This window comes from Plesiomonas sp., assembly GCF_051652165.1.
Classification (GTDB): domain Bacteria; phylum Pseudomonadota; class Gammaproteobacteria; order Enterobacterales; family CAMTGL01; genus Plesiomonas.
In genome coordinates this window covers 288,357-346,027 of the sequence record NZ_JBOFTR010000016.1, presented here as the reverse complement: position 1 = coordinate 346,027, position 57,671 = coordinate 288,357, and the positions used below count along the sequence as shown (strand labels likewise).

54 protein-coding genes (2 of these 54 cut by a window edge) are annotated in these 57,671 nt (G+C 42.4%); 23 read left to right on the top strand and 31 right to left on the bottom strand.

What is annotated here, in order from left to right; translation table 11 throughout:
• The 17 genes from ACRC53_RS11200 to ACRC53_RS11120 all read right to left on the bottom strand — a co-directional run.
• Positions 1-710, bottom strand: partial view of a capsule biosynthesis protein gene (locus tag ACRC53_RS11200; RefSeq protein ID WP_438643481.1) — the 5' portion only. Its footprint begins 544 nt before the window's first position; 710 of the gene's 1,254 nt are visible here — the first part of the coding sequence; its start codon is at positions 708-710; the stop codon falls past the left edge of the window.
• 138 nt (positions 711-848) lie between these two features.
• Positions 849-2,924 (bottom strand): capsular polysaccharide biosynthesis protein, encoded by a 2,076-nt coding sequence (locus ACRC53_RS11195; protein ID WP_438643480.1) that lies wholly within the window; start codon positions 2,922-2,924, stop codon positions 849-851.
• On the bottom strand, positions 2,918-3,214 hold the full coding sequence (locus tag ACRC53_RS11190) for a hypothetical protein (protein ID WP_438643479.1): 297 nt from the start codon (positions 3,212-3,214) through the stop codon (positions 2,918-2,920). The genes ACRC53_RS11195 and ACRC53_RS11190 overlap by 7 nt, the downstream gene beginning before the upstream one ends.
• A gap of 58 nt (positions 3,215-3,272) precedes the next feature.
• Positions 3,273-4,445, bottom strand: a complete 1,173-nt coding sequence (locus tag ACRC53_RS11185; protein WP_438643478.1) for a glycosyltransferase — start codon at positions 4,443-4,445, stop codon at positions 3,273-3,275.
• Positions 4,438-4,821 carry a CDP-glycerol glycerophosphotransferase family protein gene (locus tag ACRC53_RS11180; protein ID WP_438643477.1) on the bottom strand — a complete coding sequence of 128 codons (384 nt, stop codon included), beginning with the start codon at positions 4,819-4,821 and terminating at the stop codon, positions 4,438-4,440. Before ACRC53_RS11180 ends, ACRC53_RS11185 begins: the two co-directional genes overlap by 8 nt.
• Positions 4,785-5,447 (bottom strand): CDP-glycerol glycerophosphotransferase family protein, encoded by a 663-nt coding sequence (locus ACRC53_RS11175; RefSeq protein WP_438643476.1) that lies wholly within the window; start codon positions 5,445-5,447, stop codon positions 4,785-4,787. The genes ACRC53_RS11180 and ACRC53_RS11175 overlap by 37 nt, the downstream gene beginning before the upstream one ends.
• Positions 5,447-6,454, bottom strand: coding sequence for a glycosyltransferase family 2 protein (locus ACRC53_RS11170; RefSeq protein ID WP_438643475.1), 1,008 nt, complete (start codon positions 6,452-6,454; stop codon positions 5,447-5,449). Before ACRC53_RS11170 ends, ACRC53_RS11175 begins: the two co-directional genes overlap by 1 nt.
• Positions 6,455-6,993: 539 nt before the next feature.
• Complete coding sequence (locus tag ACRC53_RS11165) at positions 6,994-7,461, bottom strand: glycosyltransferase family 2 protein (protein ID WP_438643474.1); 468 nt, start codon at positions 7,459-7,461, stop codon at positions 6,994-6,996.
• Between the two features lie 42 nt (positions 7,462-7,503).
• On the bottom strand, positions 7,504-8,073 hold the full coding sequence (locus tag ACRC53_RS11160) for a LicD family protein (RefSeq protein ID WP_438643473.1): 570 nt from the start codon (positions 8,071-8,073) through the stop codon (positions 7,504-7,506).
• Complete coding sequence (locus ACRC53_RS11155) at positions 8,010-8,675, bottom strand: tetratricopeptide repeat protein (RefSeq protein ID WP_438643472.1); 666 nt, start codon at positions 8,673-8,675, stop codon at positions 8,010-8,012. The genes ACRC53_RS11160 and ACRC53_RS11155 overlap by 64 nt, the downstream gene beginning before the upstream one ends.
• A gap of 1 nt (position 8,676) precedes the next feature.
• On the bottom strand, positions 8,677-8,898 hold the full coding sequence (locus ACRC53_RS11150) for a cytidyltransferase (protein WP_438643649.1): 222 nt from the start codon (positions 8,896-8,898) through the stop codon (positions 8,677-8,679).
• A 17-nt stretch (positions 8,899-8,915) separates the two neighbouring features.
• Positions 8,916-9,104, bottom strand: coding sequence for an adenylyltransferase/cytidyltransferase family protein (locus tag ACRC53_RS11145; RefSeq protein ID WP_438643471.1), 189 nt, complete (start codon positions 9,102-9,104; stop codon positions 8,916-8,918).
• Positions 9,105-9,127: 23 nt separating this feature from the next.
• A complete protein-coding gene (gene galU / locus ACRC53_RS11140) occupies positions 9,128-10,024 on the bottom strand; it encodes a UTP--glucose-1-phosphate uridylyltransferase GalU (protein ID WP_438643648.1) in 897 nt (298 codons plus the stop codon).
• 6 nt (positions 10,025-10,030) lie between these two features.
• The gene (locus ACRC53_RS11135) at positions 10,031-11,647 is read right to left on the bottom strand and encodes a polysaccharide biosynthesis/export family protein (RefSeq protein WP_438643470.1); all 1,617 of its coding nucleotides are present in this window, start codon (positions 11,645-11,647) and stop codon (positions 10,031-10,033) included.
• A gap of 64 nt (positions 11,648-11,711) precedes the next feature.
• The gene (locus ACRC53_RS11130; protein ID WP_438643469.1) at positions 11,712-12,842 is read right to left on the bottom strand and encodes a capsule biosynthesis protein; all 1,131 of its coding nucleotides are present in this window, start codon (positions 12,840-12,842) and stop codon (positions 11,712-11,714) included.
• Entirely contained in the window at positions 12,820-13,491 is a 672-nt protein-coding gene (locus tag ACRC53_RS11125) for an ABC transporter ATP-binding protein (RefSeq protein ID WP_438643468.1), read from the bottom strand. Before ACRC53_RS11125 ends, ACRC53_RS11130 begins: the two co-directional genes overlap by 23 nt.
• A complete protein-coding gene (locus tag ACRC53_RS11120; protein WP_438643467.1) occupies positions 13,488-14,267 on the bottom strand; it encodes an ABC transporter permease in 780 nt (259 codons plus the stop codon). Before ACRC53_RS11120 ends, ACRC53_RS11125 begins: the two co-directional genes overlap by 4 nt.
• A gap of 924 nt (positions 14,268-15,191) precedes the next feature.
• On the opposite strand from ACRC53_RS11120, the gene ACRC53_RS11115 reads away from it, so the two are divergent.
• A complete protein-coding gene (locus tag ACRC53_RS11115) occupies positions 15,192-15,992 on the top strand; it encodes a TSUP family transporter (protein ID WP_438643466.1) in 801 nt (266 codons plus the stop codon).
• Positions 15,993-16,170: 178 nt separating this feature from the next.
• Here ACRC53_RS11115 and ACRC53_RS11110 read toward each other — a convergent pair whose 3' ends face one another.
• Positions 16,171-16,791: a trimeric intracellular cation channel family protein gene (locus tag ACRC53_RS11110; RefSeq protein ID WP_438643465.1), complete on the bottom strand. Its 621-nt coding sequence runs from the start codon at positions 16,789-16,791 to the stop codon at positions 16,171-16,173.
• 362 nt (positions 16,792-17,153) lie between these two features.
• Here ACRC53_RS11110 and ACRC53_RS11105 point away from each other — a divergent pair, with 362 nt between their 5' ends.
• From ACRC53_RS11105 to ACRC53_RS11095, 3 genes are all read left to right on the top strand, one after another.
• A complete protein-coding gene (locus tag ACRC53_RS11105) occupies positions 17,154-17,444 on the top strand; it encodes a YfcL family protein (RefSeq protein WP_438643464.1) in 291 nt (96 codons plus the stop codon).
• A gap of 510 nt (positions 17,445-17,954) precedes the next feature.
• On the top strand, positions 17,955-19,382 hold the full coding sequence (locus ACRC53_RS11100; RefSeq protein ID WP_438643463.1) for an amidohydrolase: 1,428 nt from the start codon (positions 17,955-17,957) through the stop codon (positions 19,380-19,382).
• A 284-nt stretch (positions 19,383-19,666) separates the two neighbouring features.
• Positions 19,667-20,167, top strand: coding sequence for a membrane-associated Zn-dependent protease 1 (locus tag ACRC53_RS11095; protein ID WP_438643462.1), 501 nt, complete (start codon positions 19,667-19,669; stop codon positions 20,165-20,167).
• 294 nt (positions 20,168-20,461) lie between these two features.
• Here the strand turns inward: ACRC53_RS11095 and mnmC are convergent, their stop codons facing one another.
• On the bottom strand, positions 20,462-22,780 hold the full coding sequence (gene mnmC / locus ACRC53_RS11090) for an FAD-dependent 5-carboxymethylaminomethyl-2-thiouridine(34) oxidoreductase MnmC (protein WP_438643461.1): 2,319 nt from the start codon (positions 22,778-22,780) through the stop codon (positions 20,462-20,464).
• A gap of 138 nt (positions 22,781-22,918) precedes the next feature.
• Between mnmC and fabB the strand changes: the two genes are divergently transcribed.
• From fabB to rhlE, 3 genes are all read left to right on the top strand, one after another.
• Positions 22,919-24,136 carry a beta-ketoacyl-ACP synthase I gene (fabB, locus tag ACRC53_RS11085; protein ID WP_438643460.1) on the top strand — a complete coding sequence of 406 codons (1,218 nt, stop codon included), beginning with the start codon at positions 22,919-22,921 and terminating at the stop codon, positions 24,134-24,136.
• A gap of 287 nt (positions 24,137-24,423) precedes the next feature.
• Positions 24,424-25,338 (top strand): 23S rRNA (guanine(745)-N(1))-methyltransferase, encoded by a 915-nt coding sequence (rlmA, locus tag ACRC53_RS11080; protein WP_438643459.1) that lies wholly within the window; start codon positions 24,424-24,426, stop codon positions 25,336-25,338.
• A gap of 161 nt (positions 25,339-25,499) precedes the next feature.
• Complete coding sequence (gene rhlE / locus ACRC53_RS11075; RefSeq protein WP_438643458.1) at positions 25,500-26,903, top strand: ATP-dependent RNA helicase RhlE; 1,404 nt, start codon at positions 25,500-25,502, stop codon at positions 26,901-26,903.
• A 93-nt stretch (positions 26,904-26,996) separates the two neighbouring features.
• On the opposite strand, the gene ACRC53_RS11070 is transcribed toward rhlE, so the two are convergent.
• The 6 genes from ACRC53_RS11070 to ACRC53_RS11045 all read right to left on the bottom strand — a co-directional run bounded on the left by ACRC53_RS11070 (position 26,997) and on the right by ACRC53_RS11045 (position 31,147).
• Entirely contained in the window at positions 26,997-28,160 is a 1,164-nt protein-coding gene (locus tag ACRC53_RS11070) for a glutathionylspermidine synthase family protein (RefSeq protein ID WP_438621625.1), read from the bottom strand.
• Complete coding sequence (locus tag ACRC53_RS11065) at positions 28,160-28,819, bottom strand: DUF1190 family protein (RefSeq protein ID WP_438643457.1); 660 nt, start codon at positions 28,817-28,819, stop codon at positions 28,160-28,162. The genes ACRC53_RS11070 and ACRC53_RS11065 overlap by 1 nt, the downstream gene beginning before the upstream one ends.
• Before the next feature lie 11 nt (positions 28,820-28,830).
• Complete coding sequence (locus ACRC53_RS11060; RefSeq protein WP_438621627.1) at positions 28,831-29,235, bottom strand: DUF350 domain-containing protein; 405 nt, start codon at positions 29,233-29,235, stop codon at positions 28,831-28,833.
• An 87-nt stretch (positions 29,236-29,322) separates the two neighbouring features.
• Entirely contained in the window at positions 29,323-29,961 is a 639-nt protein-coding gene (locus ACRC53_RS11055) for a YjfK family protein (protein WP_438621628.1), read from the bottom strand.
• Between the two features lie 87 nt (positions 29,962-30,048).
• Positions 30,049-30,747 carry a PspA/IM30 family protein gene (locus ACRC53_RS11050; RefSeq protein WP_438621629.1) on the bottom strand — a complete coding sequence of 233 codons (699 nt, stop codon included), beginning with the start codon at positions 30,745-30,747 and terminating at the stop codon, positions 30,049-30,051.
• Between the two features lie 10 nt (positions 30,748-30,757).
• Positions 30,758-31,147 (bottom strand): DUF2170 family protein, encoded by a 390-nt coding sequence (locus tag ACRC53_RS11045; protein ID WP_438643456.1) that lies wholly within the window; start codon positions 31,145-31,147, stop codon positions 30,758-30,760.
• Positions 31,148-31,574: 427 nt separating this feature from the next.
• Between ACRC53_RS11045 and pdxB the strand changes: the two genes are divergently transcribed.
• The 13 genes from pdxB (at position 31,575) to ACRC53_RS10980 (ending at position 47,440) form a co-directional block, all read left to right on the top strand.
• Positions 31,575-32,708: a 4-phosphoerythronate dehydrogenase PdxB gene (gene pdxB / locus ACRC53_RS11040; RefSeq protein WP_438643647.1), complete on the top strand. Its 1,134-nt coding sequence runs from the start codon at positions 31,575-31,577 to the stop codon at positions 32,706-32,708.
• A gap of 112 nt (positions 32,709-32,820) precedes the next feature.
• Positions 32,821-33,834, top strand: a complete 1,014-nt coding sequence (locus ACRC53_RS11035) for an aspartate-semialdehyde dehydrogenase (RefSeq protein WP_438643455.1) — start codon at positions 32,821-32,823, stop codon at positions 33,832-33,834.
• Positions 33,835-34,133: 299 nt separating this feature from the next.
• Positions 34,134-37,133: a FimV/HubP family polar landmark protein gene (locus ACRC53_RS11030; protein ID WP_438643454.1), complete on the top strand. Its 3,000-nt coding sequence runs from the start codon at positions 34,134-34,136 to the stop codon at positions 37,131-37,133.
• 193 nt (positions 37,134-37,326) lie between these two features.
• Positions 37,327-38,112 (top strand): tRNA pseudouridine(38-40) synthase TruA, encoded by a 786-nt coding sequence (truA, locus tag ACRC53_RS11025; RefSeq protein WP_438643453.1) that lies wholly within the window; start codon positions 37,327-37,329, stop codon positions 38,110-38,112.
• Between the two features lie 139 nt (positions 38,113-38,251).
• On the top strand, positions 38,252-38,911 hold the full coding sequence (locus ACRC53_RS11020; protein WP_438643452.1) for a DedA family protein: 660 nt from the start codon (positions 38,252-38,254) through the stop codon (positions 38,909-38,911).
• A 154-nt stretch (positions 38,912-39,065) separates the two neighbouring features.
• On the top strand, positions 39,066-40,022 hold the full coding sequence (gene accD / locus ACRC53_RS11015; RefSeq protein ID WP_438643451.1) for an acetyl-CoA carboxylase, carboxyltransferase subunit beta: 957 nt from the start codon (positions 39,066-39,068) through the stop codon (positions 40,020-40,022).
• Between the two features lie 225 nt (positions 40,023-40,247).
• Positions 40,248-41,636, top strand: coding sequence for a bifunctional tetrahydrofolate synthase/dihydrofolate synthase (gene folC / locus ACRC53_RS11010; protein WP_438643646.1), 1,389 nt, complete (start codon positions 40,248-40,250; stop codon positions 41,634-41,636).
• Position 41,637: 1 nt separating this feature from the next.
• Complete coding sequence (gene dedD, locus ACRC53_RS11005; protein WP_438643450.1) at positions 41,638-42,372, top strand: cell division protein DedD; 735 nt, start codon at positions 41,638-41,640, stop codon at positions 42,370-42,372.
• A gap of 79 nt (positions 42,373-42,451) precedes the next feature.
• Positions 42,452-42,946 carry a colicin V production protein gene (gene cvpA, locus ACRC53_RS11000; protein WP_438643449.1) on the top strand — a complete coding sequence of 165 codons (495 nt, stop codon included), beginning with the start codon at positions 42,452-42,454 and terminating at the stop codon, positions 42,944-42,946.
• A gap of 35 nt (positions 42,947-42,981) precedes the next feature.
• Positions 42,982-44,496 carry an amidophosphoribosyltransferase gene (purF, locus tag ACRC53_RS10995; protein ID WP_438643448.1) on the top strand — a complete coding sequence of 505 codons (1,515 nt, stop codon included), beginning with the start codon at positions 42,982-42,984 and terminating at the stop codon, positions 44,494-44,496.
• A 256-nt stretch (positions 44,497-44,752) separates the two neighbouring features.
• The gene (locus tag ACRC53_RS10990; RefSeq protein WP_438643447.1) at positions 44,753-45,313 is read left to right on the top strand and encodes a pyridoxamine 5'-phosphate oxidase family protein; all 561 of its coding nucleotides are present in this window, start codon (positions 44,753-44,755) and stop codon (positions 45,311-45,313) included.
• Positions 45,295-45,873 (top strand): UbiX family flavin prenyltransferase, encoded by a 579-nt coding sequence (locus tag ACRC53_RS10985; RefSeq protein WP_438643446.1) that lies wholly within the window; start codon positions 45,295-45,297, stop codon positions 45,871-45,873. The genes ACRC53_RS10990 and ACRC53_RS10985 overlap by 19 nt, the downstream gene beginning before the upstream one ends.
• Before the next feature lie 193 nt (positions 45,874-46,066).
• On the top strand, positions 46,067-47,440 hold the full coding sequence (locus tag ACRC53_RS10980) for an NCS2 family permease (protein WP_438643445.1): 1,374 nt from the start codon (positions 46,067-46,069) through the stop codon (positions 47,438-47,440).
• 222 nt (positions 47,441-47,662) lie between these two features.
• Here ACRC53_RS10980 and ACRC53_RS10975 read toward each other — a convergent pair whose 3' ends face one another.
• Together ACRC53_RS10975 and ACRC53_RS10970 are read right to left on the bottom strand one after the other, a co-directional pair.
• Positions 47,663-47,965 (bottom strand): hypothetical protein, encoded by a 303-nt coding sequence (locus ACRC53_RS10975; RefSeq protein ID WP_438643444.1) that lies wholly within the window; start codon positions 47,963-47,965, stop codon positions 47,663-47,665.
• A 280-nt stretch (positions 47,966-48,245) separates the two neighbouring features.
• Positions 48,246-50,930 carry an autotransporter family protein gene (locus ACRC53_RS10970; RefSeq protein WP_438643443.1) on the bottom strand — a complete coding sequence of 895 codons (2,685 nt, stop codon included), beginning with the start codon at positions 50,928-50,930 and terminating at the stop codon, positions 48,246-48,248.
• Between the two features lie 341 nt (positions 50,931-51,271).
• On the opposite strand from ACRC53_RS10970, the gene arfA reads away from it, so the two are divergent.
• Positions 51,272-51,457: an alternative ribosome rescue factor ArfA gene (gene arfA / locus ACRC53_RS10965; RefSeq protein ID WP_438643442.1), complete on the top strand. Its 186-nt coding sequence runs from the start codon at positions 51,272-51,274 to the stop codon at positions 51,455-51,457.
• A 146-nt stretch (positions 51,458-51,603) separates the two neighbouring features.
• Here arfA and purK read toward each other — a convergent pair whose 3' ends face one another.
• Both purK and purE read right to left on the bottom strand, forming a co-directional pair.
• Positions 51,604-52,671 (bottom strand): 5-(carboxyamino)imidazole ribonucleotide synthase, encoded by a 1,068-nt coding sequence (gene purK / locus ACRC53_RS10960; RefSeq protein ID WP_438643441.1) that lies wholly within the window; start codon positions 52,669-52,671, stop codon positions 51,604-51,606.
• Complete coding sequence (purE, locus tag ACRC53_RS10955; RefSeq protein WP_438643440.1) at positions 52,668-53,162, bottom strand: 5-(carboxyamino)imidazole ribonucleotide mutase; 495 nt, start codon at positions 53,160-53,162, stop codon at positions 52,668-52,670. The genes purK and purE overlap by 4 nt, the downstream gene beginning before the upstream one ends.
• A 239-nt stretch (positions 53,163-53,401) precedes the next feature.
• Between purE and ACRC53_RS10950 the strand changes: the two genes are divergently transcribed.
• Complete coding sequence (locus tag ACRC53_RS10950; RefSeq protein WP_438643439.1) at positions 53,402-54,535, top strand: 1-acyl-sn-glycerol-3-phosphate acyltransferase; 1,134 nt, start codon at positions 53,402-53,404, stop codon at positions 54,533-54,535.
• Positions 54,536-54,649: 114 nt separating this feature from the next.
• Here the strand turns inward: ACRC53_RS10950 and lpxH are convergent, their stop codons facing one another.
• The gene (lpxH, locus tag ACRC53_RS10945; protein ID WP_438643645.1) at positions 54,650-55,417 is read right to left on the bottom strand and encodes a UDP-2,3-diacylglucosamine diphosphatase; all 768 of its coding nucleotides are present in this window, start codon (positions 55,415-55,417) and stop codon (positions 54,650-54,652) included.
• Positions 55,418-55,621: 204 nt separating this feature from the next.
• Positions 55,622-56,116, bottom strand: coding sequence for a peptidylprolyl isomerase B (gene ppiB / locus ACRC53_RS10940; protein WP_438643438.1), 495 nt, complete (start codon positions 56,114-56,116; stop codon positions 55,622-55,624).
• Positions 56,117-56,415: 299 nt separating this feature from the next.
• On the opposite strand from ppiB, the gene cysS reads away from it, so the two are divergent.
• On the top strand, positions 56,416-57,671 hold the 5' portion of the coding sequence (cysS, locus tag ACRC53_RS10935) for a cysteine--tRNA ligase (RefSeq protein WP_438643437.1). 133 nt of this gene lie beyond the right edge of the window; only the first 1,256 of its 1,389 coding nucleotides appear in the window; the start codon lies at positions 56,416-56,418; the stop codon falls past the right edge of the window.

Here is a 57,671-nt window from a genome sequence, read left to right as displayed (position 1 = left end):
TAAACTTGCAATACAGCCAGATAATAGTTGTTATCGTGCTGTTCAAGTAAGTGGCCCAACATTTTTCGTTGTTTATATTGATACCAATATTTTCTAAACCCGGCACGTACCCAACAACGTAATTCATATGGAATAGAGAATGATTTATGGTGTTTATAATGGGGGTACTGTGCCCGTGCTTTTTTTCCATGCCAGTAATATTGCATGGCTGACCATGCCATTACCGAAAAGGGTGGGTGAATGGGCTTAGGAATAACCGCCGGTTGCAATGGGTTATTAATATAAGTGTCTGCACATTTTGGCATGGCAGTAAAAGCATTTACACCACCTTGCTCTAGCGTAATATAATAAGGTCTAAAATATCCCTCTTCAAACACCAGAAAACGCACTGCATGTTTTTCAGCCCACTGGCATGCTAAACGGTGCAGTGGCCGACAATCACCAAAACAGACCAGGGTATCAAATGGCCATAGGGTATGTTGCTCTGCTAACCACTGTGGAAAATGTTCAAACTGTGCGTTAAAAGATAAAACATTTTGTTGTTCAGCCTGACAAAAAAAAGCATCACCGCCATTAAACAGTACACGCTTAACACTGCGTTTATGTTCATGTAGCCATTCGGTGAGTTGCTGAAAAAAACACCCCATCGGCCCTTGTAAAAGCAGATAACGCCGACCTGATAACAACATCTCCGTTGCTGTTCTGTGCATAAACAGATGCCTAATCGGTTATAAAAAAATAATAACGAGGAAGGGATAAAAAGCAGTAAAATGGCCTAAAAGCGGTTTGAAAAATAAAAACCGCTAAAAAATAGGGCAGAGACAACGCCCGTAAGCCGATAAAAGCGGTTAAGAAAAAAGCAGCGTTGAGGTCAGTGCTTTTGTTTTACGCCACTGTCTGGCGATAAACCCCTGTTGTAGCCCCGCTCTTGCAACATGCTCTTTTTGAGCGGTGAGGTAGTGCATAGCTTGTTCTGCGGTAAGCAGTTTTCCGCTTGTTGGGTGAATATAGTCGGGGTAGGCGATTAACGTAGCCCATACCAGCGTGGTGAGATTATGCGTTTTGGTTCTGCGTTGGCAGGCTATTTTATCTTCGGTAAGCCCCCATCCGGCATAAAACGGCATACCGTAGCAGACCACTTTTTTCCCGTGCAGTAAGGCTTCAAAACCACATTGAGATGTCATGGTGTGCACTTCATCAACCGCGATAATACAGTCAATAATATTGATATTATCAGCAATATAATCAGCACAGCTTTGCAATGTTTTGTTATCTACATCGCCTTTACGGTTTCCGGTAAGCACATCAGGGTGGGGTTTATAGATAATAAATGCCGTTGGGTGGCTCTTTTTTACCTGCTCAAGCAGTGCTTGGTTAGTACGAATATTGGGCGAGCCTCTCATTACTGAAGCATCATCTTCCACCTGCCCTGGCACTAAGATAATTTTATCTTGCGTAATAATGGGCAGTGTAAGCGCCGTTTTCCCCACATTGTATTTGCTCAGTTTGCGCTTAATCAGCTCGGCCATTAAATGATCGGCTTGCTGGCGCTGATATTCAGAAGGGCTGGCGTGTTGCAATAAATGCTCTAAATCGCTGCTGCGGGTAGCATCGTAATAAATACCGCGGGTATCTAACACTAAAGAGAGTGGCCGGTGCAGCTCGCAACCTAACCCTACTGAACGTAGAAAACCGTCTTCCATACGCCATTGCGGAATATTCAGTGCCGTGGCTGTGGCGTGCCAGCGTTGCTCACCTTTTACCCCCCATACCACTAAGGCTGCGGGCGTATTTTCCAGCGTGTTTTTTTTTGGAAGGGAAAAACAGAGGCGATTATTTCGCCCTTTTAAAAACGGTTTAACAATCGTTTTTTTCCACAATGTCAGCTTAGGGCTATAGAGCGTACGATTACGTTTAGCGTTAAAGGCACGGGCAGTGGCCAAATAGTCAATTACAGTAAAAATGCTGGTGAGCTCTCCACTGTGCGGATCAATATAACGGCAATAACGTAAATAGGCAGCAGCGAACAGATCAAGCACAGTAGCAGAGCCGGTAAGCTGCTGTTGCCTGCGTTGGCTAATTTTATTGAGCATAGTGTGCCGATCATCTGTCAGCCCCCAACCGGCATACCAAGGTAAACCAAATGTAGTAACCGGTTTACCCGCCATAAGCGCCTCGAACCCCATATGCGATGTGACAGCATACACTTTACAGGCAACAGCAATCAGTGAAAGGGGGTTAACCTCTTGCGCCACTAACTGAACACGCGCATCGCGCTTGGCATGGTATTTGGTTAACTCAGCCAGATAGCCCTGTTTTTTGCCACACAGCACATCGGGGTGCACCTTAACCCAGATATCAGCATCGGGGTTTTCACTGATAGCTGCATTGAGCATTTCAGTAAAATGGTGCTGATTCGCCTCTGCATACTGCAATGCCATATCACCAAAGGTTTGGTCTATCACTAAAACCACAGGGCGTTGTGGTGAAGTTGGCATAATAAAATCAGGGGCATGATTATATTTTGATAAGCGCAGCGTGGTGATCAGAGCTAACGCCTTGGCTGCCTCTGGCCTGTTTTTAGGGTGCTGTACTTCATCAATAATCAGCGTTTCTAACAGGCTAGGTTGATGAGCATGGTAATACATACTGTTGCGGTCAATCACCACCGATAAGGGGGGGCAACCTTGCACACCTAATCCTACTGAGCGAAGAAAGCCATCTTCTAACCGCCACAACGGTAATTGATGCTGCATTGCGTAGCGTTCACCGCGTACCGCACTGGGGCGATAGCCCCAGACTAGAATCGCACTCATGCTTTTAGGCGGCGCAAAATGCGGGTGTAGCACATAGCGCACATCGTGCTCTACAAACTGTGCAATATGTGGAATACGCCGAATGCCCCTAGACAGAGTTCCTAGCATGGTTGAACCCACTGTTTAGTTAATAAACGCCCCCATAATGCATGGGTAAATGTTGCGTTTTTGGGGGCAGGTAATGGCGGTATTGAGTGCGAATGAACCGCCTTAATATAAATGGCCGGAATACGGCTATCTCTGAGTTTGCTAATAAATTGAGTTGATTGTGAAAGTGTTCGAATATGCGAAACTGCCAGTGAATAAGAGATAGCAAATTGCTTTGCAATTTCTTTAAACGTTACAAAACGGTTTTGCTGTAAGCACCAAAGGGCAATTTTTGTTAGGCGTGAATGCATTCTATATTGTTTTTCACAAACCATTTTTAATTAGGGTTTTATTTGAAGTGTTAATTTTTTATATATTACGTTCTCTTAGTTGTTTATTTTCATCAAGTTTAAATGAATAGCATTTTGCGAAATAATTTAGTGAGAGTGACATGCTATTTGCCAAGTCCAAACGTTCATTGTCTTTAATACAAGATTTCATTTCATTTAAATAATTTGTCATGACAGTTTCTTTGTTATATTTTAACGAAGTGGATTTCGATTTATCAGAAAAAGATGCTCTTAGTTTTTTATTAGTACATAGTTTATTTATTGCGTCAACAAATTCGTCCTCTTGATTTGTATCAAATAAATAGCCATTTTCACCATGTGTGATAAGTTCATAAACAGCTGGGCAGTGTTTAGTACTTATTGCGGGAACTCCATATGCGGCCCCTTCTAAAAGAGTTAGCCCAAACCCTTCTTTATTAGATGTTGATATAACAATGCAAGCATCTGAGTAAATGAAGTTTTTATCATCAATTCGGCCATGTAATACAGCTATGTCTGATATTTTTTCAACGATTTCTCGATCTGGGCCATCGCCATATATATGGATTTTAATGTTTTTATTTTTGCTTTTAAGTTTATAGGCGATGTTAACTAACATAGTTAAGTTTTTTTCTGATTCATTTAATCTTGCAACAAAAACAACTTTGTTAGGATTATAATCTTCTTGTTTTTTGTGGCTTAAACTTGGATTAGGTATAGAGAGTATTTTTTTATTGAAAAATTTATTAACTTCAAATGCCTCTGCTTTTGTAAACACTTTAATGGCATTGATTGCAGTCATTTTTGAATGTTCGGGTAAAAAGTGCCCTGTTAACCATTTTGATGTTTTTAGATAGTCTAACATATTTGAGTGATGCTCTACTATTACAGGGTACTTTATAGATATTGTTGGATACTTTCTGAAAAATTCATTAAAAATACCTACTCTTGTAGATATTATTATAGAGTCTGAAGGGGTCAGTGTTTTATCAAATAAATCTTTTATTCGTATGTGATCTTTGATGTTGAGTGTGTTACGTAATCCTTTAGAGTAGTCTGCTTCAGTATAGATGAAATAAAAGTTAATTTTTCCCCTGAACTCTTCATAGTACATATTACAATATGATGTTATTCCTCCGTATGTGATTCCTGAGCTAAGAACTAAAAAAATAATATTTTTAACTTCAGATTGGAGGGGGGAGTGGTTATTCACAGCTGCTTTCCTTGTCGTGTTTAATTGCTCGCATTAAGCTAAACTCATTTGTGTAAATTTGTTCTTTGAACATCAATTCAAATTCTTGGTATAGTCCTCGATTTTTTTTATATTCATCCATGTCTTTGCAAAGTAGATAGACTTGCTTACCTAAATATGCAGCATCAAAAATTATAGATGAATAGTCTGAAATTATCACATCTGATATTAAAAGTAACTCCTCTGTATCAAAGTTATTGCCATTTATTACTTTTCCATTATATTTTCTATTTATACTAACGTATGGATGTGTTTTTTCAATGATAATGCTATTTTCAGGAAGGAGTATATTTTTATGCTCTAATAATGATGATGTGTTATTTGGGTTTTTTTCCATGAGTCTCTCCAAGTTGGGAAATATGAAATTATAAATTTATCTCTAGGTATTTTATATTTATCCTTGAAGTATCTAATGTCACTCTGATTACATTTAGACATGAAGCTTAATCTAGGTGGTGTTTTTTCTATAAATTGTCTTTCATTTAGTTCAAAAGCACTTTTAAACTTATTTTTACTATAATCACCTGTGTAGTAAAAAACATCCCATCGTTTCATGTTGTTTAGTTTTTTCTGTGCAACACCAGGTTTTGATTTTTCAAAACTATCTAACATCATTAATTTTAGAGGAATCCCATGCCACATTTGGATTAGCTCTGTTTTAGGATTTACACTGAAATTCAATTCTTCATAAGATTCTAAATATACAGTTTTTGCATTTGCCAAATAGTACATATGCTCAGATGAGTAGGGTTTTACTCTAAAGTGTCTAGGCACTAACTCAGACTCTGTAATAAATTTTAAATGCTGAACTCCTTTAGATAAAAGGCTCAAAAATAGGTATTTTGAATTACCTCTAAAAGCATAATCAAACCCTTGAAAAACGGTGTATTTATACTTGTGGTGTAAAAATTTAACAAGAGAAAATTTAGTGTTGTTTTTATATTTTTTTTGTATATAACGCATTATTGTTTTTGAGTTATATATATATTTGCACGATTTTGAAAGTAATAAAGGTTTTTTTTGTTTGATATCTTTTCTACATTGTAGTTATGAAGAGCCATTTCTGTTTCAGGTATTTTTTTTACTGTTTCTAAGTTAATCCATGTGTCTAGAAGAAATTTCTCTGCATCATATTGATCTGTGCTTGTTTTGGTAGAGTACCGTTTGCAACGGTTAAATAGTTCAAAGAAAACTATTTTTTTTGCATATGTATTATAAAATTCAATGCTATCTACATCTTTCATAGCTTGTGAAAAGCACTTAATGTGCAAGTCACCAGTTATTTTTCTTGTTTCTGAGTTGCTTTCAGGATGTGATATAAATAGATATTTATCTATTGAATAGTATTTTTCAGCTTTAGTTATTGCGTCAAAAACAAATTTTGTATCTTCATATAGTCGATACTCAGAAAAACAAATGTTGTTTTTTTTAATAAAACTTGATCTATAAGCCTTACCCCAAGAATAAAAGTTATTTTTTAAAAAGAACTCCTTTTCAAAGGAAGAAATCTCTCCATGTTTTTCTATGAAGTTTCTTGGTATTGTTATATAGTTGTTTGTCAGGTTGTGGTAATAGTGTTTGAACTCTATAATGTCGTAAATGTTTTTATCTATTATTGGATTTAATTCTTCAAGTAAATCACTTTTAAATGAGTCGTCAGCATCACAAATAATGAAGTATTTTTCATCTCTTATCGCATTAATTAGTCGATTTCTTGCTATGCCAGGGCCAACATTTTCTTTCCCTGATAAAATGTAAATATTGTAGTTATACTGTTCTTTACGTGATTCAATTATGGAGATTGTATGATCTGTAGAACAATCATCATAAATATATACATTGACATCCTTTTTTAATATCATATTGTTTATACTGTCTAAAGATCTTGTAATGAACTCAGCACTATTAAAACAAGTAATAAGTATGGCTATTTTATCTATACTACAATCTTTTTTTTCTTTATTTCTCATTTTAAATTCCAAATGGATAAGGTTTTTTTTATTACATTACTGATTTTTATGGCTAGACTATTACTGTTTTTTTTCATGATTAAGTTAAACTGTTGGAAATTTTTTGACCTATATATAGAAAGTCCTTTCTTTGAAAGGTTTTTTGGGATTCCTAATTGTTTGAAAAATAATGATTTATTGTATAGTTTTTTTTATAGGTTAGTTTTTGAGTGTGGTAATTTTTTGAATATAAAGCTATATCATGATTAAATATATTTGATAAAATAACGTCATAGAATGGTGTTTCTTTTGCTAGTATTAGTTGGATTAAACACGCATGAAATCGTTGGGTTATATCATCAATATCTTTTGTGTTTGTTTGTGAATATGAATCTGGATAGACCATCCATCTATAAAATGAAATATCACAAATGCTGATTTTTGGATTTTTCAAAAAAAGATAAGTAAGAAACACTTTGTCTTCATACTTTCCTTTTGGGAATTTCACTCCTGAATGAGAAATATAGTTTCTATTAAAAATTTTATTCATTACGATAGAGTCAATGATTGATAGAGTCAATGATTATAGTTGGAGATAGAAAGCTTGGTCCGGAGAAATCCACTTTAAATATATCTGGCTTCCATTTTGTTTCTATAACCCCTTGAGCTGAATGAGTTACACGTTTAGCAGGGAAGCAAAATATGTCTGTATTATAATCTAGAGTGTTTAGTGCTTTATTAAGCTCTGACATGTTGATTACGTCATCAACATCCATAAACATCAACCAGTCACCAGTTGAATGTTTAATGCCTAAATTTCGTGCGATTCCAGATCCTTGATTTTTTTGATAAAAAAACTTGACTTTTGGAAATTCCATTCTCAATATCTTATTAAAATGGTCTACACTTCCATCATCAATTACTATTATCTCAAATCTATCATCAAGATCTATTTTTTCTAGTGTATTTTTTAGTGATTGGTAATATTTAAACCCATTGAAAACGGGAATTATAATCGATATTTTCATTATAAGTATATTGAGTTATTAGTTTGTTTGTAATCACCATAATCAATCATTCAGTAATGAGTAGCATTTTTCTTTCAGTGAATGAGCTTTTACCTCACTGAGGTTTAATATACTAGAGTTGTTAGTATCTATTGATGAGTCAAACTCTTTTTTGCTTTCTTTCCAATTCCCATAATTTTCTTTAAGGTAAAGATCATAGTCTTCAGGAATATTGAAATAAGTTTTCAGAAAAGGATAGCGAACTAGTTTGAATGGTGTATTGCTCCACTTAAGTTTTACTCCACCATGCCAATAATTATCAGAGTCACGGTAGTGGAAGAATACATCAATTGCTGTGCCATTTACATGTTTTATTCGCATTACATGTTCAGAGCGTGAGGCTTGCAGATAAAACAATCCAGATGTTCTGAATAATGTTAATAATACATTTTTATCATGATGATCCCATATTCCAATGTCTACATCTTTATCATGTGAAAGTATACGAGCCTCCCTTATGCAACCCAGTAAAGTTCCACTAACCAAAAAAAACTCAATATTATTTTTTTCTAGTAAACGTTTAAGGTCAAGCAGTGATCTTTCAGCATCATTACGAGAGAAGTTGCTCGGCATGGGTGTATTTCTATATATTGAATTGTTTTTTTTATATGCTCTAGTAATTCCTCCCATATTTTTATGGCGTGACTATAAAGTTTTGCCCTTAATGCTCCGGTAGCAATATAACCATTAACATCCAAATGGAATTCATCAAGTTTTTTTAATGATATTGCATGTTCCCACTCACGTTTTAAAATAGCAAATTCGTTCTCATTATTTACCATGTTAGCCATAATTAGCCATGTTTTTAACCGTTGGTTATTATGAGCTAGTGAGATTATTTTTTTCCATGCGGCTTCTTTTTTTTCTTCAATTTCATCTATGCTGCACAATAAATATGTGGAGTCAGCATGGTATGGGTGCTTTTTCAAAACTTTATTGAGATTTTTCCTTGCAGTGTCATAGTTACCATAAAGATAATGCGCGTGAGCAAAGTAATAATAAGCTATTGTTGGGTATGTTATTTTTGAGGTTATTGAATCTAAACGTACTAATGAAGAGCTTTTTCCTGTGTCAAGTAAGTAGGAGAAAATAACTGCTAGAGGAATGTTGGTTATTTTATTTAGCCCTTTGGATTCTCGCCAAGACTTTTTTATTAAAAGTTTTATTTTATTCATTTTACATATTCATAGTTGTTGCAACGAGTTGTTCAGAGCTTCCAGAGGATATATGATTTTTAATCATACTAGAAGATATGTTTTCTGTGCGTGGTAGGTAATGTACATCACAGTGTTCAACTAAAAAATCAAACTTTCCTTCCCAATCATGTCCCATAACAAAAATATCTACCTTGTGTTTTTTTATGTCAGTGACTTTTTGTTCCCAATTATTTTCAGCGATGACTAAATCTACACAATTCAGATGTTCGAGTATTTTTTTCTATCACTGTAGGGAATTGCTGTAACTTTATTTTTCATCTCAAGATTAAATTCATCAGAAGAAAGTGCTACAATAAGTCTGTCACCAAGTGCTCTAGCTCTCTTTAATATATTTAAATGGCCTACATGAAAAAGATCGAAAGTTCCATATGTAATAACCGTTTTCATTTTTTTCCTTGTATACTTATCAGTTAAATTAAAATAATGTTTTTTAGATAATTATTAAAATCACTTTTCAAACTGTCGTGTCTTAACCCATATTCAACAAAGGCTTTCATATATCCAAGCTTATCACCACAGTCGTGGGATTTACCTTGCATACAAAACGCATCAACCTTACCTGTTTTCAGTAACTCAGATATAGCGTCAGTAAGTTGAATTTCATCACCTGCCCCAGGTTGTGTAGTGCGAAGGTGTTGCCATATAGCAGGCGTTAATACATATCGCCCTACTATAGCAAGGTTAGAGGGGGTATTTTCTTTTTTAGGTTTTTCAATAACATTAAATATGGTGGCTGACTCGCCCGCTGTAATATTAATAGCGTTGCAATCTACTATGCCGTATTTAGATACATCATGAATATCTACAGGCTCAACCATAATTTGAGAGTGGCTAGATTGGTTATAATTACTGATCATCTTTGCCAAGTTATCTTTTTTAAGATCACTTGCGGCATCATCAATAATGACATCTGGCAATACAACCACAAAAGGGTTATCGCCAATCAGTGGGTATGCAGAGAGTACCGCATGGCCTAACCCTTTAGCTTCACCCTGCCTAACATGCATAATAGTTACCCCTTTGGGGCAGATAGATTGTATCTCATCTAACAGTTGGCGTTTTACACGGGCTTCTAATGTTGCTTCTAACTCAAATGATTTATCAAAATGGTTTTCAATGGCATTTTTTGATGAATGAGTTACCAAAACAATCTCTTTAATTCCTGCTGCAACACATTCATCAACAACATATTGAATCAGCGGTTTATCTACAATTGGTAGCATCTCTTTTGGAATTGCTTTCGTTGCAGGTAACATTCGGGTGCCTAAACCAGCAACGGGTATAACAGCTTTCATTTTATTTCCTATGGAAAATCAAATATCCAACACCACTTTTGCCGCAATAGCAATTTGGTACAAAATAGTAGAAATACCGCGGGTAACTTCAATATTCTTTGAGTCTACTTTTGGCAGAACCATAATTTCATCACCGGCATTCACTTTGGTGAAATAACCTGCCGACTCAGACTCACCATTTTGGCGAATAATAATCACTTTTGAGTTATCTGAGTTTTGAGAGAATCCACCCACTTGCTTAATATAATCTTTGGCATCATTCCCTTTTTGCCAGCTTACGGCATTAGGGAATAACACTTCACCGTGCACCATCACCAAAGAGGTGCGCTCTGGAATACGAATAATATCGCCATCTTCCAATAACGTGGTTTTTATGCTCTCTTTGTTGAGCACCACTTGCCCTTTAGGCTCAATTTGCCGCGCTTTTTGCACAAAGCGGGTAATTAAATCGGCCTCTTTAATCCGCAGATTAGCCTCTTCCGAGGTGGATGAGCGGGCGGATAATACGCTCTGCTCTAATTTATCCAGCGATAAATTAAGCATCTCTTTCTGCCGCGTTTGTACCGATTTTCTAAATAACTGCAGGGCATCAACGCGCGACATACTATTGGCGTTAATCTGCTTGAGCACCTGTTCCATGGTCGCGCCATACGGCAGCACAATGGCGTGCTGGCCGGAGTGCGCCCCTTCAATCCGCACCTGAATAGTGCCGGCATAACGGTCTGCGGTAACGGCTAATTGATCACCATCTTGCAGGGTGATATGAGTGGCTTGGTTAATGGGGTAATATTCACTGCGCTTTTCGCTGCCTTGTCGGCGGATAATACTCACATGGGTTGCGCCCGGTTTTGGCCGTGCCCATTTCAGGGCTTGTTGAACGGTAATGTTCGCTTGCTCAAACTCAAAGTCATAGGCATTAAATACCTCACCGGCCACACTGAACGTATGCTGGCGCGGGCCAATCACAATCACATCACCATCAGTAAACTGAATCAGATCGAGCGAGCCATTGAGTAAAAAATCATACAGATTAATTTTTTTACGTATCTGGCTGCCACGCTTAACCGTAATATCAACGTAACTGCCGCGCGCAGGGTCTACGCCGCCAGCTTTATCAATGTATGAAAGTAATGAGTCAGAAGCCACGCCGCCATATAACCCCGGCTGGGTAACAAACCCGGTAACAAAAACCTTTACAGGTTGTGCCGCTTCGAGCGAGGCATACACGTTAACGTTAGATTTATACACCTGCCTGACTTTATTGGTCACCAGTGTATTGAGCTGGTTGTTTTTCATGCCGGCAACTTTTAACGGGCCAATATTAGGCAGAAAAATATTACCTTGTGGGTCAACCACCGTGTTACCCGCATACTCAAATGCGCCCCACATTTTTAGGGCAATGCGATCACCACTGCTGATTTGGTAATTGGGGTTAAACCCTTCACCAAGGGTAGACATAGTGCCGTTAAACAGTTGTGCGCCAAACATGCTGCTGGCCACTTTTACTGGGGGCAGCAACGCGGCATTGTCTGCGGTTAACTCGGTTAGTTCTGTAGGGGTTGCAGCCAGTGCATGGGGTAAAGCAATACTGTGCAACGTTAACCCAAGGGTGAGTGCAAGCACGGAAATTTTCATGATATTGCCACTACAAATAGTCATTACAAAAGGGGATAAAGGCGGGGCGTTACTGAACACCGGTTTAATCACGGTGATCTTCAATAATCGCAATAATTAAGCGCGCCACACCGTACATCAGGCTAGAGCAGAGCAATACGGTAAATAACCAATATAACCGTGTTGGGTATTGAGACTCTTGCGGTAACTGTGGCGAGGCAATAATCGCCAGTGATTTTAATTTACGTGCTGCATCAATCCGCGATTTCTCAACCGAGGCGATAGACAATTTATATAAATCTGTACTGAACTGATGCTTGGCTTTTAGCTCTTCATAGTCAGCCACCATTTGGTTGAGTTTTTTCCCGTTGGGCGAAGCAACTTTCTCTTTTTCTATCGTAATTTGTGATTTAAGTGCCCGAATATTATTACGCAGTGCCACCACTTGCGGGGTGTTATCTTTAAGATAAGTTAGCTGGTTTTTTAATTCCGTCTCTTGTGCGGCTAATTGTACTTGCAGCTCATTTACCAATCGGCTGGTTGCTTCAGCTTGCAACAGAGGGTCGAGCACACCATGTTCGTTTTGGTAATCAAGCATCTCAACTTTAATGGCGCTGAGTGCATTGGTTGCTCTGGCCAGCTCATCTTGCGCAAAACGCATTTGGTCAGCGGCAATGCGCTGCGATAAGGTGTTAATAAACAGTTCAGACTGTTTTAAAATATGTTGATTTAACTGCTGTGCAAATGCAGGGGTAAAGCCTTGGGTTTTAATATTGAGAATGCCGGTTTTATCATCAAAATTAACGGCAACTTTATTGCGGAAATAGTCAAGAAAGGCTTCCCTTGTGGCATCACTGGGTAGCCAGTGTAAAAAATCTAACCCACTTTCTTGATATGCTGTTTTTAAATCCAGCTCTTTATCTATGCTGTTAAGCATATCAGCCGAGCGAATATACTCTTTAAGAAACAGCGCATCTTCTGATACAGAAGGGTTGACCCCACCAAGCAATAACCCCACATTTAAACCTGAACCATCAAGGTCACTGGCGCGTTTTACCACAACTTGCGATTGGCTCTCATAACGGTCTTTGGCAATGAGCGTTAAATAGGTGGCAGAACAGAGTAGGGGAAGCCCAATAATCAGAGCAGGCAGTGCGCGGTTAAGATCAGAGAGTGAAAATTTTTTAATGCGGTTATGCAGGTCGTTTAGCTTCATCGTCTTGATATACTTGTATGGCTTCATCAATAGAGTGGTAAACCTCAACGCTGTGGCGTGTAATCAGCAGCGCAATATCACAGAATTTTTTTAGCTCACCCATTGAGTGCGATACCATTAAAAATTGTGATTGTTTCCGTTTTTGCTGAATTAAATCAGCGCATTTTTTCTTAAATGTGGCATCGCCCACCGCGGTCACTTCATCAATCAGGTAATAATCAAAGTCAAATGCCATGCTCAAACCAAACCCTAAGCGTGAGCGCATACCTGAAGAGTAGGCTTTAATCGGCATATCAAAATATTTACCCAGCTCTGCAAAGGCTTCAACAAAGGCCACTTTTTCCGCCAACTCCTCTTTTTTGGCATATAATCGGGCAACAAACTTCACATTTTCCCGCCCGGTTAAACTGCCCTGAAACCCCCCGGCTAAACCCAGTGGCCAAGAGATTGTTTTTGGCGTAATAACCGCGCCGCTATCTGGCCGATCAATGCCGCCAATCACGCGCAATAAGGTTGACTTGCCTGCCCCGTTACGCCCAATCAGGCCAACGCTTTTCCCAGCAGGCAACGTGATATTCACATCTTTAAACACATAGTGTCGGCCTGCTGGCGTGCGGTACGATTTGGTTAAATTATCTAAATAAATCATGATGATGTCAGCATCGCCTCTTCACGGTAGCGGTATAACACCAGCCCGATAAACAACATGCCAAGCGCACAAAAGCAGAGGTAGCTGAAGCTGATGTTTTGCGTTTGGTAGGCAGGGAAAACCGCTTGGCGTGAAAGCTCTACGGCGTGCAAAATGGGGTTCCACAATAAGTAGGTTTGGTACTCTTTCGGCACAGAGTGTATTGAAAACATAATACCGGAAAGAAAATAGAGGGGCTTGAGGATGAGCGGTAAAAACTTACCCGCCTCTTCTGAAATATCACCCAGCACCATAAAAATGAGCCCAAGCCCTAATGAAAAAGCGATCAGAGCTAAATTTGCCCCTATCAGTAAAGGAATATTATCCCACGTAAACTCTTCACCCATCAGGCGAATGGCCAGCATCAGCAGAATATAAACGGCACTGTAAATAAGCACCTCTAATATGCTGCGCGAAATAATCGTATCAATCGGCTTTACAGGCCGATAGTGAAATAGTGCCTGATTTGCTGCCACGGCATTTAATGAGCGTGTCGCAATGCTGTTAAAAATAAACCAAGGAATAATGCCATTAATTAAAAAAACCGGGAAAGAGATATCAGGCATTGCCCGTTTCATAATAAACCCAAAAATAAGCAACATAACGAGCATATGTGCAGCAGGTTCTAACGGGGCCCAAAGATAACCAAGGCGGTATTTACCAAAGCGGGTTTTTAGCTCGCGTAAGAAAAGCGCAAAAATAGCCGCTTTCTGAACTTCAAGACCAGAGCGTTTCATATTCAATACAGGTATTTTAGCAAAACAAAAAGGCGTATCGCATTTGAGATATTCGTTTAAATGGGCATTTAAGTACGCTACCGCCCTTAGGTTGCAGCCCCTAAATTGCTGAAGATCAGATACGAAGTGGTGTTTTAGGTTAGTAAAACCTGACAAAAGTACACAATTAATCGCAATGAAAAAATACGCTACAGCCCCTAAGTTATATCCCTTACATTGTGCTAGGCGTGTTATGTGTGATTAATCAACGGTATTTTTGTAAGCAAAAGCGACAGCTTTTTAGGGGTAAGCCATGCGCATAATTTAGCATTTTGTGCGCATTAAGAATTAAATTGCGCATTAAGTTAATAAATAATCACTAAATGAGTGTTTTAATGCATATGGTTTCATAGTGTGGCGTAGTGTTGATGTGTTAATTTGTATGCTTAATCTAATAAATGGCTAAATATTGTTACGCTATACAAAGTGGAATATTGAACCTACAACGTGGCTATTTCAAAAAAAATAACCAAACCACGGCACAATAATAAACAGATGTAATGTTGTGTTTGTCATGTGTGATAAATCGACTTTTTACCTGATTTAAAAAAACAGTGTCAGTTTTTTGGCGTATGCAGATAAGATCGTAAAAAAAGAGAAGAGAAGAAAAAGACAATAAGAGAAAAAGTAAGAGAAAAAAGGTATAGGATAAAAAAAGAGTAATAAATGTAAATAAAATGTGATTTTATCTATTGCCAATAAATACAGCAATGATCAGCAAATAATGAGCCTAATACGGCAAGCAGTAATAGCAATAATAATGAAAAGAGCCATTATCGGTAAATAGTCATAAATGATATATCACATGCAATCCAGTTCCTTTGTTGCAGATTCATTCCGCGCTAAAATGCGGCCTTGCCCCAGAAATTGAAGTAAGGATGCCAATTGGAACTTGGGTTTTCGCTTGAGATTATTGCGTTATTATTTGCTGCGGCGATGTTATCAGGGTTTATTGATGCTATCGCCGGCGGGGGGGGGCTGATCACTGTGCCAGCCTTGCTTGCAGCCGGATTACCCCCAGCAATGGCGCTGGGTACAAATAAATTACAAGGAACAGGGGGCTCATTTTCTGCCAGTTGGTATTTTATCCGGCAAGGGGCAGTAAAATTAACCGATATTAAATTTATGATTGGGTGTACTTTTATTGGTTCTATCTTGGGCACGTTATTAGTACAAACCATTGATACATCAATGCTACAGCAAGTTTTACCATTCCTAATTGTGGCTGTAGGGCTCTATTTTTTACTTACCCCAACACTTGGTGCAACTGATCGCCACAGCCGGCTCTCTTATGTTGCATTTGGTTTAACGGCAGGCATAGGGGTAGGTTTTTACGATGGTTTTTTTGGCCCTGGAACAGGCTCATTTTTTGCCGTTGCCTTTGTTACGCTGCTTGGTTTTAACTTAGCTAAGGCCACGGCACACACAAAAGTGCTCAATTGCACATCAAATATCGCCTCTTTGCTATTTTTTGCGCTGGGGGGCAAAGTGGTGTGGAGTATAGGCCTATTGATGATGGTTGGGCAGTTTATCGGTGCACGTTTAGGGGCCGGTATGGTGATGACCCGTGGGCAAAAGCTCATTCGCCCAATGATTGTGACCGTCTCTGTATTAATGACTGGAAAAATGCTGTTTGATAGCCACAGTGCGCAGTTTTCCCTGTGGTTTAACGCACTAATGAGTTAATAGCAAGTCAGTAATAAAGAGGGTGATCAATGTTTATCATCACAAAATTTACCATTACACCCCCCCACACAAAAAAAAGGCCAAGTTAATCAATCTTTGGCCTTTTGGGTATTAGCTGCACTCTCTTTTTAAGAATACTTTATATTGAACGTGTTTTATTTTTAACTGCCTGTTATTTTTAATGCTCTTCTGTCTGTTGGTAATTAAATATTGGTAAGCCCAGTGAAAAGTGCATGGCCAATAGCCGAGCAGTAAAGCCGGCGATTAAGGTGATTAGCGTGACACTATTTTGATCCAACCCTAAATACGGCAAACCAATATACACAATGCCTGCAGCGAAAGAGATCCCCGCGTATAACTCTTTTTGAAACACCAGGGGGATCTGATTACAGAGCAAATCACGTAAAACGCCACCAAATGCACCAGTAATAACTGCGGCAATGGCCGCAATAATTGGCCCATGGTTCATATCTAACGCAACTTGAGCACCAATTATTGAGAACACAATCAAACCTAAAGCATCAAGCACCAAAAAAACCTTACGCAAATGCTTCATCACGGGGGATATCCACACCGTTAAAATAGCAGCACACGCCACAATAACAATATAGTATGGGTGTTTAACCCAGCCAAGTGGGTAGTGCCCTAGCAATATATCGCGAATAGAGCCTCCGCCAATGGCCGTGACACTGGCAATAATAATCACCCCAAACAGATCCATTTTACGGCGGCCAGCCGCCAGTGCACCGGTCATGGCTTCTGCCGTGATCCCGATTAAATATAAAACAGTAAGCAGCATAAAAAAGCATCGCCATGCATGAGAGTAAACCAATACCGTATTTTATGGATATGTTTTCATTTATGGATAAATAACACATCGAACGGCTACTGCCCTATATTACGCTGAAATTTCACACTTTTCGCATTAGTAATTCTTATCATTTTGCTGAAAGATAAGGGTGAAAAGTAAGGGTGGCAGTTGTGTGTTGACACGTCAGCTTCCTTTTAAAAGCATTTTTGCTAAAGAAAAATCAGCGAAACTCTGTTTGTTTTATTAATAACAAAAAAGACAGATAACATACGGTTTGCGTAAACAGTGATAGTATGCCGTTACTGCGTAGAATTTATTGTTTAACCCCATACTGTATGAAAACAACAAGCATGAGTGTTGAAATTGTTGAGTTTGAAAGCCAAATACTGGCATTAATTGATAATCACGTTGAGCAGGCTACGGATGATGAACTGTTTGCTGGCGGTTATTTGCGCGGACACATTACGCTGGCTGCCGCACAGGCTGATTTAGCCAATGAAAATACGCTGGCAGCACTGGCCCACTATGTTGATGTTAGCCTGAATATCGCCATTGCTAATGGCGAATTATCACCGCCAGATCAACAACTCGTACGCAGCTTATGGGCCACGTTATTACAGCAAATTACAGTATCATCGTAATAACAATAATGATAGGCGCTGTATAGCAGTTTTATTTATTAGGGCTGGAAATATTGCAAGGGTATTTCTAGCTATTTATTTAAGTTAATAGTTAATCACCGTATCATGTAATAATTTTTTGTGAACACAGTATAAGTGGTTTTACTTCATCATTTCATCATTTCATCATTTCATCATTTCATCATTTCATCATTTCATCATTTCATCATTTCATCGACTTATCGATTTGATTTACTTTATTGGTTGTTTATATTCGCTTATCACAGTGCCTGTTATCTTCTGTTTATGTTTTGTCATGTATATTTATATCACCGTTATGATACTGATGTTTTAAATGGTACTTGGTTGGCACACAAAAATAACCGCTGGAATATACAATGCACATATTGTTGAATGCAGTGTGTGTTATCGCTATCCAATCAACGCATTTGGCGTGTTAATAAAAATAGTTTTTTGTTAAACATGGCTTTAGTGTGTAGTATTAAAGCAGTGTATATAAAAGGAGTTAATATGCAATTAACACATTCACGAACACTGATACCGTTAGCCGCGCTGATGGGTTCATTTTTAGCATTTGCAGCAGATTCACAGCCTGGGGAGGCTCAAAAAGTGGCAACAACACCGCATGTCGCAGCCGTGTCCTCTTCCACAGAAGCTCGCCCGTCAGTGCTCTCTTCTGAATTAATTAAAAAAGTCAGTAGCACGGTTGATGCCGATACTCCCCGTCTTACCGGTATTTTTAAAGATATTCATCAGCATCCCGAAATTGCTTTTACAGAGCAGCGCACTGCCGCGATTGTCAGTAAAGAGCTCAAAGCGTTGGGGTTTGATGTAACCGAAGGCATTGGTAAAACCGGTGTTGTTGGCGTGCTCAAAAATGGTTCAGGCCCAACGGTATGGTATCGCGCAGATATGGATGCAAACGCCGTGCGTGAAGAGACCGGCCTGCCGTATGCGGCAACCCAGAAACAGCGGTTAGCCGATGGCACAGAAGTTGATGCGATGCATGCTTGTGGGCACGATGCACATATCACCTGGTTATTGGGCACAGCAAAAGCATTGGTCGATCTGAAAAATGCATGGTCAGGCACACTGGTCGTCTATGCACAACCCGCAGAGGAGTTAGGCACAGGCGCACAAGCTATGGTGCAAGATAAACTGTGGGAGCGTGGTTTTCCTAAACCCGATTATGCATTTGGCGCACACACCGCACCGGGCCCGGTGGGGGTAGTGGCCAGTGCTCCAGGGGTGCGTATGGCTGGTGTTGACCAACTTGATATACTGTTTCAAGGTGTCGGTGGCCACGGTTCAACCCCACAGATGACCATTGACCCAGTGGTTATGGCCGCGCAGGCGGTCTTAGCATATCAAACCATTATCAGCCGCAATATTGATCCACAAGCCGCTGCAGTGCTATCAGTCGGCTCAATTGTTACGGGGCGTGATAACAACGTCATACCCAATACTGCAGAACTAAAACTCAACTTACGCTGGTTTACACCTGAAGTGCGTGATCAATTGATCAAACGTATTGATGAAGTGAACAGAGGTATTGCCATCTCAGCCGGTGTACCAGAAGACAAAATGCCGACTCGCACCATGAAAGGCAATGCAGGCCCTGTGGTCAATAATGCAGCGTTAGTGGAAAAAATCAATCCAGAGCTTGAACAACTGTTAGGGAAAGGGAAATTGATCGAACAATTCCCTGCTGTGATGGGCTCAGAAGATTTTCAAGAGGCATTTAAGGGGCTTGATGTACCATACTCTTATATGTTAATCGGTGTTGCGCCACCCACGTTATTTGCTGCAGCACGCGCAAAAGGCATGCCATTTCCTTACTCAAATCATAACCCTGACTTTTTTGTTGATTTAGCCGCTATTCCTGTCGGTGCGAAAGTGAATACTGTTACCGCATTGGCTATTTTTAATAAAAAATAGCCCGGAATGCACGCTGTATTCAATAAACATCCCTCAGTAAAGGGATAAAATAACAACACACCCCGTTAAAGATCATTGCACTTTAGCGGGGTGTGTTGTTTTAACCAATATATACTCTCACTGAGTAAGCCGTCTCAATAAACGAGAGGGTATATTCATTTTATCGCCTTGCCATCTTCTGCTGGGTTGATTATCTTTAAACAGATATGTATGAAAGAGAAATTAAGCCCTTTTTCTTACAATCGTATTGTATTTTTAATCTTGTGTTATAGGGAATATCAACCATGTTACTGCGTTCTTTTTTTAAAATAGGGCGATTTCTTGTATTGCTCCTATTATTCGCCCACACCTCAGCGTATGCCACAGGGCAAGCACACCTCTTGTTTCACATGGGGTTAGGTGCAAATGGGCAATTTTTTGTTGGGGGAACAATACAAAATAAAGGTGATGCACCAATAACATCAGGTTATGTTACGGTTTTAGCGTTATCAGAAAACTGCACACCAGGAAAAACCTATACCATTGATTATGCAGTTATAGAACCACATCAAAAAATTGAGTTTAGAGTACCTGTTACAGGGCATTTAGCCGGTTATCGTTTAGTTGGGTTTAATGCATTTGATGATATGGGGTTTGAATTACCCGCCGTTGATGAAACACACGATATTATTAAACAGCGCGAACCTGAAGAGCGAAGCAAGTGCTTACTGAATAGGGATAAAACCACAAAAGATAAATCGACAAAAGATAAAGCCACAATAGTTACATCAGCAGTAAATGCGTAGAGTGGGAATTTAAAAAAAAAGTGCGCTAAGAATAACGCCATTTAAACTACTTATCGATATAATATTAACGATATTGTTAATAGGCCTAGCTACGAAAATAAGCATATGCAGAGGTTTGAAAATAAGAGTAAAACGTATGCAGTAAAGGCCTGTTTAATATACCCATATTAAATTTTATTAATATATTCGGTGATGCGTTCTATCCCTTTGGTTTGCTCCCATTGTATTATTGTTATGATTAAACAATAGCCATACCATTATTCATGAGTATGGCCGGTTAACTTATCGACTAATTCATTTGTTTTGGTCTGTATAACTCTTTCTCATCACAATTGCTTTTCCTTTTAACAACTTGCGTATCCAATAACGGTTCGGATTAAGTGCTTGTAAAATATCCTCTTCTAGTGGCAGTGGTTCACCGTTCATTTGTGCGGCTAATAACTCAGCCAGCAGTGGTGCGCTGGTTAATCCGCGTGAGCCTAGCGCAGCAAGCACAAACAGATCGGGATAATACGGTGCTGGCGCAATCTCTTCAGGGTTGTGGTGCAGTTGGTGTTGTAAATGCGCATATTGGCTCAGAGTTGCCGCGTAATGAGGCACCGCGCCCATCATGGGAAAATGATCGCGGGTCGCACAGCGGATTGCCGCGCGCGCTTTGTCGCCAGTTTGTAGCTCTTTAGCCCACGTTGCATTGGGTAAACTGCGCTGCAACTTAGCCAGATTCTCTTGCTGATCGCCTGCCCGCAATGTGGTATCGGTATCACTGCGCCCGTAAGTTGCCCCTAAACAGTGGTGGTGCGTGTTATCACCACCCGCTATCGGAGTCAGATCCATGGGCGTTAAATAACCCTCGTAGCACAATACTGTATGCAGTTTTGAAAGCGCCGGATGTGTTGGCACGTGTGAAACCTGCCCACGTACGGAAGATAAAGGTAAGTGCTCACTTTGAGTATACTGCGTTACGCGATGGCCATTTGCTAATACAACAACAGCATGCTCAGAAGGTTGAGGTGTGGTTTCTAAAGCCTCTGGTATCTTGGGGGCACCTGATAATATCCAGTGAGTTTCTGTGCGTGTCAGGGCCGTAATGGGGTGTTGATAATGAATGGTTAGCCCTTGTTGCTCAAGGTGATTTAGCACATTTTGGGTCAATTGTGCCGGGTACAGCCAACCCCCTTGTGGATATTCTGCTGCAGGGCCGTTGATCTCAACCCCTGCACGTAAGTTGGCACTCTCTGCTGTGTGAGCACAGACTAACTCAGAAGGCCATGGCGCACTGTCTGATGGATCAAGCAGAGCACGGAGTTTGGCATTGCTAGAAGAGTCATAGCCTAACTGCAATACTCCGCACCATTGATGATCAAACTGAATCCCTGTTGCTGCCAGTGCATCATATTGCTGGCGCGCAAAAGTGAATGCATGCGCAAAAAAACGGGCCAGTACATTTTTCTCACCATTAAGGAGTGGATACAGCGCCCCTTGACGATTGCCTGATGCGCCTTGCGCCGCTTTTGCATCAGCACAATACAGGGTAACTTGTGCGCCGCGCTGCATCAGCGCATGTGCCAATAGCGCACTGGCAATACCACCGCCGATAATAGCAACATCTTGCAAATGGCTGGCGTGAGGGCGGGCATAGCAGGCGGCAATGCGCTGCTGAAAAGCAAGATCAATATCACCACTCTTTGCTGTTTTTTCAGTGGTATGTTGTACAGTGACACACTGTTTTGACACCACGGAGGTATCCGTAACCGCTGTTGCAGGGGTATTAACGGATGATGAACAAGTTGAGGATGTAATAACAGAGTCAGAGTGAGCCGCGAACGGTGTTTCTACACTGACGTTTGGTACATTCACCGTATACGAAGTATTGCGGTCGGCAATATAACCGTGCAGCATTTCGCGCTTGTGCGCAAATCCTTTGCGCCGCAACACACAAAAACCCGCCTCTTGTAACCCACGGCGCACAAACCCTGCTGCAGTAAATGTAGAGAACGTACCCGAATCACGGGTTAGCCGAACCATCTCTTCAAACAGAGATTGTTGCCACATATCAGGGTTTTTTGACGGAGCAAACCCATCTAAAAACCATGCGTCAATACTGCGTTCATAACTGTGATTGAGTCTTGGTAATGTTTGGTTAATATCACCAAACCATAAATCGAGCACCACAGCCCCATGATCAAGCTGTATTCGTTGGCAGCCAGAAAGAGGTAAGGGCCAATGCTGATGTAAGGTATGACACAATTCTGCTAACTGTGGCCATGATTGGTGTGCTAATTGCAAGTCAGAGATTGATAACGGAAACTTCTCGAAACTGATAAAATGCAGGCGCTTTAATGCAGTATGTGGGTTTTCTGTCTTAAATTGACGAAAAGCCTGCCATACTGTCAAGAAATTGAGGCCTGTACCAAAACCTGTTTCAGCAATAATAAAGGTATGCGCGGTGTGTGAGCACCAACGTGTAGGCAGTTGATTGCCATCAAGGAAGACATATTGTGTCTCTTCTAACCCGTTATCGTTAGAAAAATAGACATCACCAAATTCAGAAGAGACAGGTGTACCTTGTTCATTAAAATGCAAGGTTGCCTGTTGAATCAAAGTGTTATTCACGGTAAGTAGACTCAAAAATGGAACTTGACGGTATTGTAACAGCACCGACCACTCGACAAAATGTGGAAAGCTGACCACTTATTGACAACAAAACCGTTAAACTTTGGCCAATTGCAAAGCGTTAAGGATATTTTAGGCATGAAAAGAGCCGTAATTACAGGATTCGGAATCGTTTCCAGCATCGGGAATAATAAAGCAGAAGTTCTGGATTCGTTGAAAGCCGGTCGCTCTGGTATCACTTTCTCCGAAACGCTGCGTGATATGAACATGCGCAGTCAGGTTTGGGGCGATATCAAACTGGACCTCACCGGCCTGATTGATCGTAAAGTGTACCGTTTTATGAGCGATGCTTCAGCATTTGCTTATATCGCAATGCAAGAGGCGATTACCGATGCCGGTTTGAGTGATGAGCAAGTCTCTCACGATCGCACGGGTATTGTTGTCGGTACGGGTGGTGGTTCGCCACGCAATCAAATTGCTGCTGCTGATGCCATGCGTTCACGCGGTCTGCGTGGTGTTGGCCCGTATATGGTGCCAAAAACCATGACCTCTGGCGTTTCAGCTTGCTTGGCAACGCCATTTAAAATTCGTGGTATCAACTACTCTATCAGTTCAGCCTGTGCGACATCAGCACACTGTATTGGTCATGCGGTTGAGCAGATCCAACTGGGTAAACAAGACATTGTGTTTGCCGGTGGCGGTGAAGAGCTAGATTGGTCAATGGCAATGGAATTTGATGCCATGGGTGCACTGTCAACCAAATATAACGAAACGCCAGAGCTGGCTTCCCGTACTTATGATGCAGGCCGCGATGGTTTTGTTATCTCTGGTGGCGGCGGTATGGTTGTGGTAGAAGAGCTTGAGCATGCGCTGGCTCGTGGTGCAAAAATTTATGCTGAAATCGTCGGTTACGGCGCAACATCAGATGGTTACGATATGGTTGCACCATCAGGTGAAGGCGCAGTGCGCTGTATGAAGATGGCAATGCACGGTGTTGATACCCCTATTGATTATATCAATACCCACGGCACATCTACTCCAGTAGGCGATGTCAAAGAACTTGGTGCAATTCAAGAGATGTTTGCAGGCGAAACCTGCCCAGCCATTTCAGCTACTAAAGCGATGACTGGCCATGCACTGGGCGCAGCCGGTGTGCATGAAGCCATTTATAGCTTATTGATGATGGAACACAGCTTTATTGCGCCAAGCATCAACATTGAGCAACTTGATGAGCAAGCCACAGGGTTGAATATTATCACTGAAACTACCGAGCGTGAGCTGACGACTGTTATGTCAAACAGCTTCGGTTTTGGCGGTACTAACGCCACATTGGTAATGCGTAAATTTAAACAGTAACCTTTTTACGGCTTACCTTATAACTGTGCTGTATATGCGTATTATCGTGCAAACGGGTGTGGCACGATAACAAAAAGTAGACATTTTATATAACAGATACAATATCTTATACCGTATCAATCTGATAAATAGCCTGAGTTTCTCAGGCTATTTTTTTGCCTTATTTTGCTCTGCATCCTACTCATGTGACGCTATTATCAATAGCCTCAGTATCTTGTTGCTCGGTATACTGCAGTTTTCACGTGTTACTTTGCTTTACTGACTCAGTCTTGCTGTTAGGATTATCTATGTTGCGTGCTTTAGCTTACCAGTGCCCCCTTTGTCATCAACCTCTGACACAAAAAACGGGACAAAATAGTCAGCAGTGGGGTTGTGCTAATCATCATCAGTTTGATTGTGCCAAAGAGGGCTATGTCAATTTAATGCCGGTACAGCATAAACGCTCGAAAAATCCAGGTGATAATAAAGAGATGATGCAAGCTCGCCGTGCATTTTTAGAGGCCGGCTATTATCAGCCCTTGCGCGATAAAATCGCATCACTACTAGTTGAAACACTACTGGCAGATAAGCCACAACAAAACCGAGCATTAACACTATTAGATATTGGTTGTGGTGAGGGGTATTACACCTCTGCATTTGCTGATGCACTCTCGTTACCGCCGGCTGGAGTAGACCAAGCGGCGTTGGCCACTGATGCCTCTTTATCCACCCGTGTTATTGGGCTAGATATTTCGAAAGTGGCGATCCGCTATGCCGCCAAGCGTTACTCGCAATGTGATTTTTGCGTTGCCTCTAGTCAGCGTTTACCGTTTAACGATCAGAGCCTTGATGCTGTGGTGCGTATTTATGCCCCCTGTAATGCCGCAGAGCTGGCACGTACGATCAAAGAGGGCGGAGTTGTGATTACCGTTTCACCTGCGCCGCGCCACTTGTATCAGCTCAAAGAGCAGGTTTATGGTGATGTGGTGTTACACCCGTGTGCTGATGAACACCTTGACGGTTTTACACTGGTTGACGATCTGCGTTTATCGTATCCGATGCAGCTCAATGGCTCGGCTGCTCAGGCTTTGCTACAGATGACACCGTTTGCTTGGCGTGCGGCTGAATCTGTGTGGGAATTTTTACGGGCTCAAGAAAAGTTTGCCTGTGAAACGGATTTTGCAATACGTGTACACCGTCGTGACAGTACGCTTTGTGATTAAACTCACATCAAAGCTGATCCTCTGCTACAATCCCCCTCCTGTGGTACGCCTCGGTCTGTACCTCTTGTTGGCGTAGGTAATTTGCCGCGCCCTGATAATGAACTCAGCAGGAGACCGACCCGCAATGATTGTGGGAAGCTGAGTTCGGGAGCATAATTTTTATGTCTGTTGAAAATATGGAATCATTTGATTCTCTTGGCCTGTGCGATGAATTACTACGCGCAGTTGCTGAACAGGGTTATAGCCAGCCCACTCCGATTCAGCGTCAGGCCATTCCGGTGGTGCTGCAAGGTCGCGATATTATGGCCAGCGCCCAAACGGGAACAGGCAAAACAGCCGGTTTTACCCTGCCTTTATTGCAGCAATTGAGCACGCAGCCGCAGCCTAAAGGTCGTCGTCCGGTGCGAGCACTCATTTTAACGCCAACGCGTGAGCTGGCTGCTCAAGTGTGGGAAAACGTACGCGAGTACAGTAAATATCTGCCAATCCGTTCACTGGTTGTGTTCGGCGGCGTGAGCATCAACCCGCAGATGATGAAACTGCGCAGTGGTGTTGATGTGTTGGTTGCAACACCGGGTCGTTTGCTCGATCTGGTACAGCAAAATGCGGTCTCACTGGCCAAAGTTGAAACGCTAGTGCTCGATGAAGCTGATCGTATGCTCGATATGGGCTTTATCCACGATATTCGTAAGGTTTTGTCTTATCTACCAAGCAAACGTCAGAACTTGCTGTTTTCAGCAACGTTTTCTGATGACATTAAAGCGTTAGCCGATAAATTATTGAAAAACCCACAACTGATTGAAGTGGCTCGCCGTAATACCGCTTCTGAGCAGGTTGAACAGCGTGTGCACTTGGTTGACCGTAAACGTAAGCGTGAACTGCTGTCATACCTGATTGGTAAAGATCAGTGGCGACAAGTTTTGGTGTTTACCCGAACTAAACATGGTGCAAATCACCTGTCTGAACAGCTTGAGCGTGATGGCATTACCTCAGCAGCAATTCACGGTAATAAGAGTCAGGGTGCGCGTACCCGTGCACTGGATAACTTTAAATCGGGTAAAGTGCGGGTGTTAGTTGCAACCGATATTGCCGCGCGTGGTTTGGATATTGATCAACTGCCGTATGTGGTGAACTTTGAGTTACCAAATGTGGCAGAAGATTATGTGCACCGTATTGGTCGTACTGGCCGTGCCGGTTGTGAAGGGTTGGCATTGTCGCTGGTTTGTGTTGATGAGCACAAATTGCTGCGTGATATTGAGCGCCTATTAAAGCGTGAAATTCCAAAGCAGGCAATTGATGGTTTTGAGCCAGATCCCTCTATTCGTGCCGAACCAATTGCTAATGGCCGCCAGGGTAATGGTCGCGGTCGTAATGGTGGTCAGGCAAATGGCCGTGGCCGCAGTGGTGCAGCACCGCGCCGTGAGGGTAATTCAGAATCACGCAGCAGTGGCCCGTACTCTCAAGGCCCGTATGGTAATGAGGGCCGTCCGCGCCGTGATCGTGATGCGTCCACTTCTGAACGCCACCCAAATAGCGGTCAGCCACGTCGCCGTCCGTCAAACTAAGCGTATCCAGAGTCAGCGGTGTTTTACTGACTCTGTAATATAAAAAAACCGCCGCAGTGTAAGCTGTCGGCGGTTTTTTTTATCGATTAAGAGCTACCCGATAATCGCATGCGGTAAATAGCGGGAGAGATCTTGCGTGATCAGTGAGGCATCTTCGCGGATCGCAATCCCCGCGGGTTGATCATCAATTAGCCAACTGCCAATCAAGGTATAGTTATCGGCAAATTTAGGCAACGGATGATAGGCCTGATAGATCATGCCCTCATCACCATACGGGCCATCCACCTCATACACGGTTTGGTTATTCTGCACGATACTGATATTTGCCCCTTCACGGGAAAATAGCGGTTTGACCACGTAATCTGTCAGTGCTGATTTGGCCGGATCATCGGAGAAATAGGAGGCTAACAGGTTTGGATGATGCGGAAACAGCTTCCACAGCATTGGCAGCAGAGCTTTATTCGAGATAATCGATTTCCACATGGGCTCTAACCAGTTCACCTGCGCGCTGTGCAGATGTTCGGCGTAGCCTTCACGCATCATAAACTCCCACGGATAGAGTTTAAACATCCATTCGATAATCTGATCATCGCTATCAGTAAAGCGGCCGTTTTCGCCTAGCCCAATCTCTTCGATAAACACAAATTTGGTGTTTAGCCCGGCTTCTTTAGCGCAGTCTTCCAGATATTGCACTGTCCCGCGATCTTCTTCGGTATCTTGGCAGCAGGTAAAGTGTAAAGTATGCGGGCTATTCGGTGCGAGCTGATGAAACCGCTGGATTAGTGCATCTTGTACCCGATTGAATTGATCACTATCACGCCGTAACTGGCCGCGATCGACATTATCTTCTAGCCACAACCACTGCCAGAAAGCTGTTTCAAACAGTGAAGTCGGGGTATCGGCATTATTTTCGTACAACTTGGCCGGTGATTGGCCGTCGTAGGCCAGATCAAGCCGTGAATAGAGGCTAGGATCCCGCCGGTGCCACGAATCTGCAACCTGTTGCCAGAGAGGTTGGGGGATTTGAAAGCGACGCAGCAATGCTTCATCACGCACCACCTGATCAACAACCTCAAGGCACATTTGATGAAGCTCTTGAGTGGGTTGCTCTAAATCCTCTTCAATTTGTTGCAGACTGAATTGGTAGTAGGCGGTTTCATCCCAGTAGGGCTCGCCGTACATGGTATGAAAACCAAAACCAAATTCGGCGGCCTGTTGTCGCCAATGTGGTCGCTCTTTACAGGGTATTCGAAACATTATCCCCCCCAGCTGCGGCTGGAGCTGCTGCTTTTTCCTGATGAGTAAGAGCGTGAGCTCTCTTTACTGCCCCAGTTTGATTTCGCTTCAACTGTTGATCCAAATCCACCGCGTGAAATAGTGCGGGTGGTGGCAGGTTTGGATTTCAGCGCATTATTATCGAGTACAACGCGGCTGTTACTGTCGGCTTTACCATAACTGTAGCCATCTGCCGTTGTCCAAGAACCGTAGTTACGGTTATTGGGGTTTTTCGGGGTAAATACCGGCACATTGCTGTAACTTGGCCGACCACTGTTCATCATTTTGCCGAACATATAGCCTGCCATCATCGGCATAAACCAGTTTGTACCGGGTGATTGAACACACTGCCCTGCACCAAACTCGGCATTACAATCAGCCGCTGAGTTATACTTAGGGGCTGTTTTTGCTGCTTCTGCCAGTGCATTTTGGTATGCCGTTTGGCACTCAGAGGCAAGCTCTGGGTTTTGGTTGATGCAATCAGAGAGATTTTTAAACACTTCCGCTGAAATCGGAGGCTGTGACTCGTCACCACATCCTACAAGTACTAAACCTGCAACGGCTACTGAGAGTGGTGCAAGGTTAAACGGTCGCCAACTTTTGCGTAGTTTTTCCCGCAGAATTGTCTGGCTGCGTTTCATTCTGCTCTCCTTTAATAAGTCATGCAGGCTGCGTTGAGCAAACCAACAGAGATAGACATGCTCGCCATTAATATTGCCGCACCGGTTTCATTATTGGTGATGCGTTCGGCAAAGCTGGGCATAAAACCAAAGCGCACAATCAAGAAGGCGATGACCTGTGCCAGCATTGCCACTATTCCCCAGACGATAAAATCAAACACACTGACAGAGTTGCTGGCGGCACTGGCAATCGCCAGACTGTAGCCGATAAATGCACCTGATAGGGTAATTGCGGCAGCAACATTTTTCTCTTCTTTGACCAGCGTCCACTCATCGTAAGGGGTGATTTTTACGTAAACCCATTTGAATAGCATCAGCATAAAAAGAGATGCAAAAAAGTAGAGAGCAAATGATCCTAATCCTGACAATAGTGACACAGAGTCCTCCTTGGCACAGGGTTAATTCTAACAACACACTCATCGTGTTAATGGTGCATAGTGTATGGCATACAGGGTATACCAGTCTTAAATTACACTAAAATCACTGGCGGTAAGGTTTATTCCGGTGCTGATCACTAAGGCGCGCTCTTGATCGTTAAAGATCTGTTTCTCTTCGCCTGAGATCATCACAAATTCATCAACACTGTCATTGGCTTGGCGCTGATACAGCATAACAAATTGGTCGGTTTCAGCAGGAAATTGTGTACCGGTACTCCAAGTTTTCTCTGTCATCGCAACAGGGCGTTCATTATGCCAAACTTTACTGAACTGCTCACCTTCCAGCTCCCATGTGGGTTTGACTATCTCTTGTGCGAGGGTTTGATCCCACTTGGTTTGCGTATCAATGGCACAGGTTTCGTAGAAATACCATAATTTGACATCAACGACGTCTATATCTTGTGTTCCGCCTTGTTGCAGCACTTGCACAAAGCCATCGTCATCCGTGTAGAAACGCAGTAGGCGGCTGTTATTATCAAGCTGTACCTCGCCGACGGCCTGAATAATTTGGCTGCGTGCTGCGCCTTCAAAAATCACATGCGGTTCAATCAGGCGCAGAGCCAAATCATCAAATTCAATCGCGCCACCTAAGCGTAAGCCCAGCACTTCGGGGGCACTTGGCGCAGCAGAAACTGGGGGTGTTTTTTTCTTAAACCAGTCAAACATACGGTGGTTTCCTGACAGGTAAATATAGTCAAAAGCCCAGACGGTGCACGGCACTGACTGGGCTTGGGTTAGCAAGATGATCGCGTATTAATTGCCGTTTTTACGCGCCATAATACGGGCTAGTTCATCTTTTGCCGAGCTAGTAGGTGCACCACCAATACCGGCTTGCTTGAGTTTAGCCTGTAGTGCATCACCACTTTCTTGAGCATGTTGCTCACTGGCTGCTTCCAATTTTGCCTGCTGCTCTGCCTGCTTTTGCTTAATGCGATCGAGCGATTCTACCGCCGTCCGCATTTTAGAGTTTGCACCGACATTACGGGCAGAAACAGACGCTTGTGCTTTTTGGACTGTTTCAGTGGCTTTGACCATATCAACTTGCTGTTCGAGCTGGCGCAACTTCTCTTTTGCTTGCGTGATATTGGTACGCAGGGTCGTTTCTGAAGTGCCAAACTGGTCAAGATACTGCTGTTCGCTCTCTTGCTCACTGCGCAGTTTGCTGACACGCTCTGCGCACTCAAGCGCCAGCGTCTCTTCGCCTTTTTCCATTGCAGTTAGGGCATGTTGCTCATATTCATTAATGCTTTGCTCAAGCGTTTGTACTTTTTGCTCGGCCAATTTTCGTTTTGCAACAATGGTAATTAGTGCGTTATCTGATTGGCGTAACTCATCTTTTGCTTCACGGATCTCTTGATCCAAAATACGTAAAGCTTGGCTATCGGCAATGCTTTCTGCCGTCTCGTTCACGCCACCTTTTACTGCGGTAAATAACTTCTTCCAGATACTCATTGTTGTGCTCTCACTTCAAATAATCGTCGTACAGGTCAATAAACGCGGCAATATTACGGAACAGCGTCGTTATCTCAGCATCAATATTTTCATAAGAGGAGTGAGAAGAGAGCGCACCGAACGCTATGTAATACTCTGTATTGTTAATCGCACTGATAGCAATGGTTGATAATGGAAACAACTGGTGGGTCCGCAAGATAGTCGCATTTAAACCGGCAACATCTGCCACCTGTTCGGCACTAAATAGCAAGCTCTCAACTAAAATCTGCTCGCCAGAAATAGCTAAATATGCCTCTAGCCCTTCATCATTACGGATTAACAACGTATCAGTATGCGCTTCAACATCCCAGCCAGTATGTGTACTCAGGCGTTGTTGTAAATCAGCGTATTGCCATTTCATCGTCGAGATCCTTACTGGTTATTCAAGGTTATCTATTCGAACATGTTTTACCGTATTGCTGCTGTCTGTGTAGCCATGATTTGTATGTCATTACCTTGTAGGGGTAAATATGCTAAAACATGATTACCACTTCGTGATTTTATGACATTGATATGGTGGCACAGTTCAGATATATCAACTGTTCATCTATAACAACTCGGCATAATAAAGATAGATGAGCTAATTCTTACAATGTGATGCACAAATTAATTGAAATATTATGCTAAATATTTCAATTATTATTGGATTTTTATCCCAAATGACGTTGATGTATCAGTATTACCCACTTTAATGGTTGTTTGATGATATTTACACCACAATAAGAGCACATTTGCTCTGTGCGATATGATGGAGTGCTGTTGTGAACGATACTGCAAAAAATTTGCCACTGAACATTGTCGTTGATGAAAATATGCCGTATGCGTGTGAACTGTTCGGGCAGGTTGGGCAGGTGCATCGAGTTACAGGTCGGCCAATGCCAATCGAGGTGCTGGCAAACGCTAATGCACTGATGGTTCGCTCAGTCACGCAAGTTAATCAGGCCCTGCTACAAAAAACCTCGGTTGGGTTTGTCGGCACGGCAACTGCAGGTTTTGATCATGTTGATACGGCGTGGTTAGCGCAGACCGGTATTGGTTTTTCATCAGCGCCTGGTTGTAATGCGATAGGGGTAGTCGAGTATGTCATTTCAGCCCTGCTAATAGAGGCCGAGCGGTTAGGTTTTTTGCTGCAAGACAAAACAGTGGGCATTATTGGTGTTGGTAATGTAGGGTCGCGTTTATATCACCGCTTACAGGCGTTAGGTATAAAGACACTGTTGTGCGATCCTCCACGTGCTGCACGCGAGGGGGCAGCAGGGTTTGTCAGCTTTGAACATATTGTTGCTCATGCTGATGTGCTAACGTTTCACACGCCGCTAGTTAAAACAGGGGCTTATCCGACACGACATATCGTCAATGCTGATGTGTTGGCCGCGCTGCCCGATGGCTGCATACTCATTAATGCCGCACGCGGCGCGGTGGTCGATAACCAAGCACTGCTTAACGCCATGCAGCAGGGGAAAAAATTGCATCTTATTATGGATGTATGGGAAAACGAGCCACAGATTTTACTTCCTCTGCTGCCGTTTGTAGACATTGCTACCCCGCATATTGCTGGTTACAGCCTTGAAGGCAAGGCGCGCGGTACAGCACAAGTGTTTGATGCGTTTTGCCAACATATCGGCCATCAGGCCCGTGCCGATTTGCAGACCTTGCTACCGTCACCAGATATTGTGCAAGTGCAGATACAGGGCGAAATTGATCAGGCGTTACTGATGCGGTTGGTTCATCTGGTCTACGATGTTCGGCGTGACGATCCCCCTTTACGGCGAGGCGCGGCGATGATCGGTGAGTTTGACCGTCTACGTAAACACTACCCTGAACGGCGCGAATGGTCATCACTGACAGTTTGTTGTGATAATCCACAGAGCGTACAATTCCTGCGCAATATCGGGTTTTCAGCCTGTATTGCCGAAAAATAGCCGTGATCATCAGGCCGTAGCATCGTATTATGGTTGATTGTTGATCTCCTTTAATAGAGGTCAATCTAGATATATCAAATATTAAAAATCAGCGTAAGCTGCGGAGAACAGCATGAGTGAAGGTTGGAATATCGCTATATTAGGCGCGACGGGGGCAGTTGGTGAAGCATTACTGACATTATTAGGTGAAAGTGAGCTCCCTGTTGGTCAGATTTACCCGTTAGTCAGCCGCGCCGGTGATGCCGATACCGTGCTGTTTAAAGGCAAAAATATCGCCTTACAGTCGGCTGATGAGTTTGATTGGGCTGAAACACAACTGGCTTTTTTTGTTGCCTCAACAGACGCTAGCGAGCGTTATGCAGAGCAAGCAGCCGATGCCGGTTGTTTAGTGATTGACAGTAGCGGTCTGTTTGCTCTTGACCCATCGGTGCCATTGGTTGTGCCTTCAGTGAATCCGCATGTGTTGGCTGAATTTCGCAACCGTAATATTGTTGCTGTGGCCAGCGCACCTGTGTGTCAATTACTAACGGCAGTTAACCCTCTGATTGAAAATGGTGCACTACAGCGTTTAAGTGTCACCAATTTACAATCTGCCTCTGCACTAGGTAAACATGCGGTGGCTGATTTGGCAGGGCAAGCAACACGTTTGCTGAATGGTTATCCAGTAGAAAAGTCTGTTTTCCCGAAACAATTGGCATTTAATATGCTGCCATGTGCAGCCCGTGTTGATAGTGAAGGTTTTGCACAAGAAGAGCGCCGTTTGGTTGATGAAACCCGCAAGGTTTTGCAAGATGATATGCTACCTATTGTTGCGCAGTGCATACAATCGCCAGTTTTTTACGGGAATGCTCAGTCAGTCACCGTGGAAACAGATTTCCCACTAAATACCCATACTTGCGCTGATCTATTACGCGACAGTGTTGATGTCGAGCTGATAGAAGAGGGGGATTTCCCAACTCAAGTTAGCGATGCGAGTGGTATTTTACACCTGAGTATCGGTTGTTTGCGTCATGATTATGGTTTACCGCAAGCCGTACAGTTTTGGTCAGTGGCCGATAACGTCCAGTTTGGTGGTGCAGTCATGGCATTGCAAACGGCAGAGCGCCTGATTAACGAGTACCTGTAGTTAAAATACACCTGTTTTATGGGTACCAAGTATCGTCTGCATATTTGTAGGTATAAATAACGCAGGTGGTATATCAAAATCTAAAAACAACACGAATGCCGGAAGTTTATGCTTTCGGCATATTTTTTGCTTGTTATCGGGCAAGCGTTGGGAGAAATGCCAAAATATAGACTGAATATCAACTAGGCCATGTGTATGCCTAAATAGAGAGTGCTATATGTTGGTAACACGGTAATTGAACAGCATACCGTATAGCTATTTTCAACCAACTTAGATTTTGATGCGAGAGGGTATCGGTTGTGACCATCACAAAAATAGCGCACTTCGTTGCAATAACCGTTTTATCTGGCGTTGTTATACCAGTAAGTGCTTATCAAATGCCGGTTGTTGGGCCAGAGAGTAATCAGCATATAATACCATCAGCACCTTTGCAGTTGACACAACCTGCGCCTATTCCACGCGTTACCCGTGCTCGCTCGTCAGCCACCACACCGACAACTTATGGACCAACTCACAGCAATGAAACATTATGGTCTATTGCAAGCCGTTTGCGCCCATCAACTCAGGTTACTATTCAGCAGACGATAGGTGCGTTATACCGTTTAAATCCGTCAGCCTTTGAGAACAATAATTTGCACGGATTACGTGTTGGTAGCCGTTTACGTGTGCCAACATTAGCACAAGTGCGTGCCGAACGAACTGCGGTAATAGCCTCGCGTTTAGAACGAGAAAAACCGCTGTGGGAAACTTATGCTCGTCATCTAGAACGCGCGCAATCTACCGTAAAAGCTGCGCCCACGGCCACTGAATCTCGTACTACAGCAACATCATCAATACCACAACATGCCTCATCCTCTTTGGTGGATACACAGCCATCCTCAGAGTTAGTAACAAAGAAGGCAGAACCGGTCAGCACAGATAAAATGGCATCGTTAACAGCTACTGAAACTACGGCAGGTTCTAAAGCTGTAGTAACAGCAGATAAACCGATTGGGCATTTAGCCGAGCGTTATCAGCAAACCAATACGCTACCTCTGCCAGCAACAACAGATCCTCTTGCTGTTCCAGCAACGTCTGGCTCTACGCCATCTACACCAATAGCACCTATTATTACAACAGAGTCTACAACAGCAGTTTCTACAACATCAGCGCCTACAACAGAACAAGTGCCATCAATAGCAGATAACAAAATAGTGGCTCCAAATCATGCGAGTGCAATGATCCCCTTAGCTGTGGCTGCCAGTATGGCCACGCAAGCACACATTGAGCCCTCAGATAGCGGCAGTCATCTAGAAGAACAACTTAGGCCATTACGCCAACAATTGGTTGAGGCAAATGCAGAAATTACACTGCAAGCTGAGAAAAATTTACAGCTTAATAATCAAGTCAATGCACTGAGTATTGAGATGAAATCATTACAGGCTCAGTTGACCGAAACGCAGAATTTTCGCCAGGAAACTACAACACGGCTTACGCAGGCTGATTTGCAGGCCAAAGAGTTGGCAGCATTGAAGATTAAACATGAAGCACTTGAAAAATCGTCTGAATCATTAACACATCAAATGGCTAAAAGCTGGCCTGTGGCTATTGCTGTGGGGGTGATCCCACCGACAATTATTGGCTTTTTACTGTGGGTGTTATATCGAGTTCGCCAACGTAAGCAGCAAAATATGTTGTCACAAGCGTTTGAAGAGCATCAGAGTAAGAATGCACTCAATCCTAATAACGTCAATGTTTTGGCAGAAGAGACACCTGATCTAAACCGTTCTGATGATCTTCTTACTGATCCTGATTGGCAAGCAATAACAACACCGACCGATGCACTGACGAAATTGCCAATGCCAAATAACGGTGTAGAAGCAGAAGGTGCATTATCAGCAGTAGAAAGTGCTACAGAGAGTGTTTTGCAGAGTGAGACCCCCGTGGTTTCACAACCTCATCGTGATCTGTCAGCTATGCAGACATTGGCTGAACCACCGTCGCTGTTTGCGGGGTTAGATGAAGCCATCTATTCCCCACCGGTATCTGATAAGCCAGACGTTTCGTTATCATCAGTAACATCAGCTCTCTCTAGTAATGCTGAAATACGTGATAAAATAGACGAGCGTATAGCAACAGGTGTTAACTCTGCAGCATTAACACCTGAATTGCGTGCTAATACAGCAAGTCATTTAGTGCCAGAAAGTCAGGAGCTTGCCTCGCTGGTGGATAAAGACTTAACACACAGTGATTTGCTAGGCGGTGAGCAAAATCTTGATTTAGGTGATGATATTGTTAATGCCATGTTGTTATCGCCGAATCAACAACACTCCGCACTCGATCTTGATGATGATGTACACTTATTGGCCGACAGCGATGATAATACAGACTCACTCTTATTACTCAGTGATGAAGAGCTGTTTACATCAACACCGGTACACAATGAAACAAATGGTGCAATAACAGCGTCTATACTGCCTGCTGAACGGGTAAAAGTGCAAACACCGATAACGATGCCGGCACGCGATGATACCGTGAACACAAGGGAAGTTATTGATGATCATACCGCATTAAGTTCCCTTGGTTTGCCCAAAGAAGAGCGTGCAGCCACGTTAAACCATCAGACAGCCCAACATACAGATATCACACAGCATTCTGTTTATACTCAGCCCACGGCTGTTGAACCTGTGCAAGATATATTGCCAATAACTGAGCAGTTTGAATCTGAAACGGCCTATAATCGCGCTGATATTGCAGAGCCATCAGCAACCATAGAGGATAAAACCTCAGACATTGAGCAGGTCACTGCACCAACAATTTCCCCTGACATACACGATTTGACAGAAAAGGCGAATTTGACACTAACGCAGGCGTTAAATGAACCTGCTACCGCGACTTTAGCAACAACACCGTTGTTTAGTCTGCCAGAGATGACCGCAGAGGATTTTGACCTTTCAACCCCGTTACATGCTCAAGCTGAACACTGGTCAATACCGTTACCGCCAGAGCCACAGTCAGAGCATGAAGATTGGAGTGCACAGCCACATCTTATTGCTAATCAGCTCTCGCCCGAAGAGCGTGATAAGGTTACTGAGCCTTTTGTACGAGCATTGCACCCACGACAATCTATTGCTGAGGAAAAGAGCCATGATGATGAAAACGCAGATGATTGGGTTGGGAAGCTGATTTTAGCACGCGCTTATCTGGATATTGATGATCCAGAAGGGGCGATATCTCTGTTAAATGAAGTGATTACACAAGGCAATGAAAGCGAACAACAGCAAGCCCGAAAAATGCTACAAGAGATAACACCGCGATAACTAAAACATAAACACACAAATTTAAGATTCAGAGATTATCTGAATCTTAAATTTCTCTTCGTTTTTAGGCAAAGTTAGCGAGTTACACGCTAAACGGTAAAAATAAACCAGAGAAACTGATCATGCGGTGGCCACAGGCTGCCGCTTTTTGTTTATAATCACACGTTTTATTGTTGTGAAGGGTAAGTTGACCATGCGTATTGCACTGGGCATTGAATACGATGGAAGCCGTTACTGCGGCTGGCAGCGTCAGCAAGAAGTTGACAGTGTGCAAGAGCGTTTAGAAAAAGCACTCTCAAAAGTGGCAAACCATCCGGTGAATGTCTTTTGTGCAGGACGCACAGACTCAGGAGTACACGGAACAGGGCAAGTGGTACACTTTGATACCGACGCTGTGCGTAAAGATGCTGCATGGACACTTGGCGTAAATGCCAATCTGCCTGATGACATTGCCGTGCGCTGGGCTACTGAAGTGTCTGACGAGTTTCACGCACGCTTTAGTGCTACCGCACGTCGTTATCGTTACATTATTTATAATTATGGCCATCGCCCCGCTATTTTGCGCCACGGCGTAACACACTACCATCATCCGCTGGATATTGAAAAAATGCAGCGAGCGGGGCAATACTTAGTAGGTGAGCATGATTTTACCTCCTTTCGAGCACTGCAGTGCCAATCTCACTCACCTTGGCGTACTATTGAGCACCTCAATGTAACCCGTCAGGGGCATTATGTGATTGTAGATGTAAAAGCGAATGCTTTTTTGCACCACATGGTACGCAATATTGTCGGCAGTTTGCTAGAGGTAGGGGCAGGGCATCAGCCAGAAGCATGGGTAGATAGCGTGCTGGCGGCCAAAGATCGTCGTATTGCTGCAGCAACAGCAAAAGCTGATGGGCTGTATCTGGTTGCAGTAGATTATCCAGTGCAATTTGCGTTACCAATGCCGATGCTTGGGCCACTGTTTATTGCCGACTGATAGTTACGAATGCATGCTGACTGAGGGTATACTCACAGAGTCACTTTTTTCCTCGATGGTGTATAGCCATAATATGGCGGTGAATAAGTACATCTGATTGGCGTAAAGATAAAAACAGATTTCTCAAGGATGTGAAGCCATGGCGCTATTGAGTTCACTAATAGACTTTATTTTGCACATTGATGTGCACCTGACCATGCTGGTGGCGCAATATGGGCTGTGGATTTATGGCATTTTGTTTTTAATTGTATTTTGTGAAACAGGGCTCGTTGTTACGCCGTTTTTACCCGGTGATTCACTGTTGTTTGTAGCAGGAACACTAGCAGCAACAGGTCAGATGGATGCACACTTGCTGGTGGTTTTACTGATTATTGCCGCGATAGCTGGCGATGCACTGAACTACAGTATCGGGCGTTTATTGGGTGAACGTTTGTTCAGTAACCCACATTCACGCTTATTTAAACGCCAGCACCTTGACCGTACGCAACAGTTTTATGTACGCCATGGGGGAAAAACCATTATTTTTGCTCGTTTCGTGCCTATTGTGCGTACATTTGCCCCATTTGTCGCCGGTATGGGGCGCATGCATTACCGACATTTTGCACTGTTTAATGTGATTGGTGGTATTGTGTGGGTCACGGGGTTTGTTTATGCCGGTTACTACTTTGGCAATCTTCCGGTGGTCAAAAAAAATCTTGAGTTATTGATTTTAGGGATTATTTTTGTTTCGGTGCTGCCTGGTATTATTGAGTTTTGGCGACAGCGTTGCCGTAATTCAGCAGAAACAGCATCGAAATAGAGTAAAAACTCAGCATCACATGAATGGGCAGGCTGGTCGGGTATGACCAGTTTTTTATCCACAGCGTGAATCTGATGTGGTTTAATGTGCGGTATTTCCTGAGCTTACACTGCTACAGGCGGTGCTGTTAAAACACAAGGTTGAAAGGTCATCCATGAGCTGGATCGAGCGTATTATTAACAAAACAAATATCGTCTCCTCGCGCAAAGCAAGTATTCCTGAGGGAGTATGGACCAAATGTGATGGCTGCGAACAAGTTTTGTACCGTGCTGAACTGGAACGGAATCTAGAAGTGTGCCCCAAGTGTGGCCACCATATGCGTATTACTGCCCGTCGTCGGTTATTGAGCCTTCTTGATGAAGGTAGCGGTGTTGAGTTTGCCGAAGAGCTAGAGCCGAAAGATATTTTGAAGTTCAAAGACTCTAAGCGTTATAAAGATAGACTCAGTGCAGCACAAAAAGAGACCGGTGAAAAAGATGCCCTGATTGTCATGCAAGGTGCATTAATGGGGATGCCCGTTGTTGCTGCCGCGTTTGAGTTCTCTTTTATGGGCGGATCAATGGCCTCGGTTGTTGGTGCCCGTTTTGTACGTGCTGTAGATAAAGCCATTGAGTTAAACACACCGTTAATTTGTTTTTCTGCCAGTGGCGGTGCGCGTATGCAAGAAGCACTGTTTTCATTGATGCAAATGGCAAAAACCAGTGCAGCATTAGCGCGTTTGAGTCAAAAAGGGTTACCTTTTATCTCCGTACTCACAGATCCTACTATGGGGGGCGTTTCTGCCAGTTTAGCCATGTTAGGTGATATTAATATTGGTGAGCCTAAAGCACTGATTGGTTTTGCAGGCCCACGGGTTATTGAGCAAACTGTGCGTGAAACACTGCCTTCAGGTTTCCAGCGCAGTGAGTTTTTGCTCGAAAAAGGCGCAATTGACATGATCATTCCGCGTCTGGAAATGCGCCAACGTTTAGCCGGATTACTGGCTAAAATGACACTGCAGCCTTCACCCTTGGTTGTGCCAGCACAACGTCCGGTTGATATTGAAGAGCCCGTAGAGCAAGAAATAGATGATGATGAACCCTCAACAACATTAGAGACTGGCGACAAATAGCTCCTGATATTGCAGGTCAGTTCATTTTCCGTTATTGACCTGCAATTACTGTGTTTGATTACATGATACTATGATGACATTGTAGTAAGCTGCTATATAAATAATCGATAAATTAATAAGATAAAATAGTATTGTGTAATCGGTGAGAACCGCATGTTGTGCATTAGCACAGGGATATTACGCAATAATAAGCGCGCAGGAACATATGCGCGGGGTAGATGTATGATAAAAAAACAGACTCCTCCTCAAGCCACGTCGCCTCTTGCAGCGTGGCTTTCTTATCTTGAAAGCCTTCATAATACGGCCATTGATCTAGGGTTAACACGTATTCAGCAAGTTGCTACAACATTGGGGATAACCAAACCTGCACCCACAGTGATTACCGTTGCGGGCACTAATGGTAAAGGCACAACCTGCCGAATGCTAGAGGTGATCCTAATGCTGGCAGGATACCGCGTAGGCGTATACTCTTCTCCACATTTGTTGCGTTATACCGAACGAGTACGTATACAAGGTGATGAGCTCGATGAACAATTACACAGTGCTGCGTTTAGTGTTATTGAGTTAGGGCGTGGTACAACATCACTGACCTATTTTGAATTTAGTACTCTTTCAGCATTAAAGCTGTTTACTGATGCAGCATTAGATGTCGTGATTCTAGAAGTAGGGCTTGGTGGACGTTTAGATGCCACTAACATTGTTGACAGTGATGTGGCCGTAATTACCAGTATTGACCTTGATCACACCGATTGGTTAGGTAACTCTCGTGAGAGTATTGGCCGTGAAAAGGCGGGTATTTTTCGGGCCAATTGCCCTGCTGTGGTTGGTGAGCCAGCTATGCCTGAGTCAATTGCAGAGACGGCAAACCACCTTGGTACAACGCTTTATCGCGTGGGTAAAGAGTGGACATATTCTGTGTCAGAGATAGAACATACATCAACATGGAGCTGGCAGTGTGATGATACGCAACGCAATAATTTGCCAGTACCGCAAATCCCTTTACCGAACGCAGCCAGTGCGTTAACCGCATTGCATTTGAGTCATTTGGTTGTCAGTGATGATGCGATTTGCCAAGGGTTGCTACAGGCAGCATTACCGGGGCGTTTTCAGCAGGTCATGCAAAACCCTACAGTGATTCTTGATGTAGCACATAATCCACATGCAGCCCGCTATTTAGCGTCACGTTTGCAAGCACGCCCAATGCATTTAGCACAAGGGCAAGTATATGCTGTTGTGGGTATGTTAGCCGATAAAGATGCCACAGGTGCTTTGCAAGTTTTATATCCTCATATAGATCACTGGTTATGTGCAACATTAACCGGGCCGCGTGGTCAGCAAGGGCATGATTTAGCTAAGATTTTATCAAAAATTGCGGTTCATGATTTGTCATTACAGCATCAAAAAATGCCGCGTATCACTCCAGAGAACCACAATAGGGTAACGCCTAGCTATGTACAGGTTTTTGACTCAGTGATACAAGCATGGCAGACCGTCTTAACGACTGCACAACCACAAGATGTAGTGATCGTTTTTGGCTCATTTTATACCGTTGCAGATGTCATGGCTGCACTCAATGCAACACCTGTACATCACGCTATTCATCAGGAGAGCTAAGATGGCAAGTCAGTTTCAAAACCGTTTAGTAGGTGCTGTCATATTAGTGGCACTGGGGATTATTATTTTGCCTGATGTATTAGACAGTCAGAAAAAACATCAAGAGGATTTTGCCGCTATTCCTCTCAAGCCCACAGTGCAAGAGGCAGGTAATCGACCTGATTTACCACCGGCTATTTCACAACCTTTGCAGCCATTGCCTCCGGCAGAGCCAGTATCGCCAGAAACGGCTAACCCGACACAACCTATACTGTCGGCACAAAGCCAAAACCACCACGCTGCACCTACAACGGTTGCACCGCCAACATTGGCATCGACAACAACAGCAAAAACGCCAGAAGTTAATCAGCCGGTACACACAAAGCCTGTACCAACAAAGCCTATTCCAACAAAACCGGCTGTAAGTAAACCTATAACACCTCCGGTTGTTACACCGCCAAAAACAGGTAAACAACCAGAAAAAGAAGTACCTGAAGCAGCACCGAGTGGTAAAGCCTATGTTGTTCAGCTAGGTGCATTAAAAAATGCCAGTAAAGTGAATGAGTTACTTAATAAGCTTCGTGCTGGTGGGTACAAAGCATACAGCCAGCCGTCACCTGCGGTCGGCGGGCAATTAAACCGTATCTATGTTGGGCCAGATGCAAGCAAAGAAAAACTGCTCTTTGCACTGGATGATATGCAGCGGTTAACAGGCTTGCGTGGACAAGTAAGAGGATTTGATCCGTTACGCCATTAATTATTTTTGGCGTGAAATTTATATACGCAAACGTTTTCTTTTTGTTAGAATGCGCGCAACAGACGCGTTAGGGTAAAGTATGGTCTGGGTTGATTACGCAATTTTGGGTGTTATTGGTTTTTCGTCACTGGTGAGTTTAATTCGTGGTTTTGTCCGAGAAGCCCTCTCATTAGTGACATGGGTTGTGGCTTTTTTTGTGGCAAGTCATTTTTACACTGAACTAGCACAGTACTTTACACAATTTCAAGATCCTATGTTGCGCAATGGAACGGCTATTGCTGCGTTGTTTGTGGCAACACTGATTGTCGGGTCAGTTGTGAATTATGTGATAGGTCAGCTCGTAGAGAAAACCGGTTTATCGGGTACTGATCGGGTATTAGGGATCTGTTTTGGTGCGTTGCGAGGCGTATTAATTATTGCAGCCATCTTATTTTTCCTTGACTCTTTCACCGGCTTCTCTAAGTCTGAATGGTGGCAACAATCTGTTCTGATCCCACAATTTGGTACAGTAATCCAATGGTTCTTTGAATACCTGAAAGGTTCGTCCAGCTTCCTGCCCAAATTGCCAATGTAGGGCTATGCGGGCATCTATAGAGGAATAGAGGAAACATGTGCGGTATTGTCGGTATGGTCGGTTTCACCCCGGTCAATCAATCCATTTATGATGCGTTAACACTGTTACAGCATCGTGGTCAAGATGCAGCTGGTATTGTTACCATTGATAGCCAGCATGCATTTAGGTTGCGAAAAGCAAATGGATTGGTCAAGGATGTATTTGAGGCACGGCATATGCTAAGGCTGCAAGGCAATGTAGGGATAGGGCATGTGCGCTATCCTACTGCTGGCAGCTCTAGTGCTTCAGAAGCGCAACCTTTCTATGTTAACTCACCTTTTGGTATCACTTTGGCACACAACGGTAATCTCACGAATGCCGTTGAGTTAAAAAGTAAACTCTTTCAAGTTGCCCGTCGTCACGTTAACACCACCTCTGATTCAGAGGTGGTGCTTAATATCTTAGCCAGTGAATTAAATCGCTTTGATCACTATCCGTTAACACAAGATGATGTTTTTTCTGCAGTCAGTGCACTGCATAAATGGGTTCGTGGGGCATATGCCTGTGTTGCGATGATTATCGGTAACGGTATGCTCGCATTTCGCGATCCGAATGGTATTCGTCCTCTCGTGCTAGGCAAACGGTTGCTTGATGATGGTCGGCTTGAGTATATGGTGGCATCAGAAACGGTGGCACTTGATGCAGTTGATTTTGAATTTGTCCGTGATGTTGCACCAGGCGAGGCTATTTACATTACCTTCGATGGTGAGCTTTATACTCAGCAGTGTGCTGAAAATCCGCGTACCTGTCCGTGTATTTTTGAGTTTGTCTATTTTGCTCGTCCAGACTCGTTCATTGATAAAGTTTCGGTCTACAGCGCACGTGTACACATGGGGCAACGTTTAGGTGAAAAAATTGCCCGTGAGTGGCACGATTTAGATATTGATGTAGTCATCCCAATCCCTGAAACCTCATGCGATATCGCACTTGAAATTGCGCGTATTTTAGATAAACCTTATCGTCAAGGGTACGTGAAAAATCGTTACGTTGGCCGGACGTTTATTATGCCTGAGCAACAAATGCGTCGTCAGTCAGTACGCCGTAAGCTCAATGCAATTAAGTCGGAATTTCGTGGTAAAAATGTACTGCTTGTAGATGACTCGATTGTACGTGGTACAACATCGGAACAGATTGTCGAAATGGCGCGTGAAGCAGGTGCAAAGCGTGTGTATTTTGCCTCTGCAGCACCTGAAATTCGCTTCCCAAATGTGTATGGTATTGATATGCCAAGCCCACATGAATTAATTGCATATGGGCGAGAAGTGCCTGAAATTGCTCGTATGATTGGTGCTGACGCACTGATTTTTCAAGATTTAACCGATCTTGTGGCTGCGGTACAAGAAGAGAATCCTGAGATCAAAGAGTTTGAAACTTCGGTATTTAACGGGGTGTATATCACCCAAGATGTTAATCAGGGCTATTTAGAGTACCTTGACTCTTTGCGTAATGATGATGCAAAAGCACAATTACACATGAACACATCAAGTTTAGATCTGCATAACGAACGCTAATATAGGTGTATTCCTAATCGTTAAAAAAATGCTTTAAAGGGGATCTTAAAGACGATTTTAGAGCTGATTTACAAGTAAAACCTGCCATTAAGTGCTGCAACGGTAACGTTGTGTGGTTACGATGGCAGGTTTTTTTATGGCGGTGATTGATACCGGATGATTATTGCTGCGATAGATTGGAAGTGTCTGTGTGCTAGAAGTCAGGGAATCGGTTGTGGTATAAACAGGCTCTTTTCTTAGAAAAAGTATGTGTTGTATGCCCGCGTCTCACTTATCACCAATGCCGTTGCCGCCACTCGAAATCGTCTCTGATACTCAATGTGCTGTAAAGAATACTGCGATTGAATTTGCGGTTATTAACTATCTTTCGGCACATCAGGTATTGGCTTTATCAGTGCACGATCAGCAGGGGATCTGGAGTGCTCCTGTGTATTATGCGGCCAGTTCAGGGGCTCAATTGATTTTTCTTTCACGTTTAGAGAGCCGGCATGCGCAGGCAGTATTACACAATCCAACGGTAGCATTGAGTATTTATACCGATAGTTGCCAGTGGAATAAGATCCAAGGTTTACAGGGAGTCGGGCGTGTTAGGCTGCTTGAACATGCAGAACGTAAATCAGCGGAAACACAATATCTAAAGCGTTTTAACTTTATTTTGCAGAATGAAAAACTCTTGCAATCAATGGCTAAAGTCAGTTGGTTCATGCTGGATATTGAGCAGCTTTTTTGGCTGGATAATCAGGCCGGTTTAGGTCAACGTGTAGCAATTAATGTTAATTCACCGGAGTATCAACAAGCATGGAACGAACACGTTTAATTGTTGGAATATCAGGAGCAAGCGGAGCAATTTATGGCATTCGTCTGCTTGAGATGCTGCAACAGTTACCGGAAATTGAAACCCATTTGATTATCAGTCAGGCTGCCCGCAGAACACTTGATCTTGAAACGCATTATAGCTTGCGTCAGGTAACAGAACTTGCCGATGTGTACCATGATGTACGTAACATTGCAGCATCGGTTTCATCTGGATCATTTCGTACTTGTGGTATGGTGATATTACCCTGCTCGATTAAAACGCTATCAGGTATTGTACACAGTTATGCTGATGACCTCTTAGTTCGGGCAGCCGATGTCGTACTAAAAGAGCGTCGACGCTTATTATTAGCAGTTAGAGAAACACCTCTACACCTTGGCCATTTACGCATGATGACGCAAGCAGCAGAACTGGGCGCTATCATAATGCCACCGGTTCCTGCGTTTTATCATCAACCACAAACAATACAAGATTTGATCGATCAAACCGTTAATCGTGTCTTAGATCAATTTGAGATTCGCTTACCTACAGATCTGTTTACGCGTTGGAATACACCAGAGTAAGAAAGTGTATTTTGATTGAAAATGATATCACCCCTATAATAGCAACCGTTTGCTACTCGCTTTTAAGCATGGAATTTTTACTATAAGTGCTCGCTGTAAATACCTGAGAGTAAACAGCCTGTACTTAGCATCATTTGCTACACCACAACACAGTTTCTTTCTTTGCGTGCATGTCTATTTAAGGAATCGGTTTATGTCGACGAATGCTCCGTCACCGCACAAAACCCGTGTAAATACAGATTCAACCTCTTATCTTGACCGTTATTTTTTTATTAGTGAGCGTGGTAGCTCTGTTCGGCAAGAGTTAATTGCCGGTTTAACAACCTTTCTGGCGATGGTGTACTCCATCATTGTTGTCCCAAATATGCTTGGCGCAGCAGGTTTTCATCAGGGGGCGGTATTTATGGCCACCTGTTTAGTTGCTGCATTTGGTTCGATTTTAATGGGATTATGGGCACGCCTTCCAATGGCTATTGGTTGTGCTATTTCACTCACGGCATTTACAGCATTTAGCTTAGTGCTTGGCCAAAATATCAGTATTCCTATTGCATTAGGCGCTATTTTTTGGATGGGGATTTTATTTACGCTCATCAGTGTAACCGGTATCCGGCAGTGGATTTTACGTAATTTACCCACCGGTATTGCGCACGGAACAGGTATTGGTATTGGTTTGTTTTTACTGCTGATTGCTGCAGATAGCGTCAAATTAGTTGTCAAAAATACACAAGCAGGTTTGCCTGTACAATTTGGTATATTTACCTCTTTTCCTGTCATTATGTCTTTACTGGGGTTAGCGGCTATCTTTGGTCTTGAGCGCCGTAAAGTACCGGGTGGTATTTTAATGGTGATTATTGCTATTTCTGCACTGGGGCTGGCGTTTGATCCGAATGTGAAATTTAACGGCTTTTTTGCGATGCCAAATTTATCATCTGATAGCGGTTTCTTGTTTGGTCAGATGGATATTATGGGCGCACTTTCACCACTGATCTTGCCAACAGTACTGGCTCTGGTGATGACGGCTGTGTTTGATGCTACCGGTACAATTCGCGCGTTAGCAGGGCAAGCTAATTTGCTGGATAAAGAGGGGCACATTATCAGTGGTGGGAAAGCATTAACGGCAGATTCCGTCAGCAGTATCTTCTCTAGTTTTGTAGGGGCATCTCCGGCTGCGGTATATATTGAGTCTGCTGCAGGTACAGCAGCGGGGGGGAAAACAGGCTTAACGGCAACTGTGGTTGGCGTACTTTTTTTGCTGATGGTGTTTTTATCACCACTAAGTTACCTTGTACCCGCCTATGCAACAGCACCTGCCTTAATGTATGTTGGTTTGCTGATGCTAAGTAATGTCGCCAAACTTGATTTTGGTGATTACGTAGATGCATTATCTGGCTTACTATGTGCAGTCTTTATTGTACTGACTTGCAATATTGTTACCGGCATTATGTTAGGCTTCTCTGCACTGGTTGTTGGCCGTATTGTTGCTGGGGAGTTTAAAAAACTCAATATTGGAACTATCATTATTGCTATTGCATTAGTTGCTTTTTATGCAGGTGGCTGGGCTATTTGATTTAAAGATGATGGTATAGCTAAAAATAACTAAATAAAGAACACAATGTAATATAAGTGAATGAAATCGTAATATTATCAGTACACTTTATCTAATAATAAAGTCATTGTGTTTTGAATTATTGTAATATTGAGATAAAAAAAGGGGCGTAACCCGTTGTTATGCCTCTTTTTTATAGCAATTGGTGTAAAGAGTAAAGTAACAATAAGTCTGATTTAATAACTACTTCTTAGCGTTTAACGCTCTGTATTCATTTTCTGTATATTTAAACAATCGAGATAAGAGATCTTTACTGATCAAAAAGATTAAAACAGGTGGAATAAAGACCATGAACAACACACTGATTCTTGCAACCCAAAAGGGAAGTTGAAAATTAAAAATCAACGCAAAAGTCATCCATTTAACACTATCCCAGGCATCGATCACTAAAGATTCACTACCTGATTGTTTCATCAGGCCAAGCATCAACACCACTAATAAAAAGGCCGTGACGCTAGATACTGTAGGAATCCAATACTTTTTCACAAAATACCTTTGGCTATCTTCAGCATTACCAGTGATGAATATTAACCCAAAGAGTATGCAGATAGCCAAGTATTTCTTTCTAAATATTTCAAATCATGTTTTTTTATTGCGGAATAACGTGATGAAATATGGTATTTCCCAACTTAATAACCTGAGGTGATACAACGCGAAAATTGTCATAAACACATGAAAAACAGCAATTAACTTTATTGTAATACTAGGCTTATTTTTGTGCCTTCTGTTATAAGTATGCTAATATGTTGCATATTAAATCAGATTGTTACCATGTAAAAGAGAGCCCTACCATGGCGCTATATTGAGACTCTTTATCATTAAATGTCTGCTGATATCTTACTTTTGTATAAACATGAGTATGTGTACCAATATTTCCATCAAGCCCTGCACCAACTTGCCAATAGTTTGAGGCCATGTTTTGTTTTAAACCATCGCTGTCTGTGACTAATTGAGCATTGTTATTCATTTTTTGAATATAATTTGCTGAAAAGTAAGGGCGGTAGCTCATATTTTTATTAATATTAATTGTGTCAGAATAAAACGCACTGCCTAAGCGTAGTTGCCCTGTTTGTGTATTCGCTTTAGGTATATTAAGGTCACTACTATTAATACTATTTGCATGATTAAATTGGTAAATAGCTTGTGCTTGAGGTTCAATGTGAAAATGTTGGTAAAATGGAAAATCTTTTCCATACTCTACAGAGAGTAATAACGATGATGCATGTTGAGTAAGGCTATTTTCTGCTTTTGCTGAGTAGTTATTTTTATATCGAATACCTTTACCTACAATATCAATATAATCGTTATGACTCAGATAGCGAGTATAATAACCGCCAATACCAATACCAATGGCATCGACATTGACTCTTCCTGTAAATTGGCCGTCAATACGTTTTTCATCGTATGTTTTATTGTGTGCATGACCAACTTCAAATGTGACACCGGCATAAACAGGTTCTGCAGCATCACTATCATGTTTTAAATCATACCCAATCTGATAAAAGTTAGTATAAGAGGTAAAATCAAACCGATAGTTATTAGTTTGGGTTTTATTCGTAAAAGCACGTGACCACATACGCTGTGTATTTGAGGTGATTATGTGGGGCTCAACAGTATTACCCGTGCGTTCGTGTAGCGTACCGATAGAAAGATAACCATAACTTTGATCAAGATAAGTGGCGAGTAAATAACCTGGTATTGCAGGACGATAGCTAGGTGCTTGCCCTGAATGAGAGTTGCTTTCTGGTGGTGTAATAGGTGGGGTTAGCGGTGGCTTTATAGGCAGCGTCGGTTTTGTATTTGAGGTTGTTGATTTAGCAGGGATCTCATTTTGCAAATAGACATTATTACCATGACGATGCAATAAATACTCATATACACCTGCATATACAGGTGCAGCCAGTGCGTAACGGGCCGTGTTTTCATGATTAGCTTGAATGATATTAATGCCATCACCATGAGTATAAGCACCTTGGCCACCTTGGTTATGAACATAAATTTTATAATCACCACTGATATTTTCTGCTACGATTTTTGATGTTTTTGACTGATCATTACCCAGTATTGTATTAAAAAATAACGAACCATTACCTGATAATGCTTGAGTTTGTAATGTAGGATAATCAGAATCGTTTTGCATGAAGACGAGATTACTATGATCAAGGTGTGTATCAGTTATATTTGAATTTCCATCAAGTAATAACTGGCTATTTCCCATAATATTAGCTGTTGTTAAGTTTTGTATATTGCCTGAAAATGTTGATTGATTATTTAAGTGTAGTGTTGTGATACTGTCATTATCACTACGAATATCACCTGCTAACTGAGTTTTTTGATCAGCATTTAGTATTACAGATGTTCTATTATTTGGGGATACACTATGAACATCCATGAGTCCACCACTGACATTCATAGCCTGATCATCTTGCATATTAATAATATTACTCCCACCGATAGCATGAATCAGTGTGCCTGTTGAGCTGATAATATTATTCGATGAGTTAATGATAGACGCACCTTGATGAGCAAAGTAGACATGATTGTTATTTCCGCTACCAATTAAATGGCTATTTTTAATATTAACAACTGAGTTTCCAGCAAAATCAATGACATTAGCATTTGAACCTTGGGTTTGGATTTTATTATTTATATCATGTTGAGTGATAGAGAGTTGAGCTGAGTTGAGTTGTATAGCATTACTGTGATCACCATAAGTATCAATAGTGATATTATTTAAAGCAGTTTTTGCACCAGAGGATATATTAATCCCTGCACTGTGTTTTCCTTCCGTGGTAATAGCTGAGTTATTAAAATCCCCCTGACTTTGGCTAGTTTGGTTAATACCAACAGCAAATGCACCTTGTGTATGGACAATCAGATCTGTTGAATTAATACTCGCCCCTTTTTCAGCACTATAAATACCGTGTGATGCAACCCCTTGTGTATTTATTGTTGTGTGGTTTAGGGTGATTGAGGAGTTTGGATTAATAGCACTGACACCATTAGAATTACGGTTTGTTGTGGTAACAGAGAGATTATGAGCAGTTAACTTTCCTTGTGTTGCAGCGAGTGCGCCATAAGAGTTATTACCATTAACAATGAGTTTAACGTTATCAAGCCGTATTGATGAACCACTATTCTCTGAGCTAACACCATAAGAACCTACGCCATCAGTATGAATTGCCCCATTATTGAAAACAGCATGCCCTTGATTCATGACACGAATACCTAGCGAGTCATCCCCTTCTGTTGTGATAGATTTTCCATCTGCAATCAGTGAACTGTTTTCACCATTAACCTCAATACCATATTGGTTTTTTGTTATTACATCATTTGATAAATTAACATTTTGACCACTGGTTATATTAATGGTTGAGGTTATTGGTGCTGCAATAGCTTGAGAAACAGAGAGTGCAATCAACGAAAGTGTCAATGTGGTATGCTTTATCATAAAATAGGTTCAATAGTGATTTTTTTGTTATTTAAACATTTTATTGAACCCTCGTTTATGTTGAACTGTATCAATTAAATGGTTTGATTATTGGTAACTGGCTGTTTTTAAAAGGCATTATATGTTTCACGTGATACACTATTCATTATTTAGACATAATTGACAATATTTCAAACTCACTGTAAAGGTTGATAAAAACAGCGCATAATAACATTGATATGATCGTTATCATTGAATGCTAAATAAGCCGTATATCATGTTAAAAAGCAGTACTCGTTACTATGTGTATTACATGATTGAGATAAAGCACCAACAGGCAGGTTATAAATCAAAAAATTGAAATGCATCGAGGTATAATTAATAATAATGCATTAAAAGCATTAGTCACCAGCCCCGTTTTTAAAGTAAAAGTCGTGCGAAATAAAAAGGGAAAGGCGATTATCAGCGTAAAGATAAATCAGGTAAAGGGTGGGAAGCTAACCGTAAGTTACGTTAAACGTACTTTACGATTGTCTTTCTGTTTTTAAAACAACAGATAAAAATATAACGCTAACATACATTATGTTGTTATCAAGAAAAAGAGAGAGGACGTATTGGCAAGATAACTAAAGAAGAGTGTTCCATTATCAGCGAACACGGTGAGCATAATACTCATGCTCACCGCAAAACACGGTTAACTCAATATTTTCTGTGCCCAATGAATACCAGAGCGGTATTCAACCGGTAATAATACGAATAGATGACTCAGTGCTGTATTAAGCGCAAAAGCATTCGGGTGTGTCATATTAATATGCCCAAGTTTACGGCCTTCGCGTACGGATTTTCCATACCAATGTAACCGAGCTAAAGGTACAGAAAGCCACTCTTCATTCAACGGCGTGCCAATAATATTAACCATCACCGCAGGGCTTGGTACTACAGGAGTATGTAACGGCCAGCCTAATAATGCGCGTAAATGCAACTCAAACTGGCTAATCGATGCACCTGCTTGTGTCCAATGGCCGCTGTTGTGTACTCGTGGTGCTAACTCGTTAATCAGCAGTTGATTGCCAACAACAAAGCACTCCATAGCCATAACCCCGACATACTCAAGGCTCTCCATCAAGCTGCCGAGCATCTGCTCTGCTTGGTGTTGCAGTGCGACGTTGGGTGTTGATAAAGCAACACTGGCACGTAGAATACCATTTTCATGTAAGTTGTGGGTGAGTGGATAAAAAACCTGCGTACCATCACGTCCACGTGCACCCACTAATGACACTTCGCTATCAAACGGGATCATCTGCTCAACGATACACTCACCATACATATCATCAGGAATATTGCACTGATCATCAGCCTGCATAACTCGCCATTGGCCGCGTCCGTCATAGCCTCCTTTACGCCGCTTGACGATCAGTTTCTCACCTAATTGAGCAATAATATCTGGCCATTGCGTTGCACAATTGAGTGCACACCAAGGTGAGGTAGCCAGTTTTAGCTGATCAATCCGCTGTTTTTGCGTAAATCGGTCAGCCAATAATGGAAAGGTATCATGGTTGATAAAACCAACATGTTGCGAGAATTGTCGCGTTAGAGCGGTATTGGGCCATTGCTCAATTTCAGCAGAAATAATGGCATTATCAGGTAAGAGAGGGGGATGATCATCAAACCCAAAGGGTGTGACAACAACATTCATGGCTGCTCCTGCTTGTTGCAGCATATCACCGAGTTGCCCATTACCTAATACCCAGATTTGGTTCATGCCTGATCCCTCGGGTCAGGGTTATTTAGCACCGCTTCGGTTTGCGTATTTCGCCATACACTAAGACGTTGATGAAGATTTTCATCGTGTAATGACAAAATTTGTGCCGCTAACAAGCCTGCATTAGCAGCACCTGCCACGCCAATTGCTAAGGTAGCAACCGGAATCCCCTTTGGCATCTGAACAATAGAAAGCAGACTATCCATACCATTGAGAGCTGCACTTTTTACAGGCACACCTAATACAGGCAATAGTGTTTTAGCCGCTAACATTCCAGGTAGATGTGCAGCCCCTCCAGCACCAGCAATAATCACCTGAAAACCTTGTTTGGCAGCCGTATCTGCAAAGCTGATTAACTTATCTGGTGTGCGGTGTGCTGAGATAACCTCAGTATGAAAAGGAATCTCTAGAGTTGTGAGGATCTCAGCGGCAGCTTGCATGGTTGCCCAATCGCTTTTCGAACCCATAACAACGGCGACTTTAGGTTGCATAGTGGGTGAACTCCTGTAATGGCTATGGGAATGAGAATAGCGGTAGTCGTTATTGGCTAAAATGCATATCTATATTGCGTTGCGGGTAACAATAATAACATGAAACCACTTCTAGGGAAACGTTTGCGTCATTGAGAAATAAGACATTTAACACACTGTTGTATTGGTAGGATTAGGTTTTAACAAGATAACTCGTATAATAAACTCCCACCGAGTAATCATAACTATAGATGATGAGAATGAGCGAAGAGAGTACAGCACAGTTTGCCGATATCCGCCCTTATCACGACAGCGAAGTGGCTACCGTATTAGCTAATATTTTGCATAATGATGAGTTTATCAACGCAATTTGTCAGTTTCGTTTTCCTAAAATAACACGCTGGTGTGGGTGGCTTTTAAAACCGGCTGTGCGTTATTTTTTACAGCAACGTGTGAGTAATATTCGTTCGGTACGGGCTTTTCAAGAGCAGGTTGAAAGTTACATGCAGCGCATGATCAATACGACAACAGACGGTGTAACTTACAGTGGATTAGAGCATCTTGATGCTAACAAAGCGTATTTGTTTATTTCGAATCATCGTGATATTGCAATGGATCCTGCACTTGTTAATTGGGGGTTATTCCATCACGGTCGTGATACGGTCAGAATTGCGATTGGTGATAACTTATTGCGAAAACAGTATGCCTCAGACATTATGCGGTTGAACAAAAGTTTTATTGTAAAACGCTCGGCGAAAGGTGTACGTGAAATGATGGCCGCTTTCAGTGAGCTTTCCGCTTATATTCGCCATTCACTCGATGAGAATCAGTCTATCTGGATAGCACAAAAAGAAGGGCGAGCAAAAGACGGTAATGATCAAACTGATCCAGCAATTTTAAAAATGTTTTACATGCACGGTAAAAAACAAAAAATTGAGATGGCCACATATTTTGCGTCACTCAATATTGTACCTGTTGCCATCTCCTACGAGTATGATGCCGGTGAAGTGCAAAAGGCTGCGGAATTAGCTCAAAAAGCCCGCGGTGAAACGTATGTAAAATCAGAGTTTGAAGATCTCGACAGTATCGTCAAAGGCATTGTGGGCTATAAAGGGCGGGTGCATGTCGCATTTGGGCCTGTAATGCAAGAGAGTGTAGCATCGGCAGAAGTCTTAGCAGAATGGGTCGATCAACATATCACTGAGCAGTATCATCTGTTTCCATCAAACCTTTTAGCAGCAGGGATCACTGAAGGGATCAGTGAGCAAAAACAGCGTGAGTTCAATGAACGGATGCAAGCTGTACCCGTAGAGCTACGCGAAAGAGTGATGCAAAGTTATGCGCTGCCAGCTCAAAAACAGCGATTACATGTACAACTGCCCGCAAGTGAGTAATCACAAAAGAAAAAGCAAATAGTAGGCTTATACAACATGTAATGACATGATTATACTCAATTATATCGTTATATCCTCTTTTGAGAATATGTTGGGCATTGGTCTGCCCAACATTTAATTATGAGCATAAGAATCGTGAAACGATAACGTTTTCATACATACCCCTTCAGGGCTGATATGTAAAACAGATCCTTGGTGATACCAATCACCGAGTACGATACGCTCTCCTGATAACTGTTGTTGTGAGGTTGACTCACGCAGTTGCACAGCATGAATAGCAGGCCGGTGAGTATGCCCATGAATAAGCCGTTGGATATGGTGCTGCTGCATCACGGTGATAACCGTATCAGTATTAACATCCATAATATGTTGGCTTTTTTGCTGATTATGTGCTGTGCTTTTATTGCGCAAACGAGCACCAATATTGCGTCGCCAGCACAGAGGAAGCCAACGAAACAGTTGTTGTAACCATGGCTGATGCACACGTTGCCGATATTTCTGGTAGGCAATATCATCACTGCAAAGTGTATCACCATGCATAATGAGTGTTGGTATACCATACAGATCAACCACATATTCAGAAGGTAACAGTATCATTCCTGATTGACGAGCAAAACGTTTTCCGAGCAAAAAATCTCTATTTCCGTGGATAAAATAACAAGGCGTGCCTTGCTGATGCAAACGCAATAATGCGTCAGCTACAGTGTGTTGTAGCTCTGTATTATCATCATCACCAATCCAATACTCGAAGAGATCGCCAAGAATATACAGTGCGTCAGCCATAGGAGCTTGCTGTTGTAAAAAAGCAAGAAAACAGGCCGTAATGTCTGGTTGATCTTCACTTAAGTGGAGATCAGCAATAAAGAGCGTTGTCGGTACGATAAATAGATTCCCCTGCGGTTAACAACAAAAGACAAAGCAATAAAATAGCATGATAAATATCAGAATAAAGAAAGGGATGATAAACATCCCTTTATATTCAGAGTAACCCTACAGCACGATACATTAATAAATGCAGTGATACTGATTATTGTGATGACGTTACATGAAAGGGATTACTGAGCGTTGTAGCCGATATTTAATGGCTTATTCGCTCACTGTCACGCTATTGATCAGTACTTCATCACGTGGTACATCTTGGTGATAACCAAACGTACCGGTAGAAACGTTTTTGATTTTATCAACCACATCCATACCTTCAACCACTTCTGCAAACACACAATAACCCCAACCATCACGGCTCTCTGAACGGAAATTCAAAAAATCGTTATCAGCAACGTTGATGAAGAACTGGGAAGAAGCAGAGTGCGGATCCATAGTCCGCGCCATTGCAACAGTACCACGCTTATTCTTTAAGCCATTGTTAGCTTCGTTTTTGATGCTGGCTTTGGTGGTTTTTTCATTCATGCCAGGCTCCATACCGCCACCTTGCACCATAAAACCATCAATCACACGGTGGAAAATCGTGTTGTTATAAAAACCTTCACGGCAATAGTCTTCGAAGTTCTTCGCTGTGATCGGAGCTTGCTCATGATTTAGTTGTAAAACGATATCACCGTAGTTTGTGTGTAGTGTGATCATGAAAACCATCCTAAAGTAGGTAAAAGTGTAACAGCATAAAAGGCAAGCCTTTACGCGTAACGGGTTAAATACTGTACCTGATGCCGGAACAAAGGCTCAGCTTAGGCGCTGATTGTACCGAAAGCGGCTGTTTGGGCAAATGAAAGCGCAATCAATTACGGGGAAATTATTGTCTATATGTACCGATGAACGGTGATTTCCCCTAGGTACACTTGCATTAGTTGCATTTTATCGGTTCAATATCCGCTTCTGATTATCAGTTTTGGTTATCATTCTACAGGCTAACTTGGTACTACACGATGCTGAAGATTTACAACACGCTGACAAGACAAAAAGAAGAATTTAAACCTATTCATGCAGGAAAGGTTGGCATGTATGTCTGTGGAGTAACCATTTATGATTTATGTCATATCGGTCATGGTCGTACCTTTGTTGCCTTTGATGTTGTCACGCGCTATTTGCGTTATCTAGGCTATGATCTGACATTTGTCCGCAATATCACTGATGTTGATGACAAAATTATCAAACGTGCGGCTGAAAACGGTGAGACCTGTGATCAGCTCACTGAACGTTTAATCGGTGAAATGCACGCTGACTTTGATGCCTTGAATATGAAGCGCCCAGATCTTGAACCGCGAGCGACTCAGCACATCACTGAAATTATTGAGCTGGTGCAACGCCTGCTTGATCGTGGCCATGCTTACGTTGCCAGTAATGGTGATGTGATGTTCTCCGTGGATACTTTCCATGATTACGGAAAGCTATCTCGTCAAGATGTTGAGCAATTACAAGCCGGTGCGCGTGTTGATATTGAGGAAGCTAAACGGAATCCGGTTGATTTTGTGCTTTGGAAAATGTCTAAACCAGGCGAACCTACTTGGCAATCACCGTGGGGCGCAGGTCGTCCGGGCTGGCATATTGAATGTTCAGCGATGAACAGCAAACAACTCGGTGAGCATTTTGATATTCATGGCGGTGGTTCAGATTTAATGTTCCCGCACCATGAAAATGAGATTGCACAGTCTTGCTGTGCGCATGATACCCCTTACGTCAATTACTGGATGCATTCCGGTATGGTGATGATTGATCGTGAAAAAATGTCAAAATCACTCGGCAACTTCTTTACCATTCGTGATGTATTACAACATTATGATGCAGAAAGCGTGCGCTATTTCCTGATGTCAGGCCACTATCGTAGCCAGTTAAATTACAGTGAAGAGAACTTAAATCAGGCACGTACGGCACTTGAGCGTTTATATACCGCATTACGCGGTGTGGATAATGCAGCATTACCGGCTGGCGGAGAGGTTTTTGTGGCCCGCTTCCGCGCTGCCATGGATGATGATTTTAATACACCAGAAGCGTATTCAGTACTCTTTGATATGGCGCGTGATATTAATCGCCTAAAAACAACCGATATGGCAGCAGCCAGTGCATTGGCTGCGGAATTGCGTCAACTTGGTGATGTTCTTGGCCTGTTACAGCAAGATTCAGAACTGTTTTTGCAAGGTAATACTCAAGCCGATAACGGTAATGAAGTCGCTGAAATTGAAGC

Coding starts and splice junctions, on each gene's coding strand:
- ACRC53_RS11195 (WP_438643480.1), bottom strand. CDS start 2,924: ATGCTAGGAACTCTGTCTAGGGGCATTCGGCGTATTCCACATATTGCA.
- ACRC53_RS11190 (WP_438643479.1), bottom strand. CDS start 3,214: ATGCATTCACGCCTAACAAAAATTGCCCTTTGGTGCTTACAGCAAAAC.
- ACRC53_RS11180 (WP_438643477.1), bottom strand. CDS start 4,821: ATGGAAAAAAACCCAAATAACACATCATCATTATTAGAGCATAAAAAT.
- ACRC53_RS11175 (WP_438643476.1), bottom strand. CDS start 5,447: ATGCGTTATATACAAAAAAAATATAAAAACAACACTAAATTTTCTCTT.
- ACRC53_RS11170 (WP_438643475.1), bottom strand. CDS start 6,454: ATGAGAAATAAAGAAAAAAAAGATTGTAGTATAGATAAAATAGCCATA.
- ACRC53_RS11165 (WP_438643474.1), bottom strand. CDS start 7,461: ATGAAAATATCGATTATAATTCCCGTTTTCAATGGGTTTAAATATTAC.
- ACRC53_RS11160 (WP_438643473.1), bottom strand. CDS start 8,073: ATGCCGAGCAACTTCTCTCGTAATGATGCTGAAAGATCACTGCTTGAC.
- ACRC53_RS11155 (WP_438643472.1), bottom strand. CDS start 8,675: ATGAATAAAATAAAACTTTTAATAAAAAAGTCTTGGCGAGAATCCAAA.
- ACRC53_RS11145 (WP_438643471.1), bottom strand. CDS start 9,104: ATGAAAACGGTTATTACATATGGAACTTTCGATCTTTTTCATGTAGGC.
- ACRC53_RS11135 (WP_438643470.1), bottom strand. CDS start 11,647: ATGAAAATTTCCGTGCTTGCACTCACCCTTGGGTTAACGTTGCACAGT.
- ACRC53_RS11130 (WP_438643469.1), bottom strand. CDS start 12,842: ATGAAGCTAAACGACCTGCATAACCGCATTAAAAAATTTTCACTCTCT.
- ACRC53_RS11125 (WP_438643468.1), bottom strand. CDS start 13,491: ATGATTTATTTAGATAATTTAACCAAATCGTACCGCACGCCAGCAGGC.
- ACRC53_RS11120 (WP_438643467.1), bottom strand. CDS start 14,267: ATGAAACGCTCTGGTCTTGAAGTTCAGAAAGCGGCTATTTTTGCGCTT.
- ACRC53_RS11110 (WP_438643465.1), bottom strand. CDS start 16,791: ATGCTGCTTACTGTTTTATATTTAATCGGGATCACGGCAGAAGCCATG.
- ACRC53_RS11105 (WP_438643464.1), top strand. CDS start 17,154: ATGAGTGTTGAAATTGTTGAGTTTGAAAGCCAAATACTGGCATTAATT.
- ACRC53_RS11100 (WP_438643463.1), top strand. CDS start 17,955: ATGCAATTAACACATTCACGAACACTGATACCGTTAGCCGCGCTGATG.
- ACRC53_RS11095 (WP_438643462.1), top strand. CDS start 19,667: ATGTTACTGCGTTCTTTTTTTAAAATAGGGCGATTTCTTGTATTGCTC.
- fabB (WP_438643460.1), top strand. CDS start 22,919: ATGAAAAGAGCCGTAATTACAGGATTCGGAATCGTTTCCAGCATCGGG.
- rlmA (WP_438643459.1), top strand. CDS start 24,424: ATGTTGCGTGCTTTAGCTTACCAGTGCCCCCTTTGTCATCAACCTCTG.
- rhlE (WP_438643458.1), top strand. CDS start 25,500: ATGTCTGTTGAAAATATGGAATCATTTGATTCTCTTGGCCTGTGCGAT.
- ACRC53_RS11070 (WP_438621625.1), bottom strand. CDS start 28,160: ATGTTTCGAATACCCTGTAAAGAGCGACCACATTGGCGACAACAGGCC.
- ACRC53_RS11065 (WP_438643457.1), bottom strand. CDS start 28,819: ATGAAACGCAGCCAGACAATTCTGCGGGAAAAACTACGCAAAAGTTGG.
- ACRC53_RS11055 (WP_438621628.1), bottom strand. CDS start 29,961: ATGTTTGACTGGTTTAAGAAAAAAACACCCCCAGTTTCTGCTGCGCCA.
- ACRC53_RS11050 (WP_438621629.1), bottom strand. CDS start 30,747: ATGAGTATCTGGAAGAAGTTATTTACCGCAGTAAAAGGTGGCGTGAAC.
- ACRC53_RS11045 (WP_438643456.1), bottom strand. CDS start 31,147: ATGAAATGGCAATACGCTGATTTACAACAACGCCTGAGTACACATACT.
- ACRC53_RS11035 (WP_438643455.1), top strand. CDS start 32,821: ATGAGTGAAGGTTGGAATATCGCTATATTAGGCGCGACGGGGGCAGTT.
- truA (WP_438643453.1), top strand. CDS start 37,327: ATGCGTATTGCACTGGGCATTGAATACGATGGAAGCCGTTACTGCGGC.
- ACRC53_RS11020 (WP_438643452.1), top strand. CDS start 38,252: ATGGCGCTATTGAGTTCACTAATAGACTTTATTTTGCACATTGATGTG.
- accD (WP_438643451.1), top strand. CDS start 39,066: ATGAGCTGGATCGAGCGTATTATTAACAAAACAAATATCGTCTCCTCG.
- dedD (WP_438643450.1), top strand. CDS start 41,638: ATGGCAAGTCAGTTTCAAAACCGTTTAGTAGGTGCTGTCATATTAGTG.
- cvpA (WP_438643449.1), top strand. CDS start 42,452: ATGGTCTGGGTTGATTACGCAATTTTGGGTGTTATTGGTTTTTCGTCA.
- purF (WP_438643448.1), top strand. CDS start 42,982: ATGTGCGGTATTGTCGGTATGGTCGGTTTCACCCCGGTCAATCAATCC.
- ACRC53_RS10990 (WP_438643447.1), top strand. CDS start 44,753: ATGCCCGCGTCTCACTTATCACCAATGCCGTTGCCGCCACTCGAAATC.
- ACRC53_RS10985 (WP_438643446.1), top strand. CDS start 45,295: ATGGAACGAACACGTTTAATTGTTGGAATATCAGGAGCAAGCGGAGCA.
- ACRC53_RS10980 (WP_438643445.1), top strand. CDS start 46,067: ATGTCGACGAATGCTCCGTCACCGCACAAAACCCGTGTAAATACAGAT.
- ACRC53_RS10970 (WP_438643443.1), bottom strand. CDS start 50,930: ATGATAAAGCATACCACATTGACACTTTCGTTGATTGCACTCTCTGTT.
- arfA (WP_438643442.1), top strand. CDS start 51,272: ATGCATCGAGGTATAATTAATAATAATGCATTAAAAGCATTAGTCACC.
- purK (WP_438643441.1), bottom strand. CDS start 52,671: ATGAACCAAATCTGGGTATTAGGTAATGGGCAACTCGGTGATATGCTG.
- purE (WP_438643440.1), bottom strand. CDS start 53,162: ATGCAACCTAAAGTCGCCGTTGTTATGGGTTCGAAAAGCGATTGGGCA.
- ACRC53_RS10950 (WP_438643439.1), top strand. CDS start 53,402: ATGAGCGAAGAGAGTACAGCACAGTTTGCCGATATCCGCCCTTATCAC.
- ppiB (WP_438643438.1), bottom strand. CDS start 56,116: ATGATCACACTACACACAAACTACGGTGATATCGTTTTACAACTAAAT.